This window comes from Ligilactobacillus apodemi DSM 16634 = JCM 16172, from assembly GCF_001434405.1.
Classification (GTDB): Bacteria; Bacillota; Bacilli; order Lactobacillales; family Lactobacillaceae; genus Ligilactobacillus; species Ligilactobacillus apodemi.
Window position 1 is genome coordinate 1 of the sequence record NZ_AZFT01000006.1, and the last position, 57671, is coordinate 57671.

The window sequence follows — 57671 nt, forward strand, 5'->3', positions numbered from 1 at the left end:
AATGGTCAAATGCTATATGGTCAACAAAAGATCGACGGACATTGGTACTACTTTGATCCAGTAACTGGTGCAATGCAAACCGGTTTTGTCTATATCGCAGATCAAAACAAGACAGTATATTACGGTAGCAACGGTCAAATGCTTTACGGTCAACAAAAGATCGATGGGCATTGGTACTATTTTGATACCTTCAACGGTGCAATGCAAACCGGCTTTGTTTATATCGCAGATCAAGATAAGACGGTATATTATAGTAACAATGGTCAAATGCTCTATGGTTGGCAACGGATCAATAATCATACCTATTATTTTGATACCTTCAATGGTGCAATGACAACTGGTGAACGTTACATTAATGGACATTGGTATTTATTCGATGAGCAAGGGATAATGCAACGTGGTTTCCAAACCGTTATGGAAAATGGTAAAGCTAAGACAGTTTACTATAACCAAGATGGCTGGATGCTTTACGGTTGGCAAACAATTGATGGCAAAAAATATTATTTTAACACCTTTAATGGTGCCTTGAAAAACTAAGTAACAATTAAAAACAAGGGGTAGTATATAAAGAATGTTTGAAAAAAAACTACATTATAAGATGTATAAGTCAGGAAAACACTGGGTATTTGCAGCAATTACTTCAATTGTTTTTGGTGCTGCAATGGTCAATGACGTATCTGCTGATGCTGTAGATACAAGTTCTAGTGATTCTCAAGTTGAACAAGTACAAACAGCAGAGACGTCAACTGAAAGTTCAACTTCTGATAGTGATAGTGTTGCTAACGCTGAAACAACAACTGATTCAGCTGCTACTGGCAATGTAACAAATGAGAGTGAGACTCAAGCAACGGCAACTGATCAAGTAGCTTCAGCACAACAGCAAGCTACAACTGTGGAAAATACTGATTCGACAGCCACAACAACAGAAAATGCGACAACAACTGCAACAACAACAGAAAATGCACAGGCAGATACAACAAGTAACACCGAGGCAGCAACTACCACTGCGAATACTGAAAATAGTGTTACCGATGACAATGCACAAACTAATAATGTAAGTGACACAACAGCTACAGCAGCCACAGCGACTACAACTAGCGATAAAGATGAATCAGCTCAAACTACAACGCAAGTAAATATTGATGGAAATTGGTACTTGCAAGATGCAAGTGGAAATTTTGTAAGTGGCTTCCAAACGATTACTGATCAAAATAAAACTGTTTATTATGATCCAACAACCTACCAAATGCAGTATGGTCAACAAAACATTGATGGTTACTGGTATTTGTTTGATACGTTTGATGGCGCCATGCAAACTGGCTTACAATACATCAAAGATCAACAAAAATTAGTCTACTATAATGCTGATGGTCAAATGCAATATGGTACGGTTGAAATTGATGGTGAACAATACCATACTGACGCAATTACAGGTGCAATTATTGGTGAAGGCCAACAAAAAATAGCTGGACATTGGTACTTATATAGTACTGATAATAAAGTTGTTAATAGCTGGCAATACATTGCAGACCAAGGAAAGACTGTATATTATGACCAAAATACAGCGCAAATGGTCTATGGTCAACAAAATATCAACGGACATTGGTACTTATTTGATCAAACAACAGGAGCTATGCAACGTGGTTTCCAAAACTTGAAAGATTATGGTGAAGATAAAACAGTTTACTATAACCAAGATGGTTGGATGTTATATGGTCAACAAAAGATCGATGGATACTGGTATTTGTTTGATACGTTTGATGGAGCTATGCAAACCGGCTTACAAACTTTAGCAGATCAAAATAAAACTGTTTATTATGCTGATAATGGTCAAATGCAGTATGGGTGGCAATGGGTGGATAATGCTACTCGTTACTTTGATACCTTTGATGGCGCCATGGTAACAGGCCAACAAAAGATAGCCGATCATTGGTACTTATTTGATCAAGATGGAGCGATGCAACGAGGCTTTCAAAATTTGAAAGATTATGGTGAAGATAAAACAGTTTACTATAATCAAGATGGTTGGATGCTATATGGTTGGCAATGGGTAGAAAATGCTACTCGTTATTTTGACACCTTTAATGGTGCAATGGCTACAGGTCAACAAAAGATAGCTGGATATTGGTACTTGTTTGATCAAGATGGAGCGATGCAACGTGGTTTCCAATTCATTCCAGAACAAGATAAGCTCGTTTATTATAATCAAGATGGCTGGATGCTTTATGGTGAACAAAATATTGATGGTGTGAACTATACTTTCAATACCTTTGATGGTGCGCTAGAAGCTACAGGTCAACAAAAGATAGCTGGACATTGGTATTTATTTGATGAAAACGGAAACGTGTTAACAGGTTTCCAAGACCTCAGCGCTTATGGCCAAGACAAAGTTGTTTACTATGACCCAACAACGGCTCAAATATTATATGGTTATCAAAACATTGATGGAAACTGGTATTTATTTGATAGTTATGATGGTAGCCTTCAAAAAGGTATCCAAACTGTTAATAATGTAACTTTATCTTTTGATACAAATACAGGTGCATTATTAACAGGGGTACAAAATATTAACGGCGATCTTTATTATGTAGACCCGATTTCTGGAACGATCAAGAAGAATTTGATGCTTTTGAATGCAGATAATACTTATACGTATTTTGATGCAACAACGGGTAAAGGAACCAATGCACTTACTCAACAATATGAACAAGGCGTTGAAAGTAATAATGCGGAATTTGTAGCTAATAATGCAGCTTATTCGTTTGACGGCGACAGCTTTGAAAATGTTAATGGATTTTTGACGGCAGATAGCTGGTATCGTCCAAAAGAAATTTTAGTTAATGGTACAACTTGGCAAGCTTCAACCGAAAGTGATTTTCGTCCATTGCTGATGACATGGTGGCCCGATAATCAAATTAGAGCAGATTATATCAATTTTATGAAAGATAATGGTCTGTTTGACACAGATGATACTTTCACAAGTGATTCTGATTCAAGTTATATGGATTATGCAACTGAAATGATTCAACGAAATATTGAAAGTAAAATCACTACAGAAGGTAATACAGACTGGCTAAGAATATTAATGCAAGAGTTTGTTGAAACTGAAGATATTTGGAACGAAAATAGTGAAGATCTTCGTAATACTGGGATGCAAAAATTCCAAGGCGGATTTTTAACTTATGTTAATAGTGATCTTACTCCTTGGGCTAACTCGGATTACCGGAAGTTAGGCTATCAACCAGCCATGATCTCAGAAAATAGTATCGGGCCTGAATTTTTACTTGCTAACGACGTCGATAATTCTAATCCAGTTGTTCAAGCTGAAGATTTGAACTGGTTGCATTATTTAATGAATTTTGGTGAAATTACTGCTAATGACCCAAGTGCTAATTTTGATGGAATTCGAATTGATGCGGTTGATAATATGGATGCAAGTATCTTGAGTTTAGCTGGTGATTACTTGCGAGCACATTTTAATGTTGGAGCTAACGATGCTACGGCTAACCAACATATCTCGATCTTAGAAGACTGGGATAATCGTGATGCAACATATACGAACTCTATTGGTAATCCAGAATTAACAATGGATGACTACTTAGTACAACAAATGAAGTATTCGTTAGGTCAATCATCAGAAACAGCATCATCCATGAAGCGTTTCTTGGAATGGTATTTAGTTGATCGTTCGGTAGATAATACAGAAAACACCGCAATTCCTAACTATGCATTTGTTCGTGCTCATGATGCTTCAATGCAAGAAGATTTGATGACTCTTATGCAAGATAAGTATGGTCGTTCATGGGGAGCAAGCTTTACAGTTGAAGAATACGAAGCTGCCATGGAAGATTATATGGAAGACCAAAAAGCAACGGTTAAACACTATAATCGTTACAATATTCCAAGTTCATATGCAATGTTATTAACTAATAAAGATGTAATTCCACGTGTTTATTACGGTGATCTCTTTACTGATAACGGTCAATATATGGAAACGAAATCGATCTACTACGATTCAATTGATAATTTATTGAAGACACGGATCAAATATGTTTCTGGTGGTCAAACAATGGATGTTGACCAAAATGATATCCTTACAAGTGTTCGTTTAGGTAAAGATGCATTAAATGCCAGTGATACTGGAACTGCTGAAACGAGAACAACAGGTATTGGTTTGATCATTAGCAATAATAGTAATCTTACTTTAGCTGATGGAGATACTGTAGTACTTCACATGGGAGCTGCGCATAAGAATCAAGCTTATCGAGCAGCAATGATCGCTACTGATGATGGTATTCTCAACTATGCATCAGATGATGGTGCTCCAATAGCTTATACTGATGAAAATGGTGATTTGATCTTCACTAACAAAGATCTTGTTGTTAACGGACAAGTTCAAGCAAATACTGCAATCAGAGGTGTATTGAATCCTTATGTTTCTGGCTATGTAGCACTTTGGGTTCCAGTTGGTGCTAGCGAAACACAGGATGCACGTACTGAAGCAAGTACAGAAGCATCAACTGATGGTTCTGTGTTCCACTCAAATGCTGCCTTGGATTCTAATGTTATTTACGAAGGATTCTCTAATTTCCAAGCCTTCCCATCTGATGATTCTAAGAATGCTAATGCATTAATTGCGCAAAATGCAGAGCTCTTCAAGTCATGGGGTGTAACAAGTTTCCAATTAGCACCGCAATATGTCTCAACTAGTGATGGAACATTTATTGATTCTACGATTGATAATGGCTATGCCTTTAGTGACCGTTACGACCTTGCAATGAGCAAGAATAATAAGTATGGATCTTATCAAGATTTGATCAATGCGATCAAAGCACTTCACAGTGTAGGGATTCAAGTTATTGCTGACTATGTACCAGATCAAGTTTATAGCTTGTCTGGTCAAGAAGTTGTAACAGTTGTACGGACCGATGAATATGGTGGTAAGATCGATGGTACTGCCCTTGATAATGTTGCTTATGTGGTTAATACAGTTGGTGGTGGCCAATATCAGGCTGAATATGGTGGTAAATTCTTAGAAGAACTACAAGAAAAATATCCAACACTATTTACAACTAAGCAAGTTTCGACGGGTGAAACAATTGATCCAAGTGAAAAGATCACTCAATGGTCTGCTAAGTATTTCAACGGAACTAATGTATTACGTCGTGGTGTGGGCTATGTTTTACATGATAGTAATCAATATTACCGAGTTGCTGAAACAGATGAAGTCTTCTTACCAAGTCAATTAGAAGGAAAAGTTGTGGATAATGGTGGCGAACCATTTAGAACAGGTTTTTGGACTAATGAAGATGGTACTGTCAATTACTATGACGATATGGGTAAAATCATGACTAATGCTTTCGTTAAAGATGGTAAAAACAACTGGTATTACTTTGACGAAAATGGAAATATGGTTTCAAATACTTCTTTACAAATAACAACAGATAACACAACGGCAGAATATTACTTCTTAGCCAATGGTGTCTCAGTCCGAAATGGTTTCTTGCAAACAGCAAGTGGTGATACTTACTATTACGACGAAAATGGCCGTAAATTAATCAATGGGAAAGTTACGGTAAATAGTGTCGAGTACACAACTGATGCGACTGGTAAAGTAGTCGAAGAAAAAGTTTTACAAAAACTAGATGAAATTGAAACTGCAGGCCGAACTTCCGTATTTTAAAGGTAAGAAGAGCTTGAGATAAAAAGAAAAGTTCGCAGAGAATAACCTAGGTTATTTTCTGCGAACTTTTTGTGCCTATGAAAATGGAAGATAAAAACATACGTATAAGAAATTATAATTTAAATTAGAAAAAATTTACCTTTTTAAAATATACTTAAATAATTATTGGTGATAAAATTTAAGTGACTTAAGTAATCAGGAAAGGGTAAGTTATTAATGTTTGAAAGAAAAGTCCATTATAAGATGTATAAGGCTGGCAAAAATTGGGTATTTGCTGCCATTGCTACAATTGCTGTATCTATGAGTTTTGCAACTGGGGATGTTAAAGCTGATCAAACAACAACAGTTGATGCAAACCAAACAACAACAGTTGATAAAAGTACAACGAGTCAAGATACAGCAACTACTGTAGAAAGTTCATCATCTGAAAATGAAAGTACAGTAGACAATACAAGTGATGCGACAAATTCTCCAACAACAGATTCAGCTGTAACGACTGATGTGACGACAGCTACTAAAGATACTACTGTGGTAGATACAAGTAAGGCAAGCCAAGAAGTTGAGACAACAAAAGCAACCACAGCTGATACTTCAAGTAGTACTAATGAAACTACGTCTGCTGAAACATCGAGTAGTGAAGCAACAACAAATTCGGCTACAGCTGATTTAAAAACAGATACTGCTACGGTAGATTCTCAAACGGATACTACTGCAACATCCAAAGAAGTAGCGACAACGCCAGAATATACGCAAGTAAACCAAGATGGTAATTGGTACTTAGTGGATGCAACAGGCAATTATCTTTCAGGTTTTCAAACGATTACTGATCAAAATAAGACAGTTTACTACGATCCAACAACTTATCAAATGCAATACGGTCAACAAAAGATCAATGGTAGTTGGTACTTGTTTGATACCTTTAATGGTGCAATGCAAACCGGTGTTCAATATATTAGAACTCAAAATAAATTAGTTTACTATAATGAACAAGGTCAAATGCAACATGGCCAAGTAAATATTGATAATAAAGTTTATCAAACAAATCCTGTTACAGGTGCGATCGAAGCAAAGGGTCAACAAAAGATCGCAAACAATTGGTATTTATTTAATCAACAACAACAAATAGTCACAGGTTTTCAAACGATTGCAGAACAAAACAAAGTTGTCTACTACGATCCAACAACGGCCAAGATGCAATACGGTCAACAAAAGATCAACGGCAGTTGGTATTACTTTGATACTTTTGACGGTGCGATGAAGACCGGTTTTGTAGAAATACCAGAACAAAACAAGACAGTCTATTATGCAACTGATGGTAAGATGCAATACGGTCAACAAAAGATCGACGGCAACTGGTATAACTTTGATACTTTTGATGGAGCGATGAAGACTGGCTTTGTAGAGATACCAGAACAAAACAAGACAGTCTATTACGCAGCTGATGGTAAGATGCAATATGGTCAACAAAAGATCGACGATAACTGGTACTACTTTGATACTTTTGATGGAGCAATGAAGACTAGTTTTGTAGAAATTCCAGAACAAGATAAGACTGTTTATTACAATGAAAAAGGTCAAATGCAGTATGGTTGGCAAATGATTGATGGTAACGTCTATTATTTTGATACCTATGATGGCAAGATGAGTGTTGGTCAACAAAAAATCGGTGATTACTGGTATCTATTTGATGCTAATGGTGTAATGCAAACTGGTATCAATTATATTCCAGATCAAAATAAACTTGTTTACTATAACGAAGATGGTCAAATGCAATACGGTCAACAAACAATTGATGGTACCACATATGATTTCAATACCTTTGATGGAGCATTAGAAAATCTTGATGGTCAACAAAAGATTGCAGGAAATTGGTATTTATTCACAGACGGTCAAGTAATGACAGGATTCCAGTATATTTCTGATCAAAATAAGACTGTATATTATTCGCCAACAACAGCTCAAATGCAATATGGTTGGCAAGACATTGACGGTAGCAAATACTACTTTGATACCTTTGATGGTGCAATGTATACCGGCAGTCATTTGATTGATGGAACAAGTTATACTTTTGGAACTAGTGGTGCCTTACTAGATCTTTCACTACAAGATTACCGTCAAGAAGTCGCTGATGGCATTGCTGCTGCTATCCAAGATAAATATCGTCAAACGATCGATGCAAATTGGGATAATCAAAATGATAATTATCTAGCTTTCTCAGTTCATGATGTTGCTCAGTTAGTGGCACGAAATAATTTAACTGCAACGGCTGAAGCAGTAGAAAAAAATCTTAAAACAAACGCATTATTTGAAGGAACTGCTGATACTATTTGGGTAAAGAGTTATGATAGTTCAGATATGAAAGCTGCAGTAACTCAAGCAATAAATGATTTTATGGCAAGCTACACCCCAAGAGCTGATTTATCTAAGACAGCACTTGGTGTTGGTGCTAAGAATATGGATGGAACCTTAAATGTTGCCATTATTGTCTTTACATTAGGTGAAAATTCAACAACAGAGCAAACTAAAGCAACTTCTAGTCTAACGGCTAAAGTCTCAGAAACATATTTAGCACCAGGTGTTAATGCAACAGCAATTGATGGGCTAACAAGTGGAAGTGTGATTAGCGCTGATGAGCTTGGAAGTACATTTACTGTAGACACGTCATTATTAGATGGTGTTAAAGGTGAAAAAATCGGTGAACAAAACTTGAAGATGATCTTTAGTAGTTTGCCAGGTAACGAATCTGGACTTGAAGGTCAAAAAGTTTATAAGGGAACTGATGGCAATGATTACCACTATGTCTTTTGGTTGAGCGATACGTTTGATGGGGACCAAGTTGGTAAGCAAGAGGCCTTTTTGGCAGCCAATAAAGATGCTGTTTATGGCGATGTCTTAACTGTAACTTATTCAGCTACGTTAACTTGGGGAGCACCTGTTGCACCAAGTACGGGTGTCAACGGAGTTCCAACTAGTCAAATGACAGATGAAGAAATTGACTTAGCTTATAAGACTGGTACGGATACTGGATTACGTTATGATTCTGTTAAGGTTGAACCAATTGAAGGTATGACTGATGATATGATCCGAGGCGTTGATATTGGAAGTTATCAATCCTTGATCAATGCAGGCGTCAAATTCTATGATTTTGATGGCAATGAAGCTCCAATTTACAAGGTATTAAAAGATGCAGGGGTCAACTGGATCAGATTGCGTATTTGGAATGATCCGTATGATGCTAACAATAACACCTATGCTGGTGGGGATTGTAGCGAAGAAAATGTCATGAAGATGGCAACGGATGCCTCAAAATATGGCTTGAAAGTACTTTTAGACTTCCATTATTCTGATTTCTGGGCTGATCCAGCTAAACAACCACTTCCTAAAGCTTGGGAAGATGAAAGCGGTGAAGCATTAGCTAAGTCAGTTTACAACTACACAAGTAAGATTTTAACTGATTTGAAGAATGCTGGTGTTGATATCGGAATGGTTCAAATTGGTAATGAGATTACAAATGGTGTATTTGGCATTTACTCAAACCGAGATCGTGGTGAATCTTACTACAACATCTGGGGAAATGAAACTAAGGCAAGTGAGATCTGCCAATATTTAAATGCCGGTTCAAGTGCTGTTCGTAAAGTTTTACCAGATGCTAAGATTGCTATCCAACTAGAAACACCAAATGTGCCAAAATATCGTAATATTATGACTGCCTTACGTGATAACAATGTTGATTACGATTTACTAGGAACTTCATATTACCCATTCTGGTCTACAAACGATGGTAACGGTTGGTATGATGACGTTGATATGGGCTGGGGTGCTAATACACCTAAGAGTCTTGAAGGCGTTGAAAAAATGGCCAAAGAAGAATTTGGTAAGCAAGTAGTCGTACTTGAAACTGGTTGGATCAACAATGTTCGTGATTCAGATGGTACAGGTAACTCAATTGGGGCAGATTCTGAAATTCAAGCTTATAGTCATGATCCACAAGGACAAGTTGATGCAATGGCGGATATGTACAAGGCATTGATCGCACAAGGTGGCTTAGGTGGCTTCTGGTGGGAACCTGCTTGGATCCCTGTAAAAGCTGGTTGGGAAAACTGGCAATACAACAAAGATGCCTCTGATAAGTATGGTACAGGTTGGGCTTCACAATATGCAGTTGGCTATGCACCAGACAGTGTAATGTATTATAATGGTGAACCTACATGGGGTGGATCAACATGGGATAATGTTGCCTTGTTTGATGATCAAGGACATCCACTCCAATCTCTCAAGATGTACAATGGATTTTTAAATGGTTATGAAACACCGCAAAATTTAACGTCAACGCTTGCTTTTAAGATCACTAAAGTTTGGAATAGTGATAATGTTGCATTGCAAAATGGGTTAGCTGAAGGAGACCTCGTAAGCGCAAGTGACATGATCGATCCATTAACCTCTGATGCAACAGCACTACTTTCAGGCGCTGCAGACACAACTATGTCACAATCAACCTTAGAAGCAATTGCTAAGGGTATGGGTGGAATTGAGACAGCACTTGAAGGTAAAACGACTTACTATACAGAAAATGGTGATGCATATCACTATGTCTATTGGTTTACAGAAGGAAATACAGCTGATCAAAAAGCCTGGAATTTCTACAATGATAATCAAACTGCTAAATATGGTGATAAATTAATTGCCAATGTTGAAGCGACAGTGACATGGGGTGCAGCTCAAGCTTAGCATGGAAAAACAAGTATTCTTTTGAATGCTTGTTTTTTATTAGTTAAAAGTATTGAATTATTTTGGCTTAGTGATAATCGAATACTAGTACACCTCCTAAAACGGTAAGAACTGTTTTAAGAGGTGTTTTTTGTTGGTTATCAAAAAATAATGGGTAAATACATAAAAAATAAGATATATTTAAGTGATTAATTTATTGTGTTTATGGGATTTGTTCGTTTTTAGTATAAATAAAAAATTACATATATATTTAGAATTAAATAATTGACATTTAAAATGTTTAAAGGTATATTTTTAGGTGTATATTAAAAAAATATAATTTAAAGTTTAAGATTTATTAATTTTTTACTTACTACAGTTAATTGGAAAGGGTTTGCGTCAATAAATGAGCCCGAGTGTGGGGTGCATTTTGGAAAATGACGCTAGAAAGAGTATGGGGGAAATATGTTTAGACATAATCATAATTCAAAGTTGTACAAGTATACGACCGAAGAAAAACGCCATTATAAGTTGTACAAGAAAAAGAAAGTTTGGGTCGTCGCAGGGGTATTGTTATTTGGGCCAGTAGCTTTTGTGCCGACTTATATTTCCGCAAATGAAGTAAATCAGGTTGAAGTCGTAGCCGAAGCTGAGCCTCAAACGGATCTAGAACAAATTACACCAACAGATGAGAGCGCTTCAGTTGAAACTACCGCAACTTCTGCGGCTGAAATTACCAGTGAAACTAATGCAACAAACGCGCCAGTAAATTCTACAAGTGAGCTAGTAGAAACGACCAGTGATGCGGTTCAAACCAGTGAAACTAGTCAAGTCGCGCAAACAAGTGAAGCCTTAACTACTACCTCTGAATCTATTTTGGTCGCAGATGAAAATGTATCTGAAAATGATACAAAAGCTACTACTAGCGACAACGGGATCGCCACAACTGCAACAACGGAAGAAGAGTATTATACGGGCTCAGACGTCATCAAGATCCAAGCGGTGACAAACGGCTCAACGTTAGGTTCGATCACCACAGAACAAGCCGATGATGGCTCAACGGTTTATACGTACCATGCGACTTCAACTGGCACCAATCAAACTAAAGTAGGGATGACTGTCACCTATACCGGGAACAAAGGTGATACTTTTACTATGGTCGTTACCCCGTCTAACTCACAGTTGACGGGCTTTAATAACTATGCGCCAACTGGTTCACCGCAAATTGAAAAGTTAGCTGATGGGACGATCAAGTACACGTGGACGATCGGGGGCAGTGCCGAAACTAGTACCGTTAAACAAGAGTTACCGGCAGCGGGCAGTTTATTTTATGAGTCTAATGCTTCGGCTAACGATCCTTACCCACCTTATCAAGGAAGTTCTGGCGGAGATGCAACGATTTTAGCCACGGGCGACTACTACCAAATCGACTTTTTGATCAACGGCTTAAAGGCACCTGCCGAAACCAGTGCCAAGATCGTTTTAGAAAAAGAATTTGCGGTCACTAGTTCAAATGTGATTGATTTTATTGATAGTGGCAACAAGATCAATGGTGTGTCACAAGTAAATCCCGATACTAATTACTTGTATAAGACTACTTTGACTAAAGATGCTGCGACATATAGTTTACGCTTGAAAGAATATTACCTTGAAATTCCGGTACCCGAGCATTTTGTGTTAGATGAAGACGAAACGCAAAAAATGCTTCGTACTTGGCCAACGGGTGCTTATATCATGTATGGGGCAGTTTCGATCACACAACCAGGCGGTGAAGGTACGCCGATCGTGGTAAAAAATATCCATACACTTGCTGGCGGCACGACACAACCAGAGATCTATTTTGTTGGTCATTACACTAGTACGGAAACTTCTGGTAAAAGTGATATTCCTTCTGGGTGGTATGATCTAGGGGATGGCGAACGTCAATATTTTGGGAAGATAAATGTTGATACAAAAGAAGAGTTAGCGACACCATTGACCGGAACTGGTTTTAATCAAAATGTTTTAGCAGCAGGTTCAGCACAAACAACTGAATATTATAGTGTATATCTCAGGGTAACAAACGATCAACAAACTACAAGTATGTTGGTGTTTCATAGACCGGGTTATAATAACAATTACACCGACCGCACGAGTACCCAAACGATCGGTCAAGCTACGATCAAGACCCCGATCAGTGAAAGTGGTGATCCATCAGCACCAGTATTGTTTTCTGTGGGGTTAAATGCAACTGGGGCGGCAGCTTTTACGCCAACCTACCATATCGAGTTACCTACGCAGATCACGAGTACGGGGATCACGATGCCGTTAAACAACGTAGAAGATGATTTTGCTGATTATCGCTCATATAACCCAGCACAAACGGGCTATACTGTCGTGGTGACTGGTGATGATGGCAGTACTGTGACCCAACATTTACAGGCGGGCGAAAATTATAACCCGCTTACAGGTTTGATCGATCATTTTGGGACATTTAGTACCGGGGCAAAATTAGCAGAAGGCGTTAAGATCGCAGCCTATGATGTTACGCCAGATAATGAGTATTTCGCAAATGCCTTTCAGTCATCGGCTAATTCAACGGGGATAAATGATATTGCAACTGGGATGATCAGCGTGTTAGGTTATCTAAATACAACGGCAAATGAAGCTGAAAGTTATGTGGTCAAAATAGTTGTAAATTCTGAAAATCGTTCGGTCCCATTTAATCTCACAGTTGTCCCGATCGCATCGCAAAAATTAGAGATCCAAGGGTATAATTATCCTGCTTCAAATGTAGGGACTGGGACGAATCAAACAGTTTATCAAGCTGGTGACACCTTTACGATCGGGGTTCAAGTTTTAGGAAAACGTTATACACCACAAACGGGCGTCAATTTAGATGCAGGTGGTATTTTGACAGGTAACGCTAATCGAACAGACACTGATTTACCAGGTCATGGCTTAAATGTGCCTTATTTGACAGTAACTGACCCGATCTTGTATTTTACGCTACCGGACCAAACACAAGTAACTAATTTTAAAAACAGCAATACTTTTTATCAAATAACTAAGCCACCAGCGACAGGTGTTCCAACGCCCAAGACCACCCAAACGACCAATACAGATGGACAAACTGTAATGATCTTAGATTGGACGGGGACTGGATTTGAATTATTGCCAGAGATGCTCATTACGCTTAATTTAAAGGTCAATGAAAATGCGATCAATGGTTTTGATACAGCGCGGACCGCCGATACTTTGTATGAATACACTGAGACCGGTAAGACCAAGGACCTTTATACGGCAGCTCAATTAGCTAAATTAGGAGTTTCGACCGATGGTTTACGGGCTTATAACCCTAACGTTAATAGTGAAAGTAACACAACTTGGATCCAAGTTGGAGGCGATTTTAGCAATACCACGTTACCTGATAGCTATAAAACACAGATCAAATTTGCTGATGGAACGGTGGCAGATACGATGATCTTAGATGCTGCCAGCAACAATGCTTATCTACGCATTGTTGCTCCAGCAGTTGTTAGCCCGGGAATCTTATTGCAAGGTACAAAAGATAATGCCCTAAGTGCCGCTGGGGCCAACTATCCAACGCAAGATTATCTTGAAGTTAATGGTGAAAAACAAGGACTACAGACATTCCAATTTGGGATCGTCAATAATACCGATGAAAGTATTACTAACGCAATTTCGGTCTTAAACTTGCCTCAAGTTGATACTGCTGATAGTAATAATGAAACGGCTAAACACGAATTTACCTTAAACATCAGTGGTGCTGGAAGCGTTGATAGTAGTCCCGTCAATAACGTTCCAAACGATGCCCATACGCTTTATTACGTTACGCAAATGGCGACCTTAAGTGCTGATGGCCAGACGGTGACCTTTGCGGATGGCACGACTTGGGCTAAAGGAGATCTAATTCCAGCGTCAATGCTAACTGCTGATCAAGTCACTGATTGGTCCCAGATCAAATCTTTGATCTTATTTGTTCCATCGATGACTAAAGAATCAGAATTGCTTTATGATTTTAGTGCATATTCGCCAACAAGCTTGGATAATGCTGGTAAACAAGCTGTCTTGACCCAAGTTGTGGGCTATGACGGTCAAGCTTCGTTACTAAAAAATAGCGTCACTGATACGTATGCTGTTTATGCTTCCATGACCTTTGTTGATCAAGCAGGTAACCAGATCAATGGACATCCGACCGTTACTGGCCAAGCGACGTTAAACCAACAAACTGGTACGTATGACGTTAATTATCCTGAATTGGTCGGTGTGCCAGGCGAAACGCTCAAATTGGGAACAGCCGAAACGATCACGGGTTATGAATACGTCCAAACAACAAACTCTTCTTCGACGTTTAAAGCAGATGGTTCGACGTTAGTTACGCGCGTCTATCAAGTTGATCAAGCTAAACTTTTGGTGGGGAGTTTACAAGGAACATTACTAGCGACTGCCACAGGTGATCCCAATGCCAATACCGGCAGTAATTATTCCGACACACCAACTGGGGTCACAGATATCGTCTTTAGTGTAACGGACGATCAATTGGCTAAACCGGGATACACTTACACAGTGACTGTTGTTGATCTAAATGGAAAACGCCTGACTGACAGCAATGGACAAAGCCAATATCAAACTTTAGCCCAAGCGTTAGTGGCTCAAGGTGTTTTTGATACTACGAGTGATAAAAATGGGGCAACGCAAAACTTTATCGTCAACTATGAAGGGGTCTTCCAACAAGCGGTCATCATTAGCGGTAATGATCCGTTAGACTTGATCCCTAAAACAGTTACGGCAGCTCAAAGCCAAGCACCATTTTATGATGATGGTAAATCGGGTGAATTGATGTTTTATGATGACACACAAACACCGCTCATTTCCGACGACACTACGATCAACGGGACACCTGGTTTTAAACGTGAGAATTATCGTTACACGGTACTTGCACCAGATGGCAGATCCTATACTAGTTTGGCTGAAGCTTTAGCTGCTAAATTGACCTTTGATACCACCGATAATTCGGGGCAAACAGATAGCGAAGTTCAAGTTTACCAAATTATTTATGAAGAAGACTTACAAACTCTACGGGTCACCATCATTGATGATCAAGGAACTAGAACTGAGGCTGGCGCATACACACCGACAACTTTGGTAGCAAGCCAAGTTTTAGGGACTGGTTTATCAAATACTGCAGTCACGGCTGAAACGAAGCAGACTTTAGCTCAATTAGTTAAAAACTACACTGATCAAGGCTATATTTTAGTCTCGCAAAGTGCCACACCAGATAATTACGATAACGATCCAAGTGTTGATCAAGAAGTTGTCGTTCATTTGGCACACGGAACTTATGAACAAGCGGGCGAGACTAAGGATGTAACGCAAACGATCAACTACATTTATGCAAGTGGACCAAACCAAGGAAATCAAGTTGCTACCCCAAATATTCAGCAACTTACCTTTACGTCGACCCAAACCGTCGATCAGGTGACTGGTGAAATTTTAAACACCGTATGGAGTCCGGCTCAAAATACTACGAGCATAACGAGTCCAGTGGTGGCAGGCTATGCTAATGATCAAGCTGTAGTAGCGGCCGAAACATTCACGTATGACAGTCCTGATAAAGTGATTACTGTTTATTATAATGCTTTAGAACAAGTGCTAACTTACACGGTCATTGATGATACAACGCAAATAACCTTAGCCCAAAACGTTGATTTGGCCACGGGCTTGACGGGGATGCCGTTAGCTTCAAGTGTTAGTGATGATTATCAAGCAATGATCGCAGCTTATTTAGCCCAAGGTTATGTCTTAGTGAGTGCTGATCAATTGCCCGCAACTTATGATAATGATGAAAATGTCGCCCAAAATGTGACTGTTCATTTGAAACACGGGCAAACAAACCAAGCTGGGGCGAATAAAGTGGTCACCCAAACGATCAATTATTTGTATGGCAATGGGCCAAAACAAGGGCAAAGTGCAGCCGACACGTACACTAAGAGTTATACATTTACCTCAGTTGACACTATTGATACCGTTACAAATGAAGTTTTGAGTACAGCTTGGAGTGAAGCACAAGAAACAGAAACGGTAGTCAGTCCGACTGTCAGTGGTTATGTTCCTAGTCAAAGTGAAGTGGTCAGCCAATTATTGACGCATGAAAGTTTTGATCAAACAGAAACGATCTTGTATACAGCAGGAACTCAAAGTGTCCAAATTCATTATGTTGACATGTATGGTGTTTCCACAGCTGACTCTGGAGTGGAAATAACGGCTCAAATGCAGACCTTAACGGGGGATGCCGGGTCAAATTATACGAATACATTGTGGGATTATGCCGCCAATGGTTATGAATTGCTTTTAGCGCAATCAGAAGCTCTGAGTGGTACATTTGACCAAGATCCTGATACCGCACAAGATTATTACGTTTATTTGACGCATGCGCTGAATCAAGTTGAAGGTATACCTGTAACCGTGACCCAGACGATCAATTACGTTTATCTCACGGGACCAAAGGCGGGGCAAACTGCAAGTACGCCGGTCAGTGCTAGTCAAACCTTTGTCCCGACGTATACGGTCGATCAAGTGACCGGTCAAAATGTTGGTGAGCCAAGTTGGGCCCCAGATACCGCTGAGTTTAGCGCCGTAGTCAGTCCAACCATCGCAGGATATGAAGCAGATACGCCAGAAGTTTTGGCTGTAAACGTTACGCCAACAAGCTCCGATCGTGTGATCACGGTCAACTACAATGCCTTAGAACAGGTATTGACGTATACGGTGATCGATGACACGACGCAAACAACGCTGGCAGAAAATGTTGATTTAGCAACGGGCTTAAGTGAAATGCCGTTAGCTTCAAGTGTTGCCACCGATTATCAAGCAGTGATCGCGGAATATTTAGCGCAAGGCTATGACTTAGTGAGTGCGGACCAATTACCGGCTACCTATGACAATAATAGTGCTGTTACCCAAAATGTGACGATTCACTTAAAACATGGGCAAGAAGAACAAGCCGGGGCAGATAAAGTAGTGACCCAAACGATCAACTATGTCTACGGCAATGGACCAAAGAAAGATCAAACAGCAGCTGAAACATACACTAAGAGTTATACTTTCACTTCAGTCGATACAGTCGATAAAGTGACTGGCAAAGTTTTGAATACGGTTTGGAGTGAAGCTCAACCGACAGAAATCGTACTTAGCCCAACGATCAGTGGCTATTTACCAAGTCAAACTGAAGTTGCTAGCCAACTTTTGACCCATGATAGTAGTGATCAAGTTGTGACTGTCTTATATATGGCGGGAACGCAAAGTGTACAAGTGCACTATCTTGATATGTATGGTGTAGCCACAGGGGCACAAGGTGTTGATTTGATCGCCCGGATGCAAACTTTAACGGGAGATGCAGGCGCAAGTTATACTAACACACTGTGGGATTATGCAGCTAACGGTTATGAATTGATCAGTGCCGATGCAGGCGCAAGTAGTGGTATCTTTGATGAAGATTCAGCAACTGCGCAAGTTTATTACGTTTATTTGACTCATACTTTGAGTCAAGTTGAGGGCACTCCAGTAACAGTGAGTCAAACGATCAATTATGTGTATGGTAATGGGCCATTAGCTGGTCAAACTGCAAGCGATCCGGTCACGGCTAGTCGGACCTTTGTGCCAACGTACACGGTCGATCAAGTAACTGGTCAAAATGTCGGTGAACCAACGTGGACACCGCCAAGTGCTAAATTTGAGTTAGTGATTACGCCAACGCTTGCGGGCTATACCCCAGATTTGAGCGAAGTAGCTGAAGAAATGATCACCCCAACGACACCATATAGTGTAATCACAGTGACTTATCGCGCTAATGACCAACGTTTGACCTATACAGTGATCGATGATACTAGTGCGAAGACTTTAGTGAAAAATATTGAGTTAGCGATCGGCAAGACTGATAGTGCACTTGAGTCAAGTGTTAATGATAATTATCAAGCACTTATCGCTAGTTATTTAGCGCAAGGCTACGTTTTGGCCAGTGCTGATCAATTACCGACTAACTTCGATCATGATGATGCACTTGATCAAAATGTGACGTTGCATTTGGTTCATGGTCAAACTAAAAAAGCGGGGGCAACAAAGGTGGTCACTCAAACGATCGAGTATCTTTATGGCAATGGTCCACTGAAAGATCAAACAGTAGCTGACACTTACACTAAGAGTTATACTTTCACGTCAATTGACACGCTTGATAGTGTGACTGGTGAGATCTTAAGCACGGTTTGGAGTGATACGCAAACAACAGAGACCGTGGTCAGTCCGACAGTTGATGGTTACCTACCAAGTCAAAGTGAAGTGGCAAGTCAAATTTTGACGTCTGAAAGTCCAGCACAACGGGTAACTGTCTTATATACTGCTGGTGAGCAGCTCGTTAAGATCCATTACATTGATATGTACGATCAAGCAAATGAGCAAGAATTGACGGCTCAAATGCAGACGTTAACGGGTGCAGCAGGTGCAACTTATACGAATGTACTTTGGGATTATACTGCTAATGGTTATGAACTAGTAAAAGTAGATCCAGCAGCACTCAGTGGTGAGTTTGATGAAGATCCAGCTACGACACAAGATTATTATGTTTACTTGACGCATGCGCTAGCGCAAGTAGTTGGTACACCAGTGACTGTGACCCAAACGATCAATTATCTTTACCAAACAGGTCAATTAGCTGGACAACCAGCAAGTGAAACTGTTACAACCAGTCAGACCTTTGTGCCAATGTATACGGTCGATCAAGTGACTAAACAAAATGTCAGTGAAACCGTGTGGACGCCACCGCTAGCTGAATTTAGCGCGGTGGTCAGCCCAACGATCAGTGGCTATACTGCCGATAGATCGGTGGTAGCTAGTGTAAATGTTACGCCAACAAGTCAAGATATAGTAGAAAATGTCTACTATCAAGCTGAGATCCAAAAAGTTACGGTAACTATTAGCGATGAGACGACGGGGGTGATTATTTCAAGTGGGCAAGTAGTCACTGCAGGTTTGAGCGCAAGTGGACTTTCGGCAGCTGCAAATCAAACTTATGCCCAAATTATCGCTTACTACCAACAACAAGGTTATGAAGTGGTTAGTGCCGATCCATTGCCAAATAGCTTTGATACTGATAGTAAGGTTGATCAAGTGGTAAATGTTAAGCTTATTCACGGTAAAAAAGTTACTACTGAAGATAAAGTGGTGACCCAAACGATCAACTATCTTTACGGTAATGGTCCAAATGTGGGGACAAGTGCAGCTACTAGTGTGATCAAAGCCTACACCTTTACAGCTACAAACGTACTTGATGCTGTGACAGGTGAGCGTTTGAGCACAACTTGGAGTCAGCCACAAAATACTGCAGTTGTGGTCAGCCCAACCGTCGATGGTTATCTAGCAAGTCAACTTGAAGTCGCTAGTCAGAAATTAACAGCCGCTAGTCCGGATCAAACAGTAACGATCCTTTATACGGCTGGACCACAAACCGTAAATATTCATTACATTGATATGTATGATGCTACGGGAGATGGGGTTGAATTATCGGCGCAAAAACAAACGTTGACTGGGGATGCCGGGACAGCTTATCAAAATGTTTTGTGGGATTATGCTGCTAATGGCTATGAATTGCTAGAAGCTCAAACACAAACAACTGCCGGTGAATTTGATGAAGATCCAGCAGAGACTCAAGATTATTATGTTTATTTGACCCATGCGCTAAAACAAATTGAGGGGACACCGATCACGGTGAGTCAAACGATTAATTATGTTTATGGCAGTGGACCAAATAAAGGTCAACCAGTCGGAGATAGTAAGGTCACAACGACGGTATTTGTTCCAACCTACACGATCGATCAAGTGACTAAACAACCTGTTGGTGAAGTGAGTTGGGGACCGCAAACAGTTACTTTAGGCGCAGTGAATAGTCCAATTATTGCTGGCTATACGGCTGATCAAGCGGTGATCCCTGCAGTGACAATCACGCCAACTAGTGAAAATATAAGCCAGACAGTTTATTACACGGCTGACACACAAAGGGTCATCTTACAAGTCACTGATGATGAAACAGGTGAAGTGTTGGTTGATGGCGAAGTCCTAACGCAAGGTGAAAGTGGCAGTGAGTTACCACCAGACACAAGCCAAACTTATGAGCAGCTCATTTCAGAGTATCAAAAACGTGGGTACCAAGTAGTAAGTGCGACTGATTTGCCACCTAACTTTGATACCGATAGTAACGTTGATCAAATAGTCACACTTAAGTTAGTTCACGCCAAGAAAGTTCAAACTGGTGCTGATAAAGTGGTCAAACAAACGATCAATTATCTTTATGGTAACGGACCAATGCAAAATCAAAGTGCTGCTCCAAGCGTAGTCCAAGAATATCGCTTTACTTCAACGATGGTGGTTGATGCTGTGACTGATACAGTGCTAACGACAACTTGGAGTGAGCCCCAAAGTTCCGGTGTTGTGATCAGCCCAATGATCCAAGGATATTTACCAGAGCTAGCGCAAGTTGATGCAACTTTGATCACCGCAGAAATGGATGATTTAACGCAAGTGGTCAATTATTACGCAGGCGAACAAACCGTCAAGATCCATTACATTGATGTTGATGGTGTAATGCCTAGTCCATTGGGGTATGTTCCAAGTGATGGTCATGAAGTAGCAGAATTTTTGCAGGTCTTGATCGGTCAAAGTGGGACGTCTTATCAAAATACCTTACGCCAAGTAGCTGAAAGTGGCTATAAGTTAGTGATTGCTCAGCCAGAAGCTACTAGCGGAAGTTTTGATGATGACCCGACCAATGTTCAAGAATACTATGTTTACCTAGTTCATGACACGGTAACTAGTGTGGGCGAACCAATTACGATCACCGATACTGTCAACTATATTTATGGCAACGGACCACATGTAGGTCAACCAGTTGCTACACCAAATGTAACTACACGAACCTTTACGCCCACGTATACGTATGACAAGGTTACGGGTGAACTCATTAGCGTGACTTGGAGTGGGGATGGTCTGATCGAGGCCCGGATCGTACCACAGATCCCAGGTTATACGCCAGATCACTGGGTCATTTTGAGCACGATCTTAACCCCAGAGATGACGGATCGGATCCAGACGGTTTATTATTTATTAAATGATGCGGTTATTTCCCAGGAAATACCAGCCACTGTTGCTCCAGTGACCACACAAACAGAAACTAAAAAAGTGACTGTTCAGGAAACACCAAGACAAGTAGAACAACAAAATACTTCCGCTAAAGAACAGCCACGTGAAATGTTGGTTATGGCACCAGAGTTACCACAAACTGGTGATAGTGAAGCTATTTCTCTTGTATTTATTGGCTTAGGCTTATTGAGTAGTGCGACCTTGTTAGGTGCATTTGGCAAGAGATGTAAAAAGAAAACCGAATAACCTAAAAAAATAGGAGTTAGTTCACCTAGCTAAGGGAGCTAACTCCTATTTAGTCTTAATAAACGGCGATTTCGATCAAATTACCGTCGGGATCATTGACATAAAGTGAAGTCATTTTGCCGTTTGCGCCAATTTTTTCAACCGGGCCAGCGATGATCTCAACAAAGTAACTCTTGAGATGATTTTTTACATCATCAAGTTTATCCCCTGTTACGAGACAAAAATCAGCACTAGCACTCGTTGGTTCTTTAGCCTTTAACGGTGTGTTGCGAGTCGCTAGTTGTAATTTTAAGAGTTGATGACCACAGCGCAAAGTAGTCACAAACTCATCGCTTTGATCTTCTAAGACTGGTAAATCAAAGACTTCATGGTAAAAACGAACTGCACGTTGTAAGTCAGCGACAGTCACAACGATGTGATCTAAACGTTTGATTTTCAAGGAAAACACCTCTAATTTTTATTTTTTAATGCACTGGTGAGGAAATAAAAGCCTAAGGCACAAACACAAGCTTCCGTGAAGGGAACACTGAGCCAAACACCATTTACGCCAAAGAATTTAGCAAAGATCAAAACTGCAGCGATTAAGATAAAGTAGCCCCGTAAAAGTGAGAGTACAAATGCCATTTTAGCTCGTTCGATCGCAGCTAAAGATAACATGATCACGAGATTTTGGCTCGCAAAAAAGACGCTCAAAAAATAAAGAGGCAAGCCATTGACTGCAATTTGTGCTAATTTAGCTGAATGATCATGGTTAAAGACACTAACGATCGGTGTTTTGAAGACAACTAAGATGAAGTACAACAAACATGCTAAGCCAAATGCAACTTGGATCCCCAGTTTCATGGCGGTCTTAACATTTTCCCAGTTACGCTTTCCATATTCTCGGCTAGCGATCGGTTGTACCCCTAATGCGATCCCGTTTGAAAGTGCTAAAACAACGATCGCAATGTTAGCGATCACTCCATAAGCAGCCACAGCATAGTTACCGCTTAGTTTTAATAAGACCCAGTTAAAAACAAAGATGCTGACCCCAGTACTCATTTCGGTCAAAAAAGAAGGGATCCCTAGGCTAGCTGCTTTTAACAAAGTTTTAGGCTCAGGAAAGGCAAACTTCAATTTTAGCTGGCGTTGTTTATTTTTACGATGAAAAGTTAAGACCGTCAAACTCGTTAACGGTGAAAAGAGGGTGGCGATCGCAGCGCCTAACATGTGTAAGTTAAAGACAAAGATCAATAGCCAGTCTAAAAAGACTACCACTAAGGTCGCACTTAAAGTCGCGATCATCGTCAATTGCGGATTTCCATCGTTACGAATAAAGTTAACGCAGACGTAGTTACACATAAAAAGTGGTGCACCCAAAGCAATGATGCGAAAATAACCGAGTGCGACTGCCATAGTTTGCCCTTCGGCGCCTAAAATGGTCAAGATCTGTGTAGGAAACAAATTGAGTAAGATCGCAAAACCACAGCCTAAAAGAATGCAAAAAAGCAATAATTTGCCAAAGAGCGTCTCAACTTTTTTAGGATCTTTTAGCTTGTTGATCGAATAGATCGTTGAACCACCGATCCCAAATAATAACCCGAGAGAATTAAAAAAGTTAAAGACCGGTAGCGAAATATTTAGCGCGGCTAAGCCAAATGTGCCCCCAGCGGCAGCGATAAAGACCGTATCGACCAAGATATAAAGTGATAAGCCCGATGATGCAAAAATATTGCGGATGATGTATTGCCCGACTTCGTGTCGGATCGCAGAACGTGATTGCAAAAAATTACCTCCCAAAAGAAACGCTCCTCTATCATAGTGATCGCCTGTCAGAACGTTTAAGATGTTATTTTTTGCAAAACCCGGCGATTTTGCAGCCCTTATTTCATTTTTCAACGTTTTGAGTTTACCAAAATATTTTTAAAAATGCTAGTCCACTTAAATTTCTGCTAAACGTTTAACATATTTTTATTTTACCCCTTTTCAAAGCGCTTACTTTACGGTAAGATATAGATACGAAAACGATTTCTATATTTATTGATCGGAGTGATATTTAGTGAGTAAATTATATGGTGCGATCGAAGCAGGAGGTACAAAATTTGTTTGTGCCGTAGCTGATGAAGATTTAAATATTTTAGAACGAGTATCGATCAAAACAACGGTACCAGCAGAAACAATGGCAGAAGTGTTTGCCTTTTTTGAAAAACACCAAGTTGAAGCGATCGGAATTGCTTCTTTTGGCCCGATCGATGTTAACCGTAACTCAAAAACTTATGGCTATATCACAAATACCCCTAAACCAGATTGGAAAAACTATGATTTCTTAGGCGAAATGAAAAAACGTTTTGCAGTTCCTTATGCTTGGACCACTGACGTAAATGGTGCTGCTTATGGTGAATTGAAACGTGGCGCTGCTAGTGGCAAGGACAGTTGTGTTTATTTGACTGTTGGAACTGGGATCGGTGGCGGTGTCGTGATCAATGGCAAAGTGATCGAAGGCTATGGTCACCCTGAGATCGGTCATATCGTGATGCGTCGTCATCCAAAAGATCACTATGAAGGGCATTGTCCGTTCCACAAAGATTGTTTGGAAGGTCTTGCGGCTGGTCCAGCGATCGAAGCTCGTCAAGGTGGGATCAAGGCTTATGACATTCCAAAAGATGATCAGGCTTGGGAAATCGTGGCTTACTATTTAGCCCAAGCATGTGTTGATCTTACTTTGACGCTTTCACCAGAAAAAATCATTTTTGGTGGCGGTGTTTCCAAACAAGCGCAACTTTTCCCAATGATCCGCGAATCATTTGCTAAACAATTAAATGATTATGTGCAAACTCCACCATTAGAAGATTATATTGTCCATGTCGATCTCGGTGATGATGCCGGGATCACCGGTTGCTTACTTTTAGCGAAAGAAGCAGTCGCTAAATAATGAAAAAAGCTGTCTGTTAAACGCAGGCAGCTTTTTTACATCTAGACGGCTAAAAACAATAAGCGTATCCTAGTAAGAGTTTGAGGTAGGTGAAATAAATGCTTATTTTAATTATTTTATGTGGCTTAGGAGCTTTTTTAGGTGGCATTTTACGCAATTTTTTAGCTCGGCTTAATGGAAATTTTGCGCTGGGAACATTGAGTGCAAATTTGTTAGGTACCTTTATTTTAGGTTGGGCCACGACCACGATCTTGTTACATGATTCGGGGCAACAACTAACAGCCTTTTTAAGTCTAGGTTTTTGTGGTGGCTTAACGACTTTTTCGACTTTTGCCTTTGAAGTCGTCACATCCTGGCAAAAAGCAGCGTATAAAACAGCAGTTTGGTATGTGCTAATAAGTTTTTTAGGCGGTTTATTGTGTGCGTATTTAGGTATGTTAGGTGGCAAATTTTGATGAAGAAATTAGCTGAGCCGCTGGGAGTCGGCTGTGGTTGCATGTTAGGCGCGTTGGTGCGCTATACTTGTGTGAGTTTTTTGGCTTCGTTTTTATTAGCTGAAATAATAATTTTAGTAGTCAATCTTAGTGGTTGTTTTTTATTTGGCATCTTTAAAGCAGCTTTTAGCACTAATAAAGTACGCCAAAAATTTTTAACGACCGGTTTTTGTGGCGGTTTGACGACATTTTCGACGCTGATGCTAGGTTCTACCACGCTTTTTTTACAACAACGAATCTTTTGGGGGGTAGCTTATCTAGTGTTAACGTTACTTTTAGGGATCTGTGCAGTCTATTTTGGTAAAAAACTAGGGCAAATAAAAAGAAGCTAAGTTAAAAACCTGGCTTCTCAGAACGTAGACATTTTTATTTTAACAACAATGATTGGAAGGACTCGCCTTCGATCTGAGCTACTACATGCTCGAGACGTGTGATGTTGTCTTTAATGGTAAGATCATCCAACAAAAGAATGGGGGGCTTATCAGCAATAGAAACGTTAAAGTCAAAGTCTGAAACGATCAAATCATAATGTTTTTCCTCAGTATAATCACTCACGTCAATGTTATGACCTTTATTTAAAAGCGTTTTTAACTCGGCAATATAAGCGTGTCGCGAAGAGATCGTCAGTTGCGAAACGACTCCGATCTTGATTTGATAACGCTTTTGATTTTTATACGGACAGATGATCAATTTCAAATTTTCGCGGATCGCAGCTTGTTTATCTGGTGATAGTTTAAAGTTTTGGACCAGTGGAATATGTAAGATCTCATCAATAACTTTTTCTTCAAAGGGTTGGATCGAACTTTTCTGCGATTCTAAACTCAAAAGGTCATCGGTATAGTAATACCCATCTAGTAATAAAAATTTATTGATAGTGTAGTAAAGACTTTGTTGCAGTTCGAAAAAATCATCGCTGAAATTATAAGAATTTGTCAGGATCGTGGTGATCTGCGTCAAAAGTTGTTGGGTGTTTGTTTGACTTAGCCCGGAGTTTATTTCGGTCACGGGATAATTTAAAATGCTGTGAGTATTTAAGAAGATAAAAGTCAAATAGCTACAATAATCACTAACATTTCGCTCTAAAAAGGGCCAATTTTGTCTAAAATAATCGCATAAGGCACGGTAAAGTGCAGTTTCTTTCACCTTTGCCCATAATTTCGTTGAGGTTACTTGAGCTAAATGGTGGGGCAAAAGTTCGTGCTTAAAGCTCAATAAGGTGAGCCATAAGCTGATTTGATTAGTTTGGATGATATTTAGTTTTGAGCCTAGTCTTTTGGCTGCAAATTCTTTAAATCCGTGATCAGAAATCATTAGTTGATCTTTGATAATGCCGTTACTATAATTGCTCCAGTAAAAATAAAAATAAAAATATTGAAGTCCCGAGCCCCTTAGCATGCCTTGCTTGATCTCAAGTGAAAATTCGGCTAAAAACTTGTTGCATTCACTAATCAAGGTATTAGTAGAAGAAAGACTAATATTGAGTAGATCTGCGATTTCCTCACGCGACAAACGTGAATACTTAAAATAGATATCTAGCAACTGAAAACGTAAAGACGAGGTCAGGATCTGATGGTTTAAAGTAGTGATCGGTTGGCTACTGTAGGGAAGATTTAAAATGACTTCATGCCGTGTAGTTGTAAGGATCTGAGAATCAAAAGAATTAATATGTTCCGTTAATTGGTTTAAAGTTGGTGAAGTTATCTTTAAAACACTACATAACTTTGATTTAGAGGCATGATTATTATGTAAATGTAGTAGCAGTAATAATGAGTATAACTGCAATTTTTTGTGGTCGAAAAGCTGTTCTTTGTGCATAAAATGGCCTCCAGCATCAATAATTTTAGGTAATTACTCGTAAAAATAGACAAATAAATTATATATAGCTCCAAGGAAATATGCAAGGTAACAAAAATAAGTTAACCATAACTGTTAAAATATAGATTATAGAAACATAATTTTATATTTATAATTAAATGGTTATTATTTTGATAATTAAACCAATTTTTTTTAACAACTCAGATAATTTATCGTTTTTTTTACTAAAACAAGCGGTCAAAAGGGGGAAAAAGTGCGAGATAATGCGAGAAAAAATGAAATATTTTAACTTTTTTACCACAAAATAAACTTGATATATTAGGCAACACAAGAAATTTTGAGAGGAATTAAAAATTTTAAAGTTCTAACGACTATTTTAGGAGGTAAATTAGATATGTAAACACAAATATACTGTTAGAAAAGTTGTATGTGTGACCATATGATAGTATCCTCAATTATCAACTAATGGTTAAAAAGATGATTTAAAAATAGACATTGTGCTACTATGATGTAGTAGTTCATTTTTTTAACAAATTGCTCAAAAGCAATTATACATAATGATTAGGTTTTATAACCTATGGATAGAAATAAGCGATAAATATGTGTACAGCAGTTTCGTTCAAGACCAAAGATCACTACTTTGGACGCAATTTTGATTTTGATTTTTCATATAGCGAACAGGCCGTAATAACACCACGTGAATTCGAATTTAAATTACGTGAACTCTCAGCTTTGAAAAAGCATTATGCTTTAGTTGGGATTGCCGCTATTTTCGATGATGTACCACTATATTATGATGCCGTGAATGAATATGGCTTAGGCATGGCTGGTTTAAACTTCGAAGGTAATGCTGTATTTAACGAAATTGATCCTAACATGGATAACGTAGCACCATACGAATTTATCCCATATATTTTAGGACAATGTAAGACTGTAGCAGAAGCGCGTGTCTTGTTAGAAAAAGTCAATTTAGTTAATCTTGCTTTTAGTGATAATTTGCCAGTTGCATCCCTACATTGGATCATTGCTGATAAAGACGAATCGATCGTAGTTGAACCTTTAGCTGATGGTTTAAAGATTTATGATGATCCAGTGGGAGTTTTGACCAATAATCCAACCTTTGATCGTCAATTGTTCAACTTGAACAACTACCGTGGGTTATCCGCTAAGACGCCAGAAAATACTTTTGACCCTAATGCTGATCTAGATGTCTATAGCCGTGGGATGGGGACATTAGGTCTTCCTGGTGACTTAACATCAAGTTCACGTTTTGTCAAAGCAACCTTTACGCGCGCACATTCTGTGTGTGATGACGATGAAAACTCTAGTGTGAGCCAATTTTTCCATATTTTAGGTTCAGTAGCACAACAAAAAGGTTGCTGTGATGTCGGTAATGATGAATATGAATACACGATCTATAGCAACTGCTACAATACCGAAACTGGTGTAATGTATTACCGCACATACTATAACAGTCAATTAACAGCATTAGATCTTCGGAAAGCTGATTTAGATTCAGATAAATATGTCGCATTTCCATTGATCGAAACACAACAGATCAATCATTTAAACTAAAAATATAATTCAAAATGAGTCGCAAGTGGACAACTACGTTCACTTGCGACTCATTTTGGTTATATTAAATTAAGTTGTTTTAGTGGACAGCAAAAAACCTTTTCAGTGCAGTGGTAATTCAAGATGGCAATCGGCTAGTTCGAGCGTATAGGTGATATCTTCATTTCCGCGCAAGGTTGCTGTCATGTCAGTGGCGTAGATGATCAATCCTAACTGACGCCCTTTAGGTAAACGATAAAAAGTTGGTTGCAGTGGAATCTCAACTTCATAGAACTCGTCAGCAACTAAGTCATTGTTTTGCCAAAGATTTGTCCGATTTTGCAAGTTACGGTGCCCTTTACTGATCAATTTATGCTTGGTTTTTGGCGCTAATTTAAATTCGACTAGATCATTTTGGCGCCAATCATAGCCAAGCGCGATTGCTTTAGGCGAAAGTAATACAGGTTTTTGGGTAAGACGTTTAGCTTCACCAAAATCAACGAGCATCGCACTTAAAAGGCCGTGATCCACCGAACTAGCAACTTTAACGGTCAATTTTGGTGTTCCACTGAGCAATAATTCTTCGGTCAATTCAGGAGTCTTAAAAAGCAATCGTGTCTCGCTAAGTGGCGTTTGTTTTTCCCTGACGATATCTTGTTTCCAAGCCGTCAAATCACTTTGATACATTTCAAATTCTGCTTCACTTAGTTGATCATGGAAAGATACTTGTCCAACAGTAGGTGTTGCTAAAAGTTCCCCGGCCGTAGTTGGATATAAGGTTTGTTTTTTTGGACCTTTCCAAGTAGTGTATTTCGTCCAAGTTGCCGGGGTAACGTTATCTTGGACTAAAACATCAGGTAAGATTTCAGCTGCGTCATTTTGAACGTCATAAAGCTTATAAGAGAGCCATAAGTTCATCATATCGGTAAAGTCTAGTGACTGGAAGTTATTGATATAGATGTGTTCTCCTTGATGCAAGATCAGTTTATGTTTGAGCGGTAATTGAGCAAGTTTTTCTTGAAGTTGGTAGACGTTACGCGGTTTAACGTTCCAATCATTTAGCCCGTGGACCATGACCACGTCACAGGTGATGTTTTGGACGTTATTCAAATAATTACGTTCATCCCAAAATTGGTTATAATTCCCCGTTTTACGATCTTGGCCGGCAGTGATCTGCGCTAAAGCTTCTTGCCATTTATCCGCGATCTTAATAAATTCTCCGGCATTTTTGCGCCGACTAAAGCATTCTTCGGCTAAAATATCTGCATCTTCGCCGACAAAACCATCGGGAGAGACCACTAAGCCACCATCACGGTAGTAGTCGTACCAACTTGAGATCGCAGCTTCAGAAATGATAGTCTCTAACCCCTTGACGCCAGTTGTGGCTGCTGCGGTAGCGAGTGTTCCTAAATATGATTTCCCAGTCATGGCAACTTTTTTATTGCACCACCAAGCTCGCACTTCGATGTTGTCAGTCTTATTGGTAAAGGCACGTCTTTCACCATTCAACCATTCAATGACTGCGGTAGTCGAAGCAGTTTCTGCCGTTGAGCCACAAGTCCGAAAACCGTCAGAATCAAGGGTGCCGATTCCCGCTGCGTAAACAACGGCAAAGCCTCGTGCTAAAAAGTAGTCATTTAAGCTATAAGATTTTTCACAGCTAAAAGTTTCTTCTGCTCGTGTCGAACGCCCTTGAACGGTGCGACGCTCAGCCTCCAAAGATTCACTTGCATGATATTTGATCTCATCATAGGTCGTATTTGTTGGTGTTTTGTGCGTTAATTTAACGTTAGCCGGATGCATGAGTTTATCGGCTAGAGCTTCGTTAATTCCTTGGTTATAAGGACTTGCCGTGTAAAGTACCGGGACTTTGAGTCCGTGCTCGGTATCACGGGGACGAATGATCTCAGCTTTTAAAAGATCAAGCTGACCGTCGCCATCTGTATCTAAATCAGATTCAATGTAGACGACTTCCCTGATCAAGGTGCGCGTGTCAAAGATCGGTTGCGCTTTACCGTTGAAAAAGAGGGGCTTTTTGATCGCTGGGAGGTCAAAAAAGCGGGTGAAATACCCTTGAGCAGCTAACTGATCTAGCAAGGTCTGCCCATTTTTAGTGAAGGTACACAAAAGGTCATACCAAGCACCGATCAGTTGCATCCGCTCATCCAAACTGGAGGCGTGATAAAGCCCGAGACGTTCCATTTCAGCGACAGGCTTAGCCACAGCAAAATCAACTTCTGGTTCAAAGCCTAAAAGTTGTAATGCTACTAAGTAAAAGGAATCTAAATCAACCGTTTCATGCGCACTATATTCCAAAATATTTTGCGTCGGTGAAGCTAGTAGTGTTTTAAATTTTGCTTCTTTAGTCGGAAATGTTTTTAAGTGTGGTAAAGCAAGGCCGATAAATTGTAACCAGATGTGATTTAAGTCAGGATCGTTTTGTGCGTCACAGTTTAAAAAGCCGATCTGATGGAGTTCGTGCGCTTTTTGCTCTGGTGTTAGTTGCAGGTGCGCAAATTGGTTGATTTTCATGCTTTGATAGCCCCCTGTAGAGTTGATGAGAACATTATAGCTGTTTGTTTGGAGAAATACCAGTCGCAAAATTACGCATTATTTGTAAGTAAAAATTATTGCCAAGAAAGAAAAAATAGGGCACAATATAGTAAGCGATTACTATATACTAATTGAGGGGAGAATGACAACATGAAAAGTAAAAAATTAGCTATGTTATTTGGGGTCGTTTTTTTAAGCTTAGTGCTTGTTGGTTGTAGCAATAATTCAAAATCTCAAAATTCAACAAGTCAAACTTTCAAAGTTGCCACAAGCGATCAGATCGCTACGTTAAATACCGCTAAGTATAGCGACATGATCAGTTTGGAAGCGATGGATAATGCCTTTGAAGGGTTATATCGCTTTGATAGCAACGGCAAACCAGTTTTGGCAGGGGCTAAGAGCGTAACGAAAAACGACGCAAGCGATGTTTATACGTTTAAACTTCGGACCAATGCTAAGTGGTCAAATGGTGATGCAGTAACTGCTAAAGACTATGTCTATGCATGGCAAAACTTGATCGATCCAACTACAGCATCACCAAATTCACAACGGTTAGATCCAATCAAAAATGCTCAAGCAATCCGCAAAGGTGAAATGTCACCTGATCAATTAGGGGTCAAAGCAATTGATGATTATACCTTAGAAGTCGATTTGGAAGCACCGATCAGCTATTTAGATGAATTATTGACCGGGGCGCCATTTTTCCCTAAAAATGAAAAAGCGGTCGCTAAATATGGGGATAAGTACGGGACAACTTCGGCCAAGACCGTCTATAACGGACCATATGTTGTGACTGGTTGGACTGGGACAAATGATACGTGGAGTTATGTAAAAAATACTAAATATTGGGATAAGGCAAACGTCAAGCTCAAGCGAGCAGATGTCAAAGTTGTTAAGGATACTTCAACAGCGGGTAAGTTATTCCAAACGGGTAAGATCGATTATACGATCTTAGGCAATGAATTTGCCAAACAATACGCTAATACAACGGGGTATCACAGCAAGAAGATTCCGTTGATCGGGTATCTAGGCTTTAATACGCAACGCTCGGTGACAGGAAATGTTCACGCGCGTAAAGCGACCGCGCAAGCTTTTGACAAGAAATCTTTAGTCAAAAATGTGTTAAATGCTGGTACACCACTAAATGGGATCGTGCCAACTGACTTTGCCTATAATTCGGAAACGAAAAAAGAATATCGTAGCCAAGCTGGTAATATGATCACTTATAATAAAAAGGCAGCTCAAACAGAATGGGCAAAAGCCAAAGAAGAATTAGGTAAGGATAACTTGACTTTGGAATTACTGACATCAGATACCAATGAGGCTAAGCAAGTGGGGGCCTTTTTACAAAGCCAGTTAGAACAAAACTTACCAGGCTTGAAAGTCACGGTTCGTTCGATTCCATTAAAATCACGCTTAGCAGCGACAACCGCTTATAACTACGATATTGTTTACGGAACTTGGCAAGCTGATTATGCTGATCCGGTCAACTTTATCAGCGATGGTGGTCAATACCATTTAAACACTGATTATAAGAGCGAAGAATTTTGGAACGATTTAAATAAGGCAGCTACCGAATACGCGACTGATCCAACCAAACGCTGGGAGACTTTGATCAATGCTGAAACTCATTTGATCAAAGACGATGCGTATACTGCCCCAGTTTACCAAGGATCAATGACATACTTGTTAAATACACGCGTTAAAGGGTTAACGATCTCACCATACGGAACAGTGCTCTTTTATCGTGATGTTGAATTGAATAGCTAAAATAGACGTTTAAAAAGCTTGCAGGGAAATTTTGTCCTGCAAGCTTTTTTAGTGATCAGCTAAAATAACCCAGGAAATTTTTAATGTTTCCTAAAAAAGGTTAATTCCTAATTGTTGTATAAGTATTATAGTAGCCTAGCCTTTAATTTTTAGTTATAATTATTCTTATTGAGACAAGTCTTAAACTGCATCTTAAGACGGTTTAGGGGGTACAGAATAGAAAGGAAGCAATTCTAAAATGGAATATTTAGGAATTTTGTGTCTAGTGTTGTTTGCGACAGCATTAGCAGGTCATTTGAGCCGGCGAATTGGGATGCCGGCGGTTATTGGCCAGTTACTAGTCGGGATCATCTTAGGACCGGCTGTTTTAGGATGGGTCACAGAAAATGAATTTGTCACTACTTTTTCCGAGATCGGTGTTATTTTATTGATGTTTATGGCAGGACTTGAAAGTGATCTTGAATTATTGAAAAAGTATTTCAAACCATCAATGTCTGTGGCAGTCTGTGGGATCGTCGTTCCGGTTGCCTTGGTTTATATTTTAGGTAGATTTTTTAACTTTACTAATGAACAAGCAATCTTCTTAGGGGTGACTTTTGCGGCAACCTCGGTCAGCATCTCGGTCGAAGTATTAAAAGAATTACGGCGTTTAGATTCTAAGGAAGGGACTACGATCTTAGGCGCAGCTGTGATCGATGATATTTTAGCGGTGCTTATTTTAAGTGTGCTAGTCAGCATCTTTAGTGATGTGGCTGCAAGTGAAGGTGGGCACGTTCAAACTAACTTAGCATTAGGAATCACCTTACAAGTCCTTTACTTTGTTGGGATCTATGTGGTCTTTAAGTGGGTCACCCCAACATTGATGCGTTTGGGTGAAAAGATGACCGTTTCTGCTTCAGTTATTTTAATGTCATTAGTGATCTGCTTAGGCATGGCATATTTAGCAGAATTAGTCGGCTTAAGTGGCGTTGTGGGCTCATTTTTCGCTGGTGTAGCAGTGGCACAAACAAGCTACAAGCGTGAAGTAGAAGAAAGTGTTGAACCAATTGGTTATGCAGTCTTTATTCCGATGTTTTTTGTCAGCATCGGATTACAAATGACCTTTGAAGGCTTCTGGTCAGATATTGGCTTTATCGTACTCTTGACGATCTTAGCACTCTTGACCAAGTGGATCGGCTGTGGTGCTGGGGCAAAGGCTTTAGGTATGGACTGGCATTCAGCTGATATCATTGGTGCCGGCATGGTCTCACGTGGTGAAATGGCGTTGATCATTGCTCAAGTTGGTTATGGTGCCAAACTCTTAACGAGTGACTACTATTCAAGTGTGATCATTGTAATCATTTTAACCACGATCATTGCACCGTTTATGCTTAAACAAGCAATCGTTCGGCAAAATAAAACATTGAAAAAAGCGTAATAAGCTTAAAATAGCTGCTCAAATTTTGTTTTGGCAAAATTGAGCAGCTATTTTTTGGTGAATAGATAAAAATGCGCCCGTCAAAAGTTTGATTTGACAGGCGCATTTTTGTCAGCGTTATTTTTCGCTTATTTTACTGTGTTTGATTCCATAACTAAAGTAGATGATCATGCCTAAGATAAACCAGATAAAGGCAGCAGCCCATGTTTCAAGGGAAAGTTGGGCAAGCATTACAACACATAAGAGCGCTGAAATGATCGGTAAGACCGGATAAAATGGAACTTTAAAGCCACCTTTATTCGGGATATCTTTGCGTTTACGCAATGGAATGACCCCAAGGGAAACGAACATAAATGCTAGTAATGTTCCGATATTAACCAAGTTAGTCAATTGGTTCAAGGAGAAAAGTCCGCCGGTAGCAGCGATGATCACGGTTACGACTAACATACTTTTTTCTGGAGTCTTAGTCTTTTCATTGATCTGACCTAAGAATTTTGGTAATAAGCCGTCACGTCCGATCGAATAGATCAACCGGGATGAACTATAGACCATCGTGACCATCATGGTAAACATTCCCGCTAACGCACTAACCGAGATGATCCCAGCGACCCAGTTTTGATTTACGGCATAAAGTGCAAATGAAACTGGGTCAGCCACGTTTAACTTAGTATAAGAAACCATCCCAGTTAAAACGATCGAGACAAGAATATAAAGTAACGTACAGATCGCTAACGTGCCGATGATTCCACGTGGCATATTTTTAGCAGGATTTTTAACTTCCGCCGCAGATGAAGCAACCACGTCAAAGCCAAGATAGGCAAAGAAAACTTGAGCTGCCCCTACCAAAATACCTTTTGAACCAAAAGGCATAAATGGATTCCAGTTAGCTGGTTTAACGTAAAAAGCACCAACTAACAAGAATAAAATAATAATTGCAATTTTAACGACCACCACGATCGAATTGATCGTCATTGATGTTCTAAGTCCACGTGATAAGACATAAGCGATAAATAAAACGATCAAAACTGCGGGCAAGTTGAGATAAGTTCCGTTAGCTGGATCAAAAGGACCGGTCAATGCTTTTGGTAAAGCTAAGCCAAATCCTTTTAATAATGATGCAAAATAAGCCGAAAAACCAGTTGAAACAGCGGCAACGGCGAGCATATACTCTAAGATCAATGCCCAACCTAAAAACCAACCAACGATTTCGCCAAAAACAACGTTACCAAAAGAATAAGCACTCCCGGCGATCGGAAGCGCCGAAGAAAATTCGGCGTAACACATCGCTGCGGTCGAACAGACCAAAGCAGCGATAATAAATGAAATGGAAATCGCAGGTCCACTGTGAAGAGCTGCGACAGTTCCTGGTAAAATAAAGATCCCAGTCCCGATCACGGCCCCGATCCCCATCGAGATCAAGTCGCGAGCGGTGAGAGTCTTGCTAAATTTGCCGTCTTCTGCTAAATAGCGAGACAGACTTTCTTTTTTGAAGATGCGCTCTTTGATTCCCATAATAAGGTACCTCTTTGCTTGTTATTAATTAGTATATAATACTTGGAATAACATTAAATGTCAATTAGTGTTTGCTAACAACTAAAAAAGTTTTAACTATAAAAAAAGGAACCGCAACAATTGCGGCTCCTCAAAGATACTATCAAATTATTTACGATGATTTTTTAGTTAACGTCGAATTGATGTATCGAGTTTTGATAATTCAGATAAAGCATCTTGAATCGTCACGCCCGTTGCTTCAAATTCAGGGTTATCATTTGAGCGGGCACTAAAAAGTTGGCTTTTCGTGTCAAGTGAGATCGAATAATTGGTTTTTGAAAATTCGCCAAATTCCATAGAAATTGCCCTCCATTAAGTATAAAATTATTTGCGACAAGGTTTATCTTGTCAACGCTTCCAATTTTATAATGAATAAAAATTTTTTGCAAGAAATAAGCATGGAATTATATTGATGAGGTTATTATGATGGAAAGATTAAAAGGTAAATTATTAATATTGTGTGGTGTACCCGGTAGCGGTAAGACGACTTTACAGAATTATTTACTAGCAAACCACGGTTTCACGAAAGTCATCACCCATACTACACGTCCGAAACGAGTAGGTGAAATTAATGGAATCGATTATTATTTTGAAGATAAAACGAGTTTTTTCACTAAAAATTATTTGGAATCCGTCAGTTATGCGGGCAATTACTATGGCTCATCATATGAAGGCTTAAAACAAGCCTTACAAGCTAAGGGCCGGGCGGTGATCGTGTTAGATACGAAAGGAGCAGCTACCTATGTGGCAAAGCTAGCTCCTGAAAATGTGGTCGTTGTCTTTGTTAAAATTCCCCGGGAAATACAAGCTAAACGCCTGCAAAAACGAGGAGATTCTCCCAGTCAGATCAAACAACGACTAGCTAGCCAAGAAGCTAAACGCGATCAAAAATTGCCAAAAGCATTAGAAAACCAGGCTTATGAACTAGAAAATCTTGATTTATCAAAGACTTACCAAAAACTTTCGGCATTTGTTACTGCCACCTTTGAATGATCCATGGTAAAATGAAGGTTAAATAGTAATAGTTATTGTTTAGGAGGGAGAAAAAGTGATCGAAGAAGCCGTGCGACTTTTACAGAGTCATCATTATCGGATCACCAAGCAACGGCGGAGTTTGTTGGAATATTTATCAGAATTTAAAGAGCAATATGTAAGTATTACCCAAGTGACTGAGCATATGAAAACACTGTATCCTGGAATGAGTTTTAACACGGTTTATCGCAATCTGAAAGATTTTAGTGAAATCGGGATCATTGAGACTAAAAATAAACCGACAGGGGCTTGTGTAAAATATCAATGTGACTTTGGTAATTTGCATCACCACCATTTTATCTGTCAAAATTGTGGACGAGTCATGGAAGTTGAAATGTGTCCGTTGACTATGTTTCAAAATCAACTTGCGGGGTGTGAGATCAAGGGCCATCGCTTTGAATTATATGGCTTGTGCGCAAGTTGTAATCAGAAGCTTAAGAAAATTTAGCAAAGTTTTAAGGGGTTTGCTAGCTAAGATGTAGTACGATAAAGTGTAATAAGAAAAAATTGGAGGAAATAAGTATGGGATACCGCACGCCTCCTTTATTGACACCATTTGCGATCTTATCGATCGTTTTGGGGTTAGGCGCAACAAACGTAGCCGTCAATAAAGTAACGCACACAACAGAAGGAAAGGCTGTCTCAACTGTTTCTACTAGCAGTAGTAGTACAGCTTCATCGCTTAGTTCATATCAAAGTAGTGTGACAAGTAGCAGTTCAAGCGATGACCACGATGAAGATAAAAAAGACGATAGTTCTAGTTCATCGGATAAGACAGATGCTAGCTCATCATCAACTGATAGTGGCCGTGATTCATCATCTGCCAATAAAACAAGTAGTTCGACGACTGATCGAACTGATGATGACAGTACGCAAACAACACAACAAAGTAGTTCCGCTACCCAAAGTTCAGTCACGACTGGTAGTTCTAGCTCAGCTTCAAGTAGCACAACGCGCAGTGGTACTGATCAAACTAGTGGTACCGGCAATCAAAATACAACAACGAGTAGTGGTGCTACGCAAAGCAGTGATACACAATAGGTTAGAGGTGATCGATTAATGTTTAGTCTTTTAGGCATGATCAATAGTTACATTGGATATTTCAACATGAATGCGACGTTAAAAAATCGCATTTATACGGTCGTTGGCTCCGTGGGTAATTTTTATTTGTTATACGTAGCTTACCGCTTTTTTGCAAATGGATTTTTCATTCGGGGACTATTATTTATCTGTGTCTTTTTGATCTTAGCGTATTTCGCATATTTAAACATCTTGTACTTTTTTACAGAGACTCGAGTTTCTAAATTTGATATCTCGCCTAAAGTCGAAAAAATGTTAGGGGTCAAGATCCCTGATACAAGGGCACAAGAAAAAGCTGCGCAAACGGCAGCGCCAGGTTTTGTGCAAACAAACGGAATTTTTAAAGACGAAGAATTTTTACCTTCGACGTTAGTGGTTGATCGCAAGCAACGCGAAAATTTACAAAAAATTGTTAAGCAATTAGAAGAAGTTGGTTACCTTAAGTTGGATTTTGGTGGTAAAAAAGACCGTGAACTCTTTAAGGGTGCTAAAAGTGGTGATCGTTTCTTAGCATTAGAAGAACCAGTCGCTTTGCCATATTATGAATTACGGGAGAAAAACGGCAAGTTATTAGTTTATGGTGGTGTTAACCAAATTGAGCGCCATGAACTAGGTGAATTGACCCAAGTCGGGCTTTTGCGTGGACATGAAGCTTTGGATCGTTATCAACTCTCCTTAGCGACTGCCGTGATCACTGCTGGACCATATAAGTTTGCTGGACGTTCAACGATGATGAAAAAAGAAACGCCATTTAAACTAGAAGTCCAAGTTGCTTATCGTGAAAAAGATGAAGACTTAAGCACAGGTGAAAAAATCAAAGCCGAAGTTGAACAAGAAGTGAAAAAAGAAACGACTGAGCTTGAAAGTGGCTTGAGTCGCAAAGATCGCTATCGCAGTAAATAGAAACTAAAAAACAGCTTGATCAATTATGATCAGGCTGTTTTTGTCTAAAAAGCTAAGTTATTTCTTTTGTTTTTCTTTGTAATAAAAGATCGGGATCCCACACAAGACGATCATAAGTGAGATCAAGACGCCACTTAGATCAGAGAACAATTCACTGACTAAAACAAAGGCAGCTCCTAAGATCGCCACGATCGGTGTCAACGGATAAAGTGGCACGGAGAAGGGGCGTTTTGCTTGAGAATCTTGGCGCCGTAGCTTAAAGACTCCAAAGAATGTCATCACGTAAAAACAATACACGGTAAAGATACAGATCTCAGTTAAACGATCAGGATCGACTGTTAAGATCATACCCGATGCGATCGTAGCGATAACAGTGATCGAAACCATTGGCGTGTGCATCGTTGGATTGAGATAAGCAAGTTGTTTAGAAAATGGCAATTCATTATTTTTAGCCATGGCATACATGATCCGTGGCATTGTCATAACTTTCCCATTCATACAACCTAGGATCGAAATGATGATCCCAATATTTAAGATCTTACCCCCTAGTTTCCCAAATGCCATTTCAGCAAAGTGGGGGGTAGCATTTTCCCCATAGCGAGCGATCATGTCAGCAGGCATCGTTTTAAAGACGCTATACGAAACAAACACGTAGATCAATAAGACGATCGAAAGTCCTAAGACGATCGCTAATGGCAAGATCCTTTGCGGGTTTTTGATCTCACCACCCATATTGGCGATCAAGATCCAGCCATCGTAAGCAAAAAGTGTAGCTAAGATCGCCACCCCAAAGTTACCTGCAACAGTGGTAGATTGTTCAGCTAAGACTTGCCCAACAGCATTTTGGTCACCAAACATGAGCCCAAAAATAATGATCGCAAAGATCGGTACGAGCTTACAGATGGTCGTGATGATTTGAAGGGCAGATCCAAAACGATTTGACAAAAAGTTAAAGGCTGAGATCAAGACGACGGATAAGACACCCACATAAGGAGTGTAAGTAGCAGAGAAACCGAAAAAGGCTTGTAATAAAATGGCAAGATAAGCCCCCAAAGCAGCGATCACTGCTGGTCCATAGACCGTGATCTGCATCCAACCGGATAAAAAGCCCCACAGTTTGCCGTATAAATTGTGCATGTACGTGTAAAGCCCACCGGTTTCTGGCATTTGAGAACCGATCTCAGCAATCGTTAGACCACTTGTCAGTGTTAAGATCCCCCCCAAAAACCAAGCTAATAAAGCTAAAGTCGTTGAGTGAGAATAACTTAAAACCGAAGCCTGTTTAAAGAAGATCCCAGAACCAATGACAGTCCCGATTACTAAGGCTAACGCGGAATAGAGATTAATCGAACGTTCTAGACGGACGTTTTCTTGTTTGATCGTAAACACCAACCTTCTTAAAAAGTATCTAAGATAAAAGTTAGCATATTTTAGTTTTTATGGAAAGTTTATTTTAAAATTTCATATATTTTTTTAGTAGATTTACTAAAAAAATCACGCAACAATCGGTATATTTTAAGCAGCGTGGCAATTTATTTAGGAAAATAACCCCTGATATCTTCAGTATTTTTCTAATCTTTACTAAAAAATAACTAATATCATGGCTGATTTTTGGTAAAAAAATAAGACGTATCCGTCACATGGATGCGTCTTATTTTACTTTCTTAAATTTCTCTAAGCGACCCGCTAAAACCGGGGAAACTTCGGCAGTGATCAAAGTACCATCGGCGTGGTAATCAGTATGTAAGACCGTGGCATTTTGATTGAGCTCTTCGACGAGCTTTCCTTGGGTATAAGGAATCAAATATTGACATGTTTGATAGTCTTTGAACAGCTCTTTTTTCAAGATATCTGCCAGGGCCCGCAAAGATGCTTCATCGCGCGCACTAAAAATCAATTCCTTGCCTTCAAAAGAAGGATATTGCAACGAAAGTTTATCGGCTTTGTTGAAAACATATAACATTGGGATGTCAGTTACACCGATCTCGGCCAAAGTTTTTTCGGTCGTTTCGATCATGTCTTGATAATGTTTATCTGATAAATCAACAACTTGGATCAATAAGTCAGCATTTGCAGCTGCTGCTAAAGTCGTGCGGAAAGCTTTGACTAATTGATGGGGCAACTTGGAGACAAAGCCAACCGTATCACTTAATAAGATCTCTTTATTGTCTTCAAAGTGTAACTTGCGGACTGAAGTATCAAGCGTCGCAAATAACATATCTTTTTCAAAAACTTGTTTATTGGCACTGTGCCCAAAAAGTTTTAATAGACCATTTAACGTGGTCGATTTACCCGCATTAGTATAACCAACTAGAGCAGCGGTTTTGATGCCCGAGCGTTGCCGTTGTTTTTGGCGTGTCTGTTGTTCTTTTTCGATCGTTTTTAACTCTTTGTTGAGCGCACTGATCTTTTTTTCGATGACCCGGCGATTTAATTCGAGTTTAGTTTCCCCGGCACCACGGTTAGTGTAACCTCCACCTGAGGTCTGTTGGTCTAATTTATTGACTAGACCGGTATGCAGACGCGGCAAACGGTATTGCAATTGGGCGATCTTAACTTGTAATTTAGCTTCTCTTGTTTTAGCCCGAGCCGCAAAGATCTCTAAGATCAGTGACGTGCGGTCCAAGACGCGTAAGCCGGTGATATTTTCTAAGTTTCTGATTTGAGTCGGTGTTAGCTCATCGTTTAAGATCAAAATTTCACTATTAGTGATCTCACCTGCAGTTTTGATCTCTTCTGCTTTGCCTTTGCCCAAATAAGTAGCGGCGATCGGACGCTCTAATTTTTGCTTAAAGCTTTTGGTAACTTCCATCTCGGCAGCCTGTGCCAAGGACACTAATTCTTCCATGGTGTAGGCAAAATTTTCTTGTTCTTGTTCGATTCCGGCGATGATAACTGGTGTCAAACTTAAACCCCCTTTTCGTTTCTTTGAGTAAAATTATACCACTGATCGGGTAAAAGTTAGACTTTGGCAGCGTAAATTAATATTTTAGATAAAATGATGATATTTAAAAGTGGTTAAAAAGATAAAAAAATGACAAACGTTTTATTTTTTTAACGATAAAATGGGCATTTTTAAGTGTGAAATACAAAAAAATTTAGATAAGAATGAGTGGCTTTAATAAAGGTAAAAACCTTTAGCATCAAGGGGTGGGACAGAAAACTAAATTTATATTTATAAATATCGTTAGTTTTAATTAGAATAAAAGCTTGATTTTAATGGTGTTTTCATATAATATTTTAGTCACGAAGTTATTATAAGTAGGATATGGCAAATAAGTCATAGTGCAATTATTAAGGAGTTGTAGATATATGAAATTAGCTAAATTAGCCAAAGCTAGCGCTGTTGTAGCGATTTCAGCTGTTTTTTTAACTGCTTGTGGCAGTAAATCTAGCAATAGTTCCGCTGATAAGCAAGTGCTCAATTGGAGTATTAACGCTGAGTTGCCAACAATGGATCCGTCCAAAGCAACAGATACCGTTAGTTTTAACCAATTGAACAACTCGATGGAAGGTCTTTATCGTTTAGGGAAAAATTCAAAGATCTTACCGGGGATCGCTAAGAAGACAGAAGTTTCTGATGATGGTTTAACTTATACCTTTACCCTTAGAGAAAATGCTAAGTGGTCAAACGGTGATAAGGTAACTGCCAAAGATTTTGTTTATTCTTGGCAACGTACAGTAGACCCAGCTACAGGGTCACAATATGCTTACTTATTTGATGGCATTGCTAATGCAAATGACATCATGGAAGGCAAAAAGCAACCTAGTGAATTAGGGATCAAAGCCGATGGCGACTACAAGTTAGTTGTAACGCTTGACAAACAGATTCCATACTTCAAGCTCTTGATGGGCTTCCCAGTATTCTTCCCACAAAATGAAAGTGCGGTTAAAGAATACGGTTCTAAATACGGGACAGCTTCTAAGTACATGGTTTATAACGGACCATTTAAACTTTCTGGCTGGACTGGTTCAAACTTATCCTGGTCATTAGTTAAGAATAGCAGTTACTGGGATAAGAAGAACGTTAAACTTGACACGATCAACTTCAAGGTCAACAAGCAAGATTCCACAGCTTACAACTTGTATCAATCAGGCAAGATCGATGCAACTGTTTTAGGGGCTGAACAAGCACGTAACCTTAAAGGTCAAACAGGTTATACTAACCGTGAACAAGCATCAACGTTCTACTTGCAACTTAACCAAACAAAATCTGAATTCCAAAACTTAAAGATCCGTCAAGCGATCTCTAAGGCGATCGATCGTTCCCAATTCGTTAAACAAGTTTTAGCGGGGGCATCTACACCGGCTAAAGGTTTTGTTTCTAGCGGTTTAGCCACATACAACGGAACAGATTTCACCACTGCATCATACGTGAAATCAGCGGTCAACTATGATACAAAAGAAGCTAAGAAGCTCTTTGAAGAAGGCTTAAAAGAAATCGGTAAAGATAGCATCGAATTTACGATCTTATCTGATGATACAGACAAAGGTAAGAAATCAACTGAATTCTTACAAAGTGCTTTGACGGAAGCATTTGGTTCTGACAAGATCAAAGTTTCTGCTTCAAACGTGCCATTTAAGACTCGTTTATCTAGAACAACAGAAGGTAACTTTGATGTTGTGCTTTCTGGTTGGGGCGCAGACTTTGCTGATCCGATCTCGTTCTTAGACTTGATGACATCTGATAACTCGCAAAATGCTGGTAAGTGGAAGAACGAAGAATACGACAAGTTGATCGAAGCATCTAAGACAACTGATGCTAACGATGAAGCAAAACGTTGGAACGACTTAGTGGAAGCTGAAAAGATCTTGATGAACGATCAAGGTATCATTCCAGTTTACCAAGCTTCAGAAGCATGGATGGTCAAACCTTCAGTGAAGAATATTATCTTTAACTCGGCTGGGGTAAATTACAACTTCAAGGAAACTTATATTTCAGGTAACTAACCTTTAATGACAAAAGATAATTAAAAATAGTTGAACAACGCAGGACTAACTCTCCTGCGTTGTTTGCCACAAAAAGACATCTCGAGAATGAGAGGAAAACAATATGAAGAAATACCTACTAAAGCGGGTTTTCTATATGGCGTTGACCTTGTTTTTGGTAGCTACCATCACCTTTTTCTTGATGAAGCTCATGCCAGGGACGCCATATTCAAACCAAGAAAAAATGTCACCTGAACAGATTGCGATCATGAACCAACAATATGGTTTAGATAAGCCGATCTGGATGCAATACTTGCTTTATATGGGCGGGATGCTCCACGGTGATCTCGGAACATCATTCCAATTTAGTAACCAACCGGTCTCTTATTTGATCTCTAGTCGGATCGGTGCATCTGCTCAATTAGGGATCCAAGCGATGATCTTTGGGATCTTTTTTGGGATCATCTTTGGTTCGATCGCAGCGATCAACCGCAATACTTGGGTTGATACTTCGGTGACGGTTCTTTCCATCATCGGCAAATCAGTGCCTAACTTTGTGTTAGCTGTCTTGTTGCAATACTATATTGCCTTGAAATTAGGCTGGTTCCCGATCGCTGACTGGGACGGCTTTGCATATACGATTTTACCGACGATCGCCTTAGGTGTAGGTCCGTTGGCAGAAACTTCTAGGTTTATGCGAACGGGGATGGTCGATGTGTTAAACTCCGACTATATTGAGCTTGCAAAAGCAAAAGGGCTAAGCAAGTTTCAGATCGTGTACCACCACGCATTGCGGAATAGTTTGATTCCTTTAGTAACTTTGATCGGACCATATACAGTTGCTTTGATGACTGGGTCGATGGTTATCGAAAACATTTTCTCGATCCCAGGTATCGGGGAACAGTTCGTTAAATCGATCTTAACCAATGACTACCCAACGATCATGGGGGTCACAATGTTGTACTCTGCGGGCTTAGTAGCCGTTATCTTATTGACTGATATTATTTACGGTATCATTGATCCGCGTATTCGACTCGCTGGAAATGGGGACTAATCACTATGGAAGAAAAAATGAAATTACAACCAGAAGATTTTCAAGCGCTTGAGGTAACGACCGAGCTTGATGCTGAAAAAATTGCAGCGCCCTCTTTGACGTTTACGCAAGATGCATGGCGCCGTTTAAAGAAGAATAAAGGAGCAGTTATCTCACTGTTCATCGTGTTAATTATGATCGTGCTCTCATTTGGCTCGACACCATTTGTTAACCGTGATACGTTGGTCAAATCACAACCACAATACGCTAACTTACCATCTAAGATCCCAGGGGTAAATATCAATGGGTTAAATGGTAAAGCAGAAGTTGGTGGAGTCTGGGTCGATAAATATGCCCAAGCTGGTGTTCCTAAAGACAAATACTTTATCTTTGGGACAGACTACTTAGGTCGTTCATTAGGGCAACGGATCCTTTATGGGACAAAGATCTCGTTGATCGTTGCGTTAGTCGCCACCTTCTTTGATCTGACCATCGGGGTGACCTATGGGATCGTCTCGGGGTGGAAAGGTGGACGCACCGATAACGTGATGCAGCGGATCATCGAAGTTATCTCCTCGGTTCCAAGTTTAGTTATTGTTGTTTTGATGTTAGTTGTCTTTAAACCAGGGATCGGTTCGATCATTTTAGCGATCGCGATCTCTAGTTGGACAACGATGGCGCGGATGATCCGGGCTGAGACCTTGCAGTTAAAGAGTCAAGAATATGTTTTAGCGGCAAGGACTTTAGGTGAATCGCCAACAAAGATCGCTTGGAAGCACTTGGTACCAAACTTATCAAGTATCATTATCATCCAAACGATGTACACGATTCCAAATGCGATCTTCTTTGAAGCTTTCTTGAGCTTTATTGGGATCGGGATCTCGGCGCCAGAAACTTCTTTAGGTGTCTTATTAAATGAAGGCCAAAAGAATTTCCAATTTTTACCATATCAAATGTGGTACCCAGCTATCGTTTTATGTGTCTTGATGATCTCATTTAACTTATTAGGTGACGGTCTGCGGGATGCATTTGATCCAAAAACTAGAAGGTAGGTTGTAGTATGGCTGAACGTATTTTAGATGTAAAAAACCTTAAGATTGATTTTCACACTTATGCTGGTGAAGTAAAGGCCATTCGCGACGTGAGCTTTCATTTAAATAAAGGTGAAACTTTAGCTATTGTGGGCGAATCTGGTTCAGGTAAATCAGTTACGACTAAAAGTATTATGGGCCTTTTAGCAAGTAATGCTAAAGTTGTCGGTGGTCAAATCATGTTTAGGGGTCAAGATCTCTTACAAAAAACTGAAAAAGAGATGCAAAAGATCCGGGGCAAAGACATCGCAATGATCTTCCAAGATCCGATGACTTCGCTTGACCCAACGATGAAAATCGGGCGTCAGATCGCCGAACCTTTAATGGTCCATAAAAATATGGATAAGAAAAAAGCGATGGCGCAAGCGTTAGAGATCTTAAAATTAGTTGGGATCAAAAATGCCGAAGAACGCTTCAACAATTATCCGCACCAATTTTCTGGGGGACAACGGCAACGGATCGTGATTGCGATCGCATTAGTTTGTTACCCTGAGATCTTGATCGCCGATGAACCAACAACGGCCTTGGACGTAACGATCCAAGCACAGATCTTGAACTTGATGAAAGAATTACAAGAAAAAATCGAAACTTCGATCATCTTTATCACCCACGACTTAGGTGTCGTAGCGGGGATGGCTGATCGGGTCGCCGTAATGTATGCGGGTCAGATCGTTGAATATGGGACAGTTGATGAGATCTTTTATAATCCAAAACATCCATATACTTGGGGCTTGTTAAACTCCATGCCAACGCTTTCCAGTACAAAACTAGAAGCGATCCCAGGGACACCACCAGATTTATTGGATCCACCAAAAGGCGATCCATTTGCAGCAAGAAATCCGTATGCGATGAAGATCGATGCGCAAAAACAACCACCGTTTTTCAAAGTGTCCGATTCACACTATGCTGCAACTTGGCTCTTGCATCCCGATGCACCAGCAATCGAGCCCCCAGCTGAGATCATTCGCCGAGCAAAGATTTGGCGTGAGATTCAAGAACAAGAAGAAGTGGCACGCAATCGCCGCGAAAAAGCACAAAAAGAAGCTGCTAAAGGCAAATAGACCAGGAGGAATTTTTACATGCCAGAAAATCACAAAAAATTGCTTGAAGTCAAGCACTTAAAACAATACTTCGGCGTGGGCAAACCTAGTATGGTCAAAGCCGTTGATGATGTTACTTTTCACATTTATGAAGGTGAAACTTTTGGGTTGGTAGGTGAATCTGGTTCCGGGAAAACAACGACGGGACGTAGTATTATTCATCTTTATGATCCAACTGATGGTCAGATTTTATTTAACGGCAAAGATGTCAGCAAGCTAACTTCACGCAAGGATCACTTAGAATTTTGCCGTGAAATGCAAATGATCTTCCAAGATCCTTATGCTTCTTTGAACCCGCGGATGACGGTCGAAGATATTATTGCCGAAGGAATTGATATTCACCATTTGGCAAAAAATAAAGCTGAACGGCGTAAGATCGTAGAAGATCTCTTAGAAACTGTTGGCTTAAACAAAGACCATGCTAGTCGTTATCCGCACGAATTTTCCGGGGGACAACGGCAAAGAATCGGGATCGCCCGTGCTTTAGCGGTCGAACCACGTTTTATCATTGCCGATGAACCGATCTCGGCTTTGGACGTGTCGATCCAAGCCCAAGTGGTCAACTTGTTAAAAGAATTGCAGGAACAAAAAGGCTTGACTTATCTTTTCATCGCACATGACCTTTCAATGGTGAAGTACATTTCAGATCGTATTGGGGTAATGCACTATGGTCGTTTGTTGGAAGTGGGCCCAGCAGATGATGTGTATAACAAACCACTCCACGATTACACTGCCAGTTTGATCTCGGCTGTTCCAGAGCCAGATCCAGAATTTGAACGTAATCGCCGGCAGATCGAATACGATGCCTCAATTGAAGATGATAAAGAAGGTAAGCCACGCAAGTTACATGAGATCACACCGGGACACTATGTACGTTGTTCGGAAGATGAGATCAAATTGTACCAAGCAAAAGCTGCAAGTTACGAAGAAAAATAAATAATTATTTTGAAGCAAGATATTTGTCGCTTGATGAATATCTTGCTTTTTATTTGCCATGTAGTCCAAATTTGAAGGGAAAAAGCGCCAAATTTGCCAAATTTAACACAATTTTTGGGAGAAAAATATAATCAAGTTGCAAACAATAGTCAAGAAATTGAAAGAAGATGATTTGATGAAGTTATGGCACTGGTGGTTACAAGGCGGGATCAAAGGCAACAAACGCTACATCATTTTTCCACTGTCAGAGGCAGTAGCAATTCCGTTTGGGATCTGGCTTTTAACAGCGCCTGAATGTAGCTTTCTTCAATACTTAGTAACCCCTAAAATGATTGTCGTTGTGCTAGTTTGTTTAGTTGGCGGTGGTGCTTTACTTAACGGTTTAGATCGGCTCGTTGAAACCATTAAAAAATAGGATTCTGGACGCTTTTTGACTTGGTTAATGTTGCTTTAGTAGCTATGAAGCAAAAATACTTAATTTGCACAAATTTCCAGTATTAATGCTAGTTATAGCACGATAAAAATATCATATTGTACTTTGAAAACGCTGCCCCCTATAATTTGAAATGAAAGAAGGGGCAAGCATGATGCTTGTAATTTGATAAAGAAAAGGAAAAATATGATGATGCAACAAAGATTAAAATTAGCCGCTTTGGTAGTTTTGACGCTTGGGACTTTGAGTGCATGTTCAACTAATACTAGTTCTAGCAAAGTAACTAATTCGAGTTCAAGTCAAGCAAAAACAACAAGTAGTAGTTCAAAAGTCTTGCAAATCGCTAATCAAGGATTATTTTCTGCAGGGGGAACCGTAACGCAATCTGAAGGGATCTTTGAGCCAACTGATCAATGGGAAGAAACTGGGGCCGGTCAAACTTCGCACGTTGACCATGCTAATGTCTTTTATCAAGTACCACAAAAAGCAAATGAGTTACCAATGGTCTTTTTACATGGCTATGGGCAGTCACGAATGGGGTGGCAAACGACGCCTGATGGTCGCGCAGGTTGGGCAAACTATTTCTTGCGCCAAGGGCATAGTGTGTATCTTGTCGATCAACCGCATCGGGGCGAAGCTGGACAAACGTCAATCGCAGGTGATATCAGTACTAAGACCTTAGATCAACGCTGGTATACCCAATTTCGGATCGGGCGGTGGGAAAATGGTAAGTCAAATGTTTACCAAGGCTCCCAGTTCCCAAATGATGAAGCATCTTTAAATCAATTTTTTCGGCAAATGACGCCTGATACTGGCATGAAATCTGATATGGGGGAAGATTTCGACAATGAATTAGTCGCGCGTGATCTGGCGGCTACAGTCGATGAAGTCAAGCAACGAACTGGGAAAAAAGCGCTCGTAGTTACTCATTCACAAGGTGGTGGAGCTGGTTGGACGGCAGCGCGTTATACTGATAATATTGCGGGAATTATTGCAATTGAACCTGGCAATGCGCCAAGTGAAGATAGTGATGAATTTAAGGCGCTCTTGGCAAAAAAGGTCCCAGTGACATTTTACTATGGTGATTACATTGATAACGGAGATGAAGATATCGCAGCGACTGCGATTTGGCAAGGGATTCGGCAAAATGCGAGTGATTTTGTCAAGCAGTATCAACAAGCCGGTGGGAAAGCAACGTTAGTCGATCTGCCTAAAGAAGGGATCAAGGGCAATACTCACTTCATGTTCCAAGATAAAAATAGTGATACCATTGCTAAACATGTTGAAAATTGGATCGCTAAAAATGCCGCTAAATAGCTAACAAAAATGGGTACTCGCAAAAAACGAGTACCCATATTTTTATTTTCCGTTATTTAAAACCCAGAAAAAGATCAAAAAGACAAAGAATAAGCCATACATCAAGGCTGGGACTTCTTTTCCACGTTTAGCGGCGATCATTGTGATCGGATAAGCGATAAAGCCTAAAGCTAAGCCATCTGAAATGCTATAAGTCAAAGGCATTCCTGCCACGATCAAAAATGATGGGATCGCGATCTCAAGTTTTGTCCAGGTGATCTGTGCCATACTTTGTGCCATTAAGACCCCGACGATGATCAAAGCTGGTGCCGTGACTTGCGATGTTGCCACCGTTAAAAGGGGTGAGAAAAATAGCCCAAAGATGAACAAAAAACCGGTCGTTACGGCAGTTAACCCGGAACGTCCTCCCACGGCGATCCCTGCAGAAGATTCAACGTAAGCACCGACAGGAGAAGTCCCAAAAAGCGAACCGCAAAGCATCGCAGTCGAGTCAGACATCAAGGCTTTGCCGACACGTGGCATCTTATTATTCGTTAAAAAGCCAGCTTGTTGGGCTAAAGCGATCAAAGTTCCAGCAGTATCAAAGAAAGTTACTAATAAGAAAGTCAACACGACGATCCACATTTGGAGCGTGTTGATGTCTTTTAAGTGTTGTAAGGCTACTAAAAATGTTTGGTCCATACTTGGTGCTGGGGCGACGATCCCGGTTGGAACAGCAATGTTACCGGTTATGATCCCAAAAATCGCAGATAAGACCATTCCAATAAAGATCGCACCTGGAACGCGCATGACCATTAAGATCGCTACAACAACTAAGCCAAAAATAGTGACCCAAGTCGTGCCCGAAAAGCTCCCAAGGCTAACTAAAGTTGATTTATTAGCGACGATCAAGCCCCCGCCTTGTAGACCGATAAAAGCGATAAATAATCCGATCCCCGCTGAGATCGCTGCTTTTAAGTCGGCTGGGATCGCATCAATGATCATTTCGCGTAACTTAAAAACGGTGATCAATAAGAAGATCACGGATGCCACAAAGACCCCGGCTAAAGTTGTTTGCCAGGGGATCTTCATGCCGATACAAACCGAATAAGCAAAAAAGGCATTGATCCCTAAACTAGGAGCAGTTGCGATCGGGTATTTAGCTAAGATCCCCATTAAGATACAGCCGATCGCACTGGCTAAAGCAGTGGCAGTAAAAACAGCTCCTTTATCCATGCCAGAAGCCCCTAAGATCTCAGGGTTAACAAACAGGATATAAGCCATGGAGATAAAGGTCGTAAAACCGGCGAGTAATTCGCGTTTGATGTTGGTATTTAGACCCTTTAAATCAAAATAATTGCTGATTGCATTTTTCAAAATATCCACCTCATAAAGATTAATTCCAGCAAATTACTATGATAAACAGAAAAAATTTTGTTTGCAACTAATTTGTGACCAAGATATTTTAAACCCCAAAAATTTAGTATATACTGAAAAGAAGAAATCGTTTTTAAGGGGGGAGACCATTGTTAGAACAAAAAATTATTGCCTGGGGACTAAAGGTACGTAAATGGTCTTTTTTACGAATTATCCAGCGAACTTTTGCGGTGTTATTTCCCTTCATTTTGATCGGAAGTTTTGCCCAAGTGCTGGAATTTTCTTTATTATACCGTGATGGCTTTTTAGCTAATCTGACTAAAATCTATGATTGGTTGCCACATTATCGGGCGTTTAATCAGTTATTTGGGGGGATCTATATGTTGACTGCAGGGATCATTTCGGTCTTTGCAGCGGGGCTAGCGGCTAAATATACCGCCCAATTTGCTAAACGTGACGGTCAGATCGCGGGGGTAACAGGGATGATCGCCTTTTTTGCGATTTGTTACCAGCGTTCACAAAATGGCGACCAATTGAATTTTAAACTGGAATTACTAGGCTTTTCTGGTTTGATCTTAGGACTGTTATGTGGTTATTTTGTCGGTCTCTTATTTAAATGGGCGAGCCCAGAATTAACGACTGACAAAGAACACAATGCTGCGCTATTTGAACGTTCTTTCCGGGCACTCTTGCCGATCACATTTGCCTTGATCGGAGCGTTAGTGATCAATGTTTTACTGGGATTGATCTATAAATATCAAGTCTTTGAAACGATCAATGATTGGCTCCAAAGTCAAGCGCTCAAGCAAAGTGGGGTCTTGCCAGTGTTCTTACTAGCAACCTTAACGCTGATCTTTTCTTGGTTGGGGTTGAGTGGACCGTATGAAAGTAACACTTTTGATAGCGATCAAAGTGCGTTACGCAACTTGAATTATGCGTTAACACATAGCGATCTTGCTAAAGTACCGGATAAGTTCAACGCTAATACGCTTTACTTTAGTTTTGGAACATTAAGTGGCACGGGTGCTTTACTGGCATTGATCTTGGCGTTATTTATCGTGTCACATCGCAAAAATAATCGCCGTTTAGCTTACCTAACAGTTTTCCCGGGAATTTTTAATGCGAATGCGTCATTTATGATCGGTTTACCGATCTTGTTTAATCCGTTTTATCTCGTGCCATTTTTATTAATTCCGTTATTTAACATGTTGATCGGGGCGCTTTTGTTAGCAAGTGGGCTGATTTTACCAGCTGTTTATCCAGTATTGTTGACGACTCCGGGAGTTTTATACAGTTTCATTGGGACTAATGGGGCGTGGGTAAGTTTGCTCGTGCCACTAGTCTTATTGATCTGTGATACTTGCCTATATATTCCCTTTGTGCGGTTTGCCGAAAAAATCTCGGATGCCATGGAAGCAGAACAAAGAAAAGAAGGTGTAGCACATGAAGTTAAATAAGCGTGGGCTGCTCTTAGTTGGTTTAGTGTTACTAGCGCTTATTGGGTTGGCGATCCCGTCTTATAACTGGACGCAAAAAAACGTTAAACAAATGGCACGCTTGCATAATTCGCAACTTTCGCCGGTTATTATGATCCCGGGCAGTTCAGCTTCGGTTAATCGTTTCGATGCACTGATCAAAAAGATCAATAGTCGCAGTCAAAAAAAGCACAGCTTGTTAAAAGTCAAAGTTTATAATAATGGTAAGATCACTTATTCTGGTAAGATCCAACCAAAAGATAATGAACCATTTATTGTGGTCGGTTTTGAAAATAATAAAGATGGTTATAGCAATATTTTAAAACAAGCTAAGATGTTTGATAAAGCTTTTAATCAGCTAGCTAAACGTTATGAATTCAACAATTTTAAAGCTTTTGGCCATTCTAACGGGGGCTTGATCTACACGGCCTTTTTAGAAAAATATATGTCTAAATATGATGTTAGAGCTAAAGTTTTAATGACCGTTGGGACCCCGTATAACTTTTCGGAAACGTCAGTCCAACGCAAGACACAGATGTTAGCCGATTTTATTAAAAACCGCAAAAATTTACCGAAAGATCTGTCAGTGTATACAGTGGCTGGAACCAAGACTTACGACTCAGACGGGCTTGTCCCAGAAGCAAGTGTGGCGGCCGGAAAATACATCTATCAAGGAGTAGTGAAGCATTTTACACAGATCACCGTGACTGGCGAAGATGCGCAACACTCAGATCTACCGCAAAATGATCAGATCATCGAATTGATCAGTCGCTATGTCCTTGATCAACAAACACAAAAGAGTAAAAAACTAAAAGAAAGTAATTGATCTTTCAGTGAAAAATATTGTTTAACTTGGAGGAATTTTTATGACAAGACAAAAGCTAGATGCGCAACGAATCGTCGTCAAAGTGGGAACAAGTACTTTGATCCACAGTAACGGTAAGGTCAACTTACAAGCAATCGACCAACTTTGTTACACTTTGACGGGCCTGGTAAATGAAGGCAAACAAGTTGTGTTAGTCTCGTCTGGTGCGATCGGTGTTGGAATGGGACAATTAGGCTTGCATGCGCGCCCCGAAGCGATTCCGGCACAACAAGCTTTGGCTGCGATCGGGCAAAGTGGGTTGATGGCCGTGTATCAACAACGATTTGCGCTTTATGGGCAACGGATCAGTCAGATCTTGTTGACTCATGATGTCTTAGAATATCCGACAAGTCGTAAAAACGCCCTCAATACGTTTGAACGCTTATTAGAGTGGGGGGTGATCCCGATCGTTAACGAAAACGATACGGTAGCCGTCGATGAAATGGATCACTATACTAAATTTGGTGATAATGACCAACTGTCTGCCATTGTTGCATCGATCGTTGATGCTGATCTTTTGATCATGTTATCAGATATTGATGGTTTCTTTGACAAAAATCCGCGTAAATATCCCGACGCTAAATTATTTGAACGAATTACCCAGATCGATGAAGAAATCTTAGAAGCTGCCGGTGGCAAGGGCTCTAAATTTGGTACTGGTGGGATGACGACCAAGCTAAAAGCTGCTCAAAAGATGCTAGAAAATGATAAGATGATGGTATTAGCAAATGGTGCTGACCCAGCGATCATCTTTGATCTAATGAAAGGTGAAGCCCGTGGGACGCTTTTTGCAAAGGAGGAAAAATAATGGCAATTGATTTGATCGAAATGGGCCAAGCTGCCCGCAAAGCAGCCTTTGAATTAGCCCAAATGAGTACGACTAAAAAAAATGAACTTTTAATGACGATGGCACAAGCTTTAGTGGCAAACACTGAAGTAATCATCACTGCCAATCAAACTGACTTGAAAAAAGCTAAGGAAATGCCCCAAAACTTTGTCGATCGTTTGACCTTAGACGAAGCCCGGATTAAAGATATGGCAAATGGGTTAAAGCAGATCGCTAACTTGCCCGATCCGATCGGTAATATTGATACGGGCTGGACAAATCAAGATGGCTTAAAGATCGTTAAACGGCGCGTTCCTTTAGGTGTCGTTGGGATGATCTATGAAGCACGTCCTAATGTGACCGTTGATGCGGCTGGTCTGTGCTTTAAAGCCGGCAATGCGGTGATCTTACGAGGGGGCAAGGAAGCCTTAGCAACAAATACTAAATTAGCCCAAGTATTGCAAGATGTTTTGCAAGCAAATGGGGTAGATCAAAATGCGATCCAACTCATCACAGAAACTTCACACCATGTTGCTGAAAAATTCATGCAACTAAATGGCTACCTTGACGTGTTGATTCCGCGTGGTTCGGCACGTTTGATCCAAACAGTTGTCCAAAAAGCAACGGTTCCAGTGATCGAAACGGGGGCCGGCAATTGCCATATCTATGTGGATGAAAAAGCAGATCTAGGGATGGCTGAAAAAATCGTGGTCAACGCAAAATGCCAACGTCCATCGGTCTGCAATGCAGCGGAAACGCTCTTGGTTCACCAAGCTGTAGCCGAAACTTTCTTGCCACAAGTAGCGCAAGCGTTAGCTAAATATCACGTGGAGTTGCGTGGTGATGAAAGAACATGTGAGATCTTAGGGGATGCGGTCCCTGCAAGCGAACGTGACTGGGATACTGAATACAATGATTACATTTTGACTGTTGGCGTTGTTGATACTTTGGCAGATGCAATTACTCATATCAATGCGCATAATACCAAACACTCAGAAGCAATTGTCACCGATAGTTATCAAAATGGCCAACGCTTTGTTGATGAAGTGGATGCTTCAACGGTCTATATCAATGCCTCCACGCGCTTTACAGATGGTTTTGTCTTTGGATTTGGCGCTGAGATCGGGATCTCGACGCAAAAATTACACGCCCGTGGACCAATGGGCTTAGAAGCGCTAACGACAACTAAATATATCGTAAATGGTAACGGTCAAATTCGCCAATAAACGGTCAAAGCAGTCTAAACTTAGGCTGCTTTTTGCATTTTTAAAGAATAAGTGCTATCATTTTATTTACTTTAAGTAAGTCAGAAGGGTGAATATGGAAAAATTAAATGAGACTTTAACCACACAATTGAATCATCGGACGATCAGAAAATTCAGTCCTAAGCCAGTCACACAAAACGAATTAGCATTGCTATTTGAAGCGGCCCGTCATACTTCGACTAGTGAATTTTTACAACAATTTTCGATTTTGCGGATTACTGATCCCGCTAAAAAAGAAGCGATCCGCGAAATTTCTCACCAAGATTATGTGGGAGGAAACGGTGAATTATTGATCTTTTTAGCTGATTTAAATCGTAATTATCAGATCAGAAAACAACTTGGTAAAGACGTTGGCCGTTTACAAACAACTGATCTCTTTTTCCAAGCCCAAAACGATATGGTCTTAGCGGTCCAAAATACCTTACTAGCAGCGGAAAGTCTAGGTTTAGGTGGTGTCATTCTTGGTAGTATCAATGATGATCCTAAGCGTTTAGTGGAAGTTTTGGAGTTGCCTAAATTGACTTATCCGATCTTAGGGTTACAAATCGGTCATCCTGCCCAAGAGCCACAATTAAAGCCTCGCTTACCGTTAGAGTTTACCGTCTTTGAAAATGATTATCCTACTGAATTTCCAGTAGAAAAATTGGCTGATTATGATAAAATCGTGCACACGTATTACGATCTACGCGATGCTAATCGCCGTGTTGATGAGTTCACGACCCAAATCGCATCAGCCAAATTAGATAAACGCGTAACAAAGCGCGATGATATCGTAGCGGCGCTTCATCACCAAGGGTTGTGTTTAGAATAATCAAAAAGAGCAGCTGTTTAGTTGCTCTTTATTTTTTACTAACTAAAAGTTCTTATGGATATGTTTTAAGGGTAGTTACTGGTATAATGAAGTTGTTTTTAGCATAGGAATGAAGGATAAGTGATGGAATGGCATAAATATTTAGCGAAATTAACTAAATTTGACCAACAATGTGGTCAGTTGACGTTAGCGCATAAAAAGATCAAGGCTACTCAGGCAACCGTAAAAGCTTACAGTATGCGGCAAATTCCACCGACGTCGTTACCAAAGCTTAGTTTTTCTGAGCACTATTTAGAATTACATATGTTAAAGCATCCAGAACTGTTTGCGCTAGCGAGTTGTTTAGCCGATCTGCGTCAGACGTTGATCGAAAATTTTGGCGTGTGGCATGTTTTTTCACAAGTCTGGTTGACCGATCTTAAAAAGGAGTTACAACCCGGGAAATCTTTAGTCCTTATGTGTGGCAATGCGATCTTAGCCGCGCAATTACCCGACGCCATTGCGGTTGATGACCTTGATTGGCAAAAACAAGATAACACGACACCTAGACCGTGGCGCACGGTCGAAAAAATGGATGCGTTACTTGCAGTTGAAAAATATTGTGAACAGGTGGACAATATTATTTTAGAATGGGCACCCGAGCAGACGACCTGCGATACGGCAATTTTGGCTTTTTTACGCACTAAAAAGTGGGCGGGAAAATTCATCGTGATCGGTGAACGCCAAGGTGCTACTAATTCGCAGGCCTTTTGGCAACAAGCTCAGGTGAATGCACCACCAAGTTTAAATGTGCATCACCAGCCGTTTGATTTTATTTCAGACCGAGTTTACGTGGTCACATAGTTGATTTTTACGAATTTCTTTAGGTCTAAGCAGCTAAAGTTTTGGTAAAATATATGATAGGTATTAAGTTTGACAAGGGGGATCAAAATATGAGAATTTTGATTGTTGATGACGATAAAGATATCGTTGAATTATTAAGTATTTATGTAAAAAATGAAGGATACGAAGTAGAAAAAGCCTATAACGGTAAAGAAGCGATCACTAAGATCAATACTAATCCAGATATTGATCTAATGATCTTGGATGTCATGATGCCACAAATGGACGGGATGGCAGTTGTGCGCGCTGTGCGTAAAGACAGCCAGATCCCGATCTTGATGCTTTCGGCTAAAACTGATGATTTAGATAAGATCCAAGGGTTAGTTCAAGGTGCTGATGATTATGTAACTAAACCATTTAACCCATTAGAAGTGATGGCACGGGTCAAATCATTATTACGCCGGGCACAACATGATGTTAAAAATGAAGAACCTGATCAAATCGAA

The 57671-nt window shown here is 40.1% G+C and carries 37 protein-coding genes (1 of these 37 running past the window's edge); 28 read left to right on the forward strand and 9 right to left on the reverse strand.

Annotation, left to right across the window (positions count from 1 at the left end; genetic code table 11):
* From FC32_RS01230 to FC32_RS01245, 4 genes are all read left to right on the forward strand, one after another.
* Nucleotides 1–537, forward strand: a 537-nt coding sequence (locus FC32_RS01230; protein ID WP_420835858.1) for an N-acetylmuramoyl-L-alanine amidase family protein, incomplete at its 5' end; no start/stop codon positions are given.
* A 34-nt stretch (nucleotides 538–571) separates the two neighbouring features.
* On the forward strand, nucleotides 572–5683 hold the full coding sequence (locus tag FC32_RS01235; protein ID WP_056957205.1) for a glycoside hydrolase family 70 protein: 5112 nt from the start codon (nucleotides 572–574) through the stop codon (nucleotides 5681–5683).
* A 216-nt stretch (nucleotides 5684–5899) separates the two neighbouring features.
* Entirely contained in the window at nucleotides 5900–10411 is a 4512-nt protein-coding gene (locus tag FC32_RS01240; protein ID WP_082587117.1) for a glycosyl hydrolase 53 family protein, read from the forward strand.
* A 444-nt stretch (nucleotides 10412–10855) separates the two neighbouring features.
* Nucleotides 10856–21826 (forward strand): mucin-binding protein, encoded by a 10971-nt coding sequence (locus tag FC32_RS01245; protein WP_056957206.1) that lies wholly within the window; start codon nucleotides 10856–10858, stop codon nucleotides 21824–21826.
* Nucleotides 21827–21881: 55 nt separating this feature from the next.
* Here FC32_RS01245 and FC32_RS01250 read toward each other — a convergent pair whose 3' ends face one another.
* Together FC32_RS01250 and FC32_RS01255 are read right to left on the reverse strand one after the other, a co-directional pair.
* Nucleotides 21882–22265 carry a VOC family protein gene (locus tag FC32_RS01250; protein ID WP_025087271.1) on the reverse strand — a complete coding sequence of 128 codons (384 nt, stop codon included), beginning with the start codon at nucleotides 22263–22265 and terminating at the stop codon, nucleotides 21882–21884.
* An 11-nt stretch (nucleotides 22266–22276) separates the two neighbouring features.
* The gene (locus tag FC32_RS01255) at nucleotides 22277–23590 is read right to left on the reverse strand and encodes an MATE family efflux transporter (RefSeq protein WP_025087272.1); all 1314 of its coding nucleotides are present in this window, start codon (nucleotides 23588–23590) and stop codon (nucleotides 22277–22279) included.
* Nucleotides 23591–23864: 274 nt separating this feature from the next.
* Here FC32_RS01255 and FC32_RS01260 point away from each other — a divergent pair, with 274 nt between their 5' ends.
* The 3 genes from FC32_RS01260 (at nucleotide 23865) to FC32_RS01270 (ending at nucleotide 25563) form a co-directional block, all read left to right on the forward strand.
* Nucleotides 23865–24737, forward strand: a complete 873-nt coding sequence (locus FC32_RS01260; protein WP_056957207.1) for an ROK family protein — start codon at nucleotides 23865–23867, stop codon at nucleotides 24735–24737.
* Between the two features lie 98 nt (nucleotides 24738–24835).
* Nucleotides 24836–25192: a FluC/FEX family fluoride channel gene (locus FC32_RS01265; RefSeq protein ID WP_035459858.1), complete on the forward strand. Its 357-nt coding sequence runs from the start codon at nucleotides 24836–24838 to the stop codon at nucleotides 25190–25192.
* The gene (locus tag FC32_RS01270; protein WP_025087274.1) at nucleotides 25192–25563 is read left to right on the forward strand and encodes a fluoride efflux transporter FluC; all 372 of its coding nucleotides are present in this window, start codon (nucleotides 25192–25194) and stop codon (nucleotides 25561–25563) included. The genes FC32_RS01265 and FC32_RS01270 overlap by 1 nt, the downstream gene beginning before the upstream one ends.
* Nucleotides 25564–25597: 34 nt before the next feature.
* Here FC32_RS01270 and FC32_RS01275 read toward each other — a convergent pair whose 3' ends face one another.
* Nucleotides 25598–27046: a helix-turn-helix domain-containing protein gene (locus tag FC32_RS01275; RefSeq protein WP_025087275.1), complete on the reverse strand. Its 1449-nt coding sequence runs from the start codon at nucleotides 27044–27046 to the stop codon at nucleotides 25598–25600.
* 600 nt (nucleotides 27047–27646) lie between these two features.
* On the opposite strand from FC32_RS01275, the gene bsh reads away from it, so the two are divergent.
* The gene (bsh, locus tag FC32_RS01280) at nucleotides 27647–28621 is read left to right on the forward strand and encodes a choloylglycine hydrolase (protein ID WP_025087276.1); all 975 of its coding nucleotides are present in this window, start codon (nucleotides 27647–27649) and stop codon (nucleotides 28619–28621) included.
* A gap of 102 nt (nucleotides 28622–28723) precedes the next feature.
* On the opposite strand, the gene FC32_RS01285 is transcribed toward bsh, so the two are convergent.
* Entirely contained in the window at nucleotides 28724–31132 is a 2409-nt protein-coding gene (locus FC32_RS01285) for a Xaa-Pro dipeptidyl-peptidase (protein ID WP_025087277.1), read from the reverse strand.
* A 171-nt stretch (nucleotides 31133–31303) separates the two neighbouring features.
* On the opposite strand from FC32_RS01285, the gene FC32_RS01290 reads away from it, so the two are divergent.
* On the forward strand, nucleotides 31304–32923 hold the full coding sequence (locus tag FC32_RS01290) for a peptide ABC transporter substrate-binding protein (protein ID WP_025087278.1): 1620 nt from the start codon (nucleotides 31304–31306) through the stop codon (nucleotides 32921–32923).
* A gap of 238 nt (nucleotides 32924–33161) precedes the next feature.
* A complete protein-coding gene (locus tag FC32_RS01295; RefSeq protein ID WP_025087279.1) occupies nucleotides 33162–34340 on the forward strand; it encodes a cation:proton antiporter in 1179 nt (392 codons plus the stop codon).
* 117 nt (nucleotides 34341–34457) lie between these two features.
* Here the strand turns inward: FC32_RS01295 and FC32_RS01300 are convergent, their stop codons facing one another.
* Nucleotides 34458–35852, reverse strand: coding sequence for an amino acid permease (locus tag FC32_RS01300; protein WP_025087280.1), 1395 nt, complete (start codon nucleotides 35850–35852; stop codon nucleotides 34458–34460).
* A 168-nt stretch (nucleotides 35853–36020) separates the two neighbouring features.
* Nucleotides 36021–36188, reverse strand: a complete 168-nt coding sequence (locus FC32_RS10755) for a hypothetical protein (RefSeq protein ID WP_167330257.1) — start codon at nucleotides 36186–36188, stop codon at nucleotides 36021–36023.
* Nucleotides 36189–36317: 129 nt separating this feature from the next.
* Between FC32_RS10755 and FC32_RS01305 the strand changes: the two genes are divergently transcribed.
* From FC32_RS01305 to FC32_RS01320, 4 genes are all read left to right on the forward strand, one after another.
* A complete protein-coding gene (locus tag FC32_RS01305; RefSeq protein WP_025087281.1) occupies nucleotides 36318–36884 on the forward strand; it encodes a guanylate kinase in 567 nt (188 codons plus the stop codon).
* 55 nt (nucleotides 36885–36939) lie between these two features.
* A complete protein-coding gene (locus FC32_RS01310; RefSeq protein WP_025087282.1) occupies nucleotides 36940–37371 on the forward strand; it encodes a Fur family transcriptional regulator in 432 nt (143 codons plus the stop codon).
* A 74-nt stretch (nucleotides 37372–37445) separates the two neighbouring features.
* The gene (locus tag FC32_RS01315) at nucleotides 37446–37964 is read left to right on the forward strand and encodes a hypothetical protein (RefSeq protein ID WP_025087283.1); all 519 of its coding nucleotides are present in this window, start codon (nucleotides 37446–37448) and stop codon (nucleotides 37962–37964) included.
* 18 nt (nucleotides 37965–37982) lie between these two features.
* Entirely contained in the window at nucleotides 37983–38906 is a 924-nt protein-coding gene (locus FC32_RS01320; RefSeq protein ID WP_025087284.1) for a DUF6681 family protein, read from the forward strand.
* 57 nt (nucleotides 38907–38963) lie between these two features.
* Here FC32_RS01320 and FC32_RS01325 read toward each other — a convergent pair whose 3' ends face one another.
* Both FC32_RS01325 and hflX read right to left on the reverse strand, forming a co-directional pair.
* Nucleotides 38964–40286, reverse strand: coding sequence for an APC family permease (locus FC32_RS01325; protein WP_025087285.1), 1323 nt, complete (start codon nucleotides 40284–40286; stop codon nucleotides 38964–38966).
* 271 nt (nucleotides 40287–40557) lie between these two features.
* A complete protein-coding gene (gene hflX, locus FC32_RS01330) occupies nucleotides 40558–41811 on the reverse strand; it encodes a GTPase HflX (RefSeq protein ID WP_025087286.1) in 1254 nt (417 codons plus the stop codon).
* Between the two features lie 407 nt (nucleotides 41812–42218).
* Between hflX and FC32_RS01335 the strand changes: the two genes are divergently transcribed.
* The 7 genes from FC32_RS01335 (at nucleotide 42219) to FC32_RS01365 (ending at nucleotide 49745) form a co-directional block, all read left to right on the forward strand.
* Entirely contained in the window at nucleotides 42219–43856 is a 1638-nt protein-coding gene (locus FC32_RS01335) for a peptide ABC transporter substrate-binding protein (protein WP_025087287.1), read from the forward strand.
* Nucleotides 43857–43959: 103 nt separating this feature from the next.
* A complete protein-coding gene (gene opp3b / locus FC32_RS01340) occupies nucleotides 43960–44889 on the forward strand; it encodes an oligopeptide ABC transporter permease (protein WP_025087288.1) in 930 nt (309 codons plus the stop codon).
* Nucleotides 44890–44894: 5 nt separating this feature from the next.
* On the forward strand, nucleotides 44895–45920 hold the full coding sequence (locus FC32_RS01345) for an ABC transporter permease (protein ID WP_025087289.1): 1026 nt from the start codon (nucleotides 44895–44897) through the stop codon (nucleotides 45918–45920).
* Nucleotides 45921–45928: 8 nt separating this feature from the next.
* The gene (locus FC32_RS01350) at nucleotides 45929–47020 is read left to right on the forward strand and encodes an ABC transporter ATP-binding protein (RefSeq protein ID WP_025087290.1); all 1092 of its coding nucleotides are present in this window, start codon (nucleotides 45929–45931) and stop codon (nucleotides 47018–47020) included.
* A gap of 18 nt (nucleotides 47021–47038) precedes the next feature.
* Complete coding sequence (locus tag FC32_RS01355) at nucleotides 47039–47995, forward strand: ABC transporter ATP-binding protein (RefSeq protein ID WP_056957208.1); 957 nt, start codon at nucleotides 47039–47041, stop codon at nucleotides 47993–47995.
* Nucleotides 47996–48131: 136 nt separating this feature from the next.
* Nucleotides 48132–48410 carry a DUF5976 family putative bacteriocin gene (locus FC32_RS01360; protein WP_235722531.1) on the forward strand — a complete coding sequence of 93 codons (279 nt, stop codon included), beginning with the start codon at nucleotides 48132–48134 and terminating at the stop codon, nucleotides 48408–48410.
* Between the two features lie 204 nt (nucleotides 48411–48614).
* A complete protein-coding gene (locus FC32_RS01365) occupies nucleotides 48615–49745 on the forward strand; it encodes an alpha/beta hydrolase (RefSeq protein ID WP_207640529.1) in 1131 nt (376 codons plus the stop codon).
* A gap of 42 nt (nucleotides 49746–49787) precedes the next feature.
* Here FC32_RS01365 and FC32_RS01370 read toward each other — a convergent pair whose 3' ends face one another.
* The gene (locus tag FC32_RS01370; protein ID WP_025087293.1) at nucleotides 49788–51101 is read right to left on the reverse strand and encodes an NCS2 family permease; all 1314 of its coding nucleotides are present in this window, start codon (nucleotides 51099–51101) and stop codon (nucleotides 49788–49790) included.
* A gap of 149 nt (nucleotides 51102–51250) precedes the next feature.
* Here FC32_RS01370 and FC32_RS01375 point away from each other — a divergent pair, with 149 nt between their 5' ends.
* From FC32_RS01375 to croR, 7 genes are all read left to right on the forward strand, one after another.
* Nucleotides 51251–52558, forward strand: coding sequence for a PTS transporter subunit EIIC (locus FC32_RS01375; RefSeq protein WP_082587118.1), 1308 nt, complete (start codon nucleotides 51251–51253; stop codon nucleotides 52556–52558).
* Complete coding sequence (locus FC32_RS01380; protein ID WP_025087294.1) at nucleotides 52545–53402, forward strand: alpha/beta hydrolase; 858 nt, start codon at nucleotides 52545–52547, stop codon at nucleotides 53400–53402. The genes FC32_RS01375 and FC32_RS01380 overlap by 14 nt, the downstream gene beginning before the upstream one ends.
* A 40-nt stretch (nucleotides 53403–53442) precedes the next feature.
* Nucleotides 53443–54249: a glutamate 5-kinase gene (proB, locus tag FC32_RS01385; protein ID WP_025087295.1), complete on the forward strand. Its 807-nt coding sequence runs from the start codon at nucleotides 53443–53445 to the stop codon at nucleotides 54247–54249.
* Nucleotides 54249–55493, forward strand: coding sequence for a glutamate-5-semialdehyde dehydrogenase (locus FC32_RS01390; RefSeq protein ID WP_025087296.1), 1245 nt, complete (start codon nucleotides 54249–54251; stop codon nucleotides 55491–55493). Before proB ends, FC32_RS01390 begins: the two co-directional genes overlap by 1 nt.
* Before the next feature lie 94 nt (nucleotides 55494–55587).
* The gene (locus FC32_RS01395) at nucleotides 55588–56343 is read left to right on the forward strand and encodes an NADPH-dependent oxidoreductase (protein WP_025087297.1); all 756 of its coding nucleotides are present in this window, start codon (nucleotides 55588–55590) and stop codon (nucleotides 56341–56343) included.
* Nucleotides 56344–56466: 123 nt separating this feature from the next.
* Nucleotides 56467–57186 carry a hypothetical protein gene (locus tag FC32_RS01400; RefSeq protein ID WP_025087298.1) on the forward strand — a complete coding sequence of 240 codons (720 nt, stop codon included), beginning with the start codon at nucleotides 56467–56469 and terminating at the stop codon, nucleotides 57184–57186.
* An 89-nt stretch (nucleotides 57187–57275) separates the two neighbouring features.
* On the forward strand, nucleotides 57276–57671 hold the 5' portion of the coding sequence (gene croR, locus FC32_RS01405; protein ID WP_025087299.1) for a response regulator transcription factor CroR. 294 nt of this gene lie beyond the right edge of the window; only the first 396 of its 690 coding nucleotides appear in the window; the start codon lies at nucleotides 57276–57278; its stop codon lies beyond the right edge, outside the window.

What these genes read in the sequence shown, in the direction of transcription:
- FC32_RS01235 (WP_056957205.1), top strand. Translation starts at nt 572, where the DNA reads ATGTTTGAAAAAAAACTACATTATAAGATGTATAAGTCAGGAAAACAC.
- FC32_RS01240 (WP_082587117.1), top strand. Translation starts at nt 5,900, where the DNA reads ATGTTTGAAAGAAAAGTCCATTATAAGATGTATAAGGCTGGCAAAAAT.
- FC32_RS01245 (WP_056957206.1), top strand. Translation starts at nt 10,856, where the DNA reads ATGTTTAGACATAATCATAATTCAAAGTTGTACAAGTATACGACCGAA.
- FC32_RS01265 (WP_035459858.1), top strand. Translation starts at nt 24,836, where the DNA reads ATGCTTATTTTAATTATTTTATGTGGCTTAGGAGCTTTTTTAGGTGGC.
- FC32_RS01270 (WP_025087274.1), top strand. Translation starts at nt 25,192, where the DNA reads ATGAAGAAATTAGCTGAGCCGCTGGGAGTCGGCTGTGGTTGCATGTTA.
- FC32_RS01275 (WP_025087275.1), bottom strand. Translation starts at nt 27,046, where the DNA reads ATGCACAAAGAACAGCTTTTCGACCACAAAAAATTGCAGTTATACTCA.
- bsh (WP_025087276.1), top strand. Translation starts at nt 27,647, where the DNA reads ATGTGTACAGCAGTTTCGTTCAAGACCAAAGATCACTACTTTGGACGC.
- FC32_RS01285 (WP_025087277.1), bottom strand. Translation starts at nt 31,132, where the DNA reads ATGAAAATCAACCAATTTGCGCACCTGCAACTAACACCAGAGCAAAAA.
- FC32_RS01290 (WP_025087278.1), top strand. Translation starts at nt 31,304, where the DNA reads ATGAAAAGTAAAAAATTAGCTATGTTATTTGGGGTCGTTTTTTTAAGC.
- FC32_RS01295 (WP_025087279.1), top strand. Translation starts at nt 33,162, where the DNA reads ATGGAATATTTAGGAATTTTGTGTCTAGTGTTGTTTGCGACAGCATTA.
- FC32_RS01300 (WP_025087280.1), bottom strand. Translation starts at nt 35,852, where the DNA reads ATGGGAATCAAAGAGCGCATCTTCAAAAAAGAAAGTCTGTCTCGCTAT.
- FC32_RS10755 (WP_167330257.1), bottom strand. Translation starts at nt 36,188, where the DNA reads ATGGAATTTGGCGAATTTTCAAAAACCAATTATTCGATCTCACTTGAC.
- FC32_RS01305 (WP_025087281.1), top strand. Translation starts at nt 36,318, where the DNA reads ATGGAAAGATTAAAAGGTAAATTATTAATATTGTGTGGTGTACCCGGT.
- FC32_RS01315 (WP_025087283.1), top strand. Translation starts at nt 37,446, where the DNA reads ATGGGATACCGCACGCCTCCTTTATTGACACCATTTGCGATCTTATCG.
- FC32_RS01320 (WP_025087284.1), top strand. Translation starts at nt 37,983, where the DNA reads ATGTTTAGTCTTTTAGGCATGATCAATAGTTACATTGGATATTTCAAC.
- FC32_RS01335 (WP_025087287.1), top strand. Translation starts at nt 42,219, where the DNA reads ATGAAATTAGCTAAATTAGCCAAAGCTAGCGCTGTTGTAGCGATTTCA.
- opp3b (WP_025087288.1), top strand. Translation starts at nt 43,960, where the DNA reads ATGAAGAAATACCTACTAAAGCGGGTTTTCTATATGGCGTTGACCTTG.
- FC32_RS01345 (WP_025087289.1), top strand. Translation starts at nt 44,895, where the DNA reads ATGGAAGAAAAAATGAAATTACAACCAGAAGATTTTCAAGCGCTTGAG.
- FC32_RS01350 (WP_025087290.1), top strand. Translation starts at nt 45,929, where the DNA reads ATGGCTGAACGTATTTTAGATGTAAAAAACCTTAAGATTGATTTTCAC.
- FC32_RS01355 (WP_056957208.1), top strand. Translation starts at nt 47,039, where the DNA reads ATGCCAGAAAATCACAAAAAATTGCTTGAAGTCAAGCACTTAAAACAA.
- FC32_RS01365 (WP_207640529.1), top strand. Translation starts at nt 48,615, where the DNA reads ATGATGATGCAACAAAGATTAAAATTAGCCGCTTTGGTAGTTTTGACG.
- FC32_RS01380 (WP_025087294.1), top strand. Translation starts at nt 52,545, where the DNA reads ATGAAGTTAAATAAGCGTGGGCTGCTCTTAGTTGGTTTAGTGTTACTA.
- proB (WP_025087295.1), top strand. Translation starts at nt 53,443, where the DNA reads ATGACAAGACAAAAGCTAGATGCGCAACGAATCGTCGTCAAAGTGGGA.
- FC32_RS01390 (WP_025087296.1), top strand. Translation starts at nt 54,249, where the DNA reads ATGGCAATTGATTTGATCGAAATGGGCCAAGCTGCCCGCAAAGCAGCC.
- FC32_RS01395 (WP_025087297.1), top strand. Translation starts at nt 55,588, where the DNA reads ATGGAAAAATTAAATGAGACTTTAACCACACAATTGAATCATCGGACG.
- FC32_RS01400 (WP_025087298.1), top strand. Translation starts at nt 56,467, where the DNA reads ATGGAATGGCATAAATATTTAGCGAAATTAACTAAATTTGACCAACAA.